The organism is Gordonia sp. CPCC 206044, assembly GCF_048537895.1.
In the GTDB taxonomy this organism is placed as follows: Bacteria; Actinomycetota; Actinomycetes; order Mycobacteriales; family Mycobacteriaceae; genus Gordonia.
In genome coordinates this window covers 288,357-346,027 of sequence record NZ_JBCLVL010000003.1, presented here as the reverse complement: position 1 = coordinate 346,027, position 57,671 = coordinate 288,357, and the positions used below count along the sequence as shown (strand labels likewise).

Sequence of the window (57,671 nt, the reverse complement as noted above, 5' to 3'; positions counted from 1 at the left end):
CGTCGAGGTGCTTGGGCAGCCGGTAGACCTCGTTGTCGTACTCGTCGCTCTTGGTCCACAGTTCGATCTGCGCGATGACCTGGTTGGAGAAGCTGTTGCTCATCACGAACGACGGATGCCCGGTGGCGTTGCCGAGGTTGAGCAGTCGTCCCTCGCTGAGCACGATGATCGAGTTCCCGTTGGTGAACACCCACTGGTCGACCTGCGGTTTGATGTTGATTCGCTTGGCGCCGGAACGCTCGAGGCCGGCCATGTCGATCTCGTTGTCGAAGTGGCCGATGTTGCCGAGGATGGCCTGGTTCTTCATCCGCTCCATGTGCGCGAAGCTGATGATGTCCTTGTTGCCGGTGGCGGTGATGATGATGTCGGCCTGTCCGATGGCTTCGTCGACGGTCACGACGTCGAAGCCGTCCATCAGTGCCTGCAGCGCGTTGATCGGGTCGATCTCGGTGACCTGCACCCGCGCACCCTGACCTGCCAGCGACTCGGCACAGCCCTTGCCGACGTCTCCGTAACCGCAGATGAGTACCTTTTTACCGCCGATGAGGACGTCGGTGCCGCGGTTGATGCCGTCGATCAGCGAGTGGCGGGTGCCGTACTTGTTGTCGAACTTGCTCTTGGTGACGGAGTCGTTGACGTTGATGGCCGGGAATGTGAGTTCGCCTGCGGCCGCGAACTGGTACAGGCGCAGGACACCGGTGGTGGTCTCCTCGGTGACGCCCTGTACCGATTCGGCGATGGTGGTCCACTTGGTCTTGTCGGCGGCGATGCTCTTGCGCAGCAACCCCAGGAACACCTTGTACTCGGCGGGGTGGTCCTCGTCGTCCGGCGGCACCACGCCTGCCTTCTCGAATTCGGCGCCACGCAGGACCAGCATGGTCGCGTCACCACCGTCGTCGAGGATCATGTTGGCGGGCTCCTCGGGCCAGGTCAGCATCTGCTCGGCGGCCCACCAGTACTCCTCCAGGGTCTCGCCCTTCCAGGCGAAGACCGGCACACCCTTGGGCTCGTCCGGCGTTCCGTGCGGGCCGACGACGATGGCCGCCGCGGCGTGATCCTGCGTCGAGAAGATGTTGCACGAGGCCCAGCGCACCTGCGCTCCGAGCGCGACGAGCGTCTCGATGAGCACGGCGGTCTGCACGGTCATGTGCAGCGAACCCGAGATGCGAGCGCCCTTGAGCGGCAGCACTTCGGCGTATTCGCGGCGCAGCGCCATCAGGCCGGGCATCTCGTGCTCGGCGAGTTCGATCTCTTTGCGGCCGAAGTCCGCGAGGGACAGGTCGGCGACCTTGAAATCGATCCCGTTTTTCGTATCGGCCGTGGGCGCCGAATCAGCCACCGTGGTCATCTGGTCCCCTTTGTCGTTTCTGGTCGAACGTGCAGGTGCCTGCGGCACCCGGTGGAGTACACCGTCGGACGGTGAAATGCTTCGACTCAGGCTATCGAACCGGGCTGTGACGAATGCGGCAGGGACGACTCCCGCGGGGACACGCTCAGCTTCCGGAGTCACCTGCCGGCTGTTCCGGGGCGGGCACCTCGCCGCGCTCACGTTTCCCGACCATCGAATGACGTTGGCTGTAGAGGAAGTAGATGGCCACGCCGATCACCATCCACGCGACGAACCGGCCCCAGGTGAGAGCGGAGAGGTTCAGCATCAGCCAGACGCACGCGATGATCGCCAGTACCGGGATGATCGGGCCACCGGGCACGGTGAAGCCGCGCTGGAGGTCGGGTCTCGTGCGCCGCAGCACCATGACCCCGCCCGCCACGACGACGAAGGCGAACAGTGTGCCGACGTTGACCATCTCCTCGAGCTTGTCGATCGGGAAGAATCCCGCGACCACCGCGACGACGACGCCGATCAGTACGGTCAGCCGCGCGGGTGTGCCGAATCGGGGGCTGGTCTTCGACAGCCCGCGCGGCAGCAGCCCGTCGCGACACATCGCGAACAGCACCCGCGACTGGCCGAGCATCAGCACCATCACCACCGTGGTGAGGCCGGCCAGCGCTCCGATGGCGATCACCTTCTCGGCCCAGGTGACGTCGTTGAGTGCGAACGCGTCTGCGAGGTTCATGGCGCTGCCGTCCTCGGGTGTGGCGAGTTGGCGGTAGTTCACCATCCCGGTCACCACGACGGTGACGAGCACGTAGAGCACGGTGACGATCAGCAGCGAACCGAGGATGCCGCGCGGCACGTCACGCTTCGGGTTGCGTGTTTCCTCGGCCGTCGTCGCGACGACGTCGAAGCCGATGAACGCGAAGAACACGATCGAGGCCGCGGCGAGTACGCCGTACCAGCCGTATGAGCTGTCGCCGCCACCGGTGATCAGCGAGAAGAGTGTGGAATCCAGCGATTTCTCCGAGTCGGCCCCGTGTTCGGCGGGCGGCACGAACGGCGTGTAGTTGGCGGACTTGATGTAGAAGAATCCGACGACGATGACGAGCAGGACGACCGCGACCTTGATGGTGGTGATCACTGCGCTGACACGTGACGACAGCTTGGTCCCGAGGACCAGGATGGTGCAGACGATCGCCACGATCACGACCGCGCCCCAGTCGATGTCGTGCCCGGCCACCGTGACCGTGCCACCGGCGAAACCGAACACGCTGCCCAGGTAACTCGACCAGCCCTTGGCCACCACGGCGGCGCCGACCGCGAACTCGAGGATGAGATCCCACCCCAGAATCCACGCGAGGAACTCACCGAAGGTGGCATAGCCGAAGGTGTAGGCCGATCCGGCGACCGGAACGGTGGAGGCGAACTCGGCGTAGCAGAGCGCGGCCAGCGCGCAGGCGACCGCGGCCATCACGAACGACAGCGAGATCGCCGGGCCCGCTTTGTCACCGGCGATCGAGGCGGTGATGGTGAAGATGCCCGCACCGATGACGACGGAGACACCGAAGACGATGAGGTCCCACCACGAGAGCTCCTTGCGGAGGCCGTGGCCGGGTTCGTCGGTGTCGGCCATCGATTGCTCGATGGACTTCGTCCGGGTCAGTGGATTGGCCATGCGCGGACCTCCCTTGCCGAGCCGGCCGAGATCGCCGACCACGTCTCGTGACGAACGTCTGGTGAACCGATCCCCTACGCTAACCGACTCCCCATCCCGGTGCCGCTCATTCTCGGCACCGCCCGGACGTCATGTCGCGGCGGGATCGGGTGTGCTGTTCCCGCGGTCGATGTCGGGTTCGAGGTAGATGATCCGCGCCTGCGGCACCGCGGTCCGCGCCCGGGCCTCGGCCGCATCGATGGTCTGCGCGATGGCCGCGGCGTCGGCTCCGGGCGCGATGGCGATCTTGGCGGCCACGAGCATCTCCTCGGGGCCGAGATACTGCGTCTTCATGTGGATGACGCGGTCGACACCGTCGGATGCGAGGGCGCTGAGCAGTGCCTCTTCCTCGGCTTCGGTGGCGCCCTCACCGATCAGCAGACTGTTCATCTCGACGATCAGGATGATCGCGATGACCCCGAGCAGGACACCGATCGCGAGCGTGCCGATGCCGTCCCAGATGGCGTCTCCGGTCAGCATGGTCAGACCGACGCCTGCGAGCGCGAAGACCAGGCCCACCAGTGCGCCGGTATCCTCGAGCAGCACCACCGGCAACTCCGGTGACCGCGAGTTGCGGATGAACCGCCACCACGACGCATCGCCCTTGAGCGGCTTGGATTCCCGGTAGGCGGTCGCGAAGCTGTAGCTCTCCAGGCAGATGGCGACGAGCAGGATGACGACCGCGACGATCGGCGAGTCGAGGCCGTGGTCGGCATGCCCGATCTTCTCGATGCCCTCGTAGATCGCGAACATCGAACCGAGGGTGAAGATCACCAGCGCGACGATGAACGAATAGAAATACCGGTTGCGGCCGTATCCGAACGGGTGTAGTCGATCGGCCTTCTTGCCCGCCTGCCGCTGCCCGACCAGCAACAGCCCCTGGTTCGAGGTGTCGGCGACAGAGTGGACCGCCTCGGCGAGCATCGACGACGAACCCGTGATCGCGAAGCCGACGAACTTCGCAACCGCGATACCGGCATTCGCCGTCAGCGCCGCGAAGATCGCACGCTTGGAACCCTCAGCTGACACGTTTCGTCCCTCTCGTTGTCCGCGCGTGGCGACAACCGCGCGTGGCGACACTGCGCGACCGAATCATCCGATTCTGGTCAGGGCTGAGACTCTACTTGGCGCACACGTCCACGACGCGTCGTGTGGGAGCCACGATGTCGCCGGGAACCCGCCGCGCCGAGTGGCGGGCGGGTCCTCGGCGGCCACCGCGATCGGCGGTCGGCTACGCCCCGAAGGTCGCGCCCACCGCACGGTCGGTGCGAGCCATCGTGTCGGAGGCCTGCTCGACGCCGCGCCCGAGTCCGTGGAGATGGGTGCGCGCCTCGCCGAACAGTCGGTCCCAGTGCGCTTGTGCTGCCTGATAGGCCTGTGCGCCGTGCTGCGAGGTCCAGTTGTCGCCGAGCCTGGTGACCTCGCTCTTCAGTTGATGCGACAGCGATTCCAATGCCTGGAAATGGCGGTTGAGATCACCGGAGAGGGTGGCCAGACCGGCGAAGTCGTATTTGATGATGTCGGACATGGATGACTCCTGATGGTTGGGTGAGGGGTTCAGATCGTGAGTCCGCCGGAGGACGTGATCGCCGATGCGTTGCCCGCGTCGTGTTCGTCGTAGCCCCGGAAGCCGGTGGTCAATTGCGCCTCGATGTCGTTGAGGGCCGCCTGCAATTTCGCCGCGGTGACACTCCAGTCGTTCTGGGTCGCGTCGTAGGACCGCGAGGCCTGGCCGCTCCAGGTCGCCAGTCCCGACTGCGCGGAGTTCTGGACCTGCCGTAACACCGAATGCATCTGTTCGACGATCCCGCTGATCGTCTTCGACGACGCCTGTGCGGCGGCGACATCGAGGTTCAACCCTGACATGTGTGTTCCCTTCTGGGTGTCGGCATCGCGATGCGATACCTCGATGTCCGCGAATCGGACACCAGGACAATGGATGTCGCGACGGCACCGACGTCATCCGACCCGGCCACTCGAACCGGCCCCCGGGTCGATGTCGGGTGCCCGCGACTCCGTTTCGGCGGCGCCCATCACGGGCGGCACGACGTCGGGCACGTCTCCGACCATCTGATGGCCGTTGTCGGCACTCACCAGGTGGTCGCACATCTCGTGATGGTCAGGGGTCGCGGTGGCCGCCCGTGGACCACCGGGGCCGAGCGCGCCCATCGCGGCGGGCACCGCGCCCACCGGTGTGCTCGTCGGCCGGGCCGACGGCGCCTGTCCGGATGACGTCTCGGTGACCGTGCCTGCCGACGGTGTCATCGACCGGTCCAGCGGGGTCGGCTGGGCCATCGGCGTGGGCATCCGACTCGGCGTCGAGGCCGACGTCGAGACACCGAGCGCGCCGACCGCCGTCGACATCGTGGCGCCGACCCCACCGCAGGAACCGGGTGCCTCGGTCCCGGGCCGTCGGGCACCGACCGGCCCGTCGGCGCCGGATCCCGACGTTGCGGCGGTCGCCCCACCGTCCGTGCACGAACCGCGATCGACCTCCCGACCCGGCGGTCGTGTGGCCGACGCTGCGGCCTGCCCGCCTGGCATCGGCGACCGTGACGCGAGCCCGGCCATCGACGACACGAGCGGCGTCAGGCCCTCGAGAACCGTTCCGGCCGTCCCGAAGGGCGACACGCCGCTGGCGACCGGGGCGCCGGTGACCGGCACCGGCGCACCGTGGGCGGTCATGGCGGCGGTGGGCGCGAGCAGTCGAGCGCGTGTGGCGGCGACCGCGGCGGTCGCCTCGGCCAGTCCCTCGGCGGCGAACCCGACTGCGGCGCTTTGGCCCACAGGTGTCGCGATCAGCGGCAGGACCCCGGCGATCTTGCCGATGGTGGCCGCGACGATCCCCTGCACCGTGGCCAGTCCGGTACCGACGATGCCCACCGCGGCCTCGATGTCGATCGACATCGAGGCGCCCTGCGCGGACACGCTCGCGGTGTCGGCGGCGGTCTGCGCGGACCTGGCCCGGGCCGCGGTGGCGGACACACCCGTCCACACGTCGTCGAGCGCCCGCATCGCGGCCGCCCCCGTCGACATCGTCGACTCCAGAATCGTCGCCAGGCCCGCGAGGACCGTCGACGGGTCGATCCCGGCCGCGGTCAGGTCGCCACTGCCGAATCCGCCCAGCAGGTCCGTCAACGGCCGGACCAACATCCCGATGTCGATCTGCGGCAGCACCGGGAGCCCCGGCAATGGTGGCTCCGACGGCGGCGCCACCGGTAACGAGGGCAACCCGTGGTCGGCCAGCACATCGGCGACCGGACGATCGAGCATCGGCCCCACCGGCGAGGTCTCGAGCAGTTCTCGGACGGTCACCTCGCCGGGCGTCTGCGCCGGATGGCACCCGTCGCCGCGGACGGCCGGGGCCGTCATCGACGCGTCCGGATGGTCGCCGACGACGCCGCATCCTGTGCGGTGAACCCGGTCAGCCCCGCGACGGCAGCCGCCGCGGTCGCAGCGTGCACCGCCGCGAGCTCACCGACCCCGCGCACGTGATTGGCCTGCGCGACGATGGTCGCGGCCACGAAGTCCTGACCGATGAGCCCGAACGCGGGAACCAACGCCGCGATGGTGGCACCGGTGTCGATCGCCGCGGCAGCACCGAGTTCGGTCGCCATCGCCGCGTGGGTCGCGGCGTAACCCGCGACCGCGTCGGTCACCACCGTCACCGGCCCCGCCCCGGGACCGATATCCTTGATGTCCATGCTGTGACCTCCTGCCGCCACCTGCGCGACCCGCAACGGTGTCTCGGGCCCGATCGGTTGGGTCTTTGTTCGACGCGCGCCGGGCCGGTCCGGTTCCACCGACGATCCGATCGGGCATCCCCGACGGGCGGGGTCAGCCGTTCGACGGACCGGCGAAGGACTCGGTGAACTCCGCGGTGATCAGCGCTCGTCGCGCCAACGCGAGATGGGCAGCGGCCGTGGCCACCTCGACGATGCGTGGGCCCAGGTCGTCGTCGCATGCCCCGGGCGCCAACCACAACCCGGTCAGCGCCCCGACCCCGTCGACCTCGGCCGTCACCCGCTCATCGGGCGAGGTCTCACGCACCGAGATCGCCGCATAGCGCTCGGCCAGTGCCGACAACCGGTCCAGATGCGTCCGGGCGCGCGCCTCGAGTTCGTCCATCGCCCGACTCATCGGCGACCGGACACCGTGTGCAGCCACGACACCGGGACCTGCGCCGTCGCGTCGGCCAGGCATTCGACCCGGGCGAGATCGTCGGTCGTCGGCAGACGCAAGGCCTCGAGCACGTCGCGACCCGCACCGGACGCGGTCAACTGCTCGCGCAACCGGATTCCGGCCACCATCGATGCCTGCCGACACAAACCCAGGATCTCGGCCGCCAACGCCCCCTCGCCCAGAGACAGGGCCGATCGTTCGATGTGCACCGACACCGGCAATCCCTGCGTCGTGGTGACCACCGTGATCGTCCCTGATCGTGAGCGGACGGTCACCGTGTCCGTCGCCACCTCGGTCGCGCTGTCATCCGAATCAGCCGACATGGCCATTCCCTTCGCCGTCCGCGAGAACCAGACGTTGGACGCACCGCCCGACGAAACGGTTCCGTTTCCCGGCTCTCCGGCAACCTGATGTGGACAACCCTGCTGTGGGCAACCCTGCTGGGGGCAACCCTGCTGCGGTCTGCGCCGGGGCCATCGGCGATGCTGTGACGGTGACGAACACCGATGACGATTCCGCACGGGGCGCCCTCGACGGTGTCCGAGTCCTTGAGTTGGGCACGCTGATCGCCGGCCCGTTCGCCGGGCGACTCCTCGGCGACATGGGGGCCGAGATCATCAAGATCGAGGCGCCGGGTATGCCCGATCCGATCCGCACCTGGGGACAGGCCGAGCAGGACGGGGAACGCGCGTACTGGACCGTCCACGCGCGCAACAAGAAAGCCATCACACTCGATCTGCGAGCCGACGCCGGGCGCGAGGTGTTCCTGCAACTCGTGGACTCCGCCGACGTCATCGTCGAGAACTTCCGCCCCGGCACCCTCGAGCGCTGGGACATCGGCTATGACGTTCTGTCCGAACGCAATCCGGGCATCATCCTGGTGCGGGTGTCGGGTTACGGACAGACCGGCCCGGCGGCGTCGCGAGCCGGGTACGCGTCGGTCGCCGAGGCCGAGAGCGGCCTGCGCTATCTCAACGGTTATCCAGGTGAGGCCCCGCCGCGCCTTGCACTGTCGCTCGGCGACACGCTCGCCGGGATGTTCGCCGCGCAGGGTGCGCTCGCCGCGCTCTACCGACGCTCGGTCACCGGGCGCGGCCAGATCGTCGACACCGCGCTCACCGAGGCCTGTCTGGCGGTGCAGGAGTCGACCGTCGCCGACTACGACCTCGGCGGGGTGGTCCGGGGGCCGTCGGGCACTCGCCTCGACGGGATCGCGCCGTCGAATCTCTACCAGGCGGCCGACGGACTGCGTGTGGTCATCGCCGCCAATCAGGACACCGTGTTCCGACGTCTGTGCGCGGCGATGGACCAACCGGAACTGGCCACCGATCCACGGTTCGTCGACCATCACGCGCGTGGGGTGAACCAGGACGTCCTCGACGACATCATCGCCGACTGGGCCGGCCGCCACACCAGCGCCGAACTGATCGAGGTACTCGGCGCCGCCGGCGTGGTGGTGGGGCCGGTGAACACCGTGGCCGAAGTGGTGCGCGACCCGCAGATGATCGCGCGCGAGATGCTGGTGGCCCACCACGACGAGCGGCTCGGCCGTGATGTCCTGGGCCCGGGCATCGTGCCGAAGCTGTCGGCGACCCCGGGGCACGTGCAGTGGGCGGGACCGCCACGGCCCGGCTCGCACAACGACGAGATCTACCGCGGGCTGCTCGGCCTGAATGACGACCAGCTGTCCGCTCTGGACGAACAGGGCACGATTTGAGGACAAAAGCCCTGTTCAGAGCATTGTCGGCACCGTAGGCGCGCCCGAGCTCACCTTGCAGCGTGACACGACGTCTTCTGTAGACTCGACGGGACGCTCGTTTCACATCCATCGAGATCTACGAGAGATCCAAGGGGACGGTTCCGCATGACGTACGACAACTCCGGGAATGGGAACAATTCCGGTGTGCCGGCGCCTCCTCCGTGGCTTCAGTTCGCCGACCCGGATGCGCAAGAACGCCGCGAACCGACGCCGCCGCGCCAGGACGAGAACTCCTACCTGCCCGGGCCACCGCCAGGTGCCGGCCCGGCAGCCGCACAGTCGACACCCGCGGCGCCCGGCACCGAGCGGTCCCACCCCGCGCCGGCACCGGGGTCCGACGGTCCGACGGACCCGGATTCCGCGAGTGAAGCCGCCGACGCGGCAACCGAAACCATCGGCACCGACGCACCCGACCGTCCGCGCGGGCCGGAACGTGCCGATCTCGGCGACGGCTCCCCGGCCGGACCACCCGTGCCCCCACACGTTTCACCCCCGGGCGTGCCACAGGACCCGCGGCAAGGACCTCCTCCCGGACCGCGACCGTCCGGACCGCCACATCAGGCTCCACCGCCCCAGGGTCCGCCGCCGCATCAGGGACCGCCGCACGGCGCTGCTCCGTACGGACCGCCGCCCGGAGGACGACCGCCGGGCACACCACCGCAAGGTCCGCCGCCCGGCACATCGGGACAACCCACACCGGGGGCCGGGGCACCCCCACAGGGCACCCCTCCTCAGGGGCCACCTCCTCAGTGGCCACCGACCCAACAGCAGTACCCCCCAACCGATTCGGGGCCGTACACCCCAACGCAGATGCCGCCGTTCGCGCCGCAGTCGGGACCGCCCGGCCCCGGCATGGGACCGGATTCGCCCTACGGCGCACACCCGATGGGCCCTCAGGGCATGGGACAGCAGGGCTTCGGCGACCCCAACGCCGGTCCGGCCCTCGACGAGGTCGCGCTGATCCGCAAGGCCCGGCGTGCGCCGAGCCGCGGCTGGCGGCGGGCGGTGCACACCATCTCCGGCGGGACGATCAATCCCGGTGAGTCGCAAAGCGATGTCGAGTACAAGCAGCTCCTCGACCGCGTCCGACGTCCGGTGCACGGTGACTACCGCATCGCGGTGCTCTCCCTCAAGGGCGGTGTCGGCAAGACGACGACAACCGTCGGGCTCGGCTCGACGTTCGCCACGCTGCGCGGGGACCGTGTGATCGCGGTGGACGCCAATCCGGACCTCGGCACGCTCGCCCAACGTGTCCCGCTGCAGACGCGCTCCACCGTCCGCGACCTGTTGGCCGACCGCAACGTCTACCGGTACTCCGATGTCCGGGCGCACACGTCGCAAGCCCCAAGTCGCCTGGAAGTCCTTGCCTCCGAACGTGATCCGGCCCAGGCCGAGGCGTTCAGCGAGGAGGAGTACCGAGGTGTCATCCAGATCCTGCAGCGGTTCTACAACATCATCATCACCGACTGCGGCACCGGACTGAGCCACTCGGCGATGAACGGCGTCCTCGACCTGGCGAACTCGATCATCCTGGTCAGTTCGCCTGCCCTCGACGGCGCCCGCAGCGCAGGCGCCACCCTGGACTGGCTCGAGGCCCACGGGTTCGGACATCTCGTGTCGCGGGCCGTGGTGGTCCTGAGCTCGTCACGGCCCGGTTCGTCGACCATCGACACCGACCAGTTGGCGCAACACTTCCTCACCCGATGCCGTGCGGTGCACAAGATCCCGTTCGACGACCACCTCTCCGAGGGCGCCGACGTGGATCTGGATCTGCTCGGCAAGCAGGCCCGACGCGCCTTCGCCGAGTTGGCCGCCACGATCGCCGACGATTTCGGCAGCGAACCCAACCAGCGCGACGAGCGTTTCCGGTGAACACGCGGTAGCTCGTCCGATCACGGCTGCTGCGTACGAGGGCGCTGCGATCGCGCAGCACGCCGTCGGCGCACGAAATGCACCGCGAGCGGGATCACCACGGTGAACACCGAAGCCACGATGAACAGTTCGATGTGGTCGCGGATGATCGCCACCTGCCCCAACATGCTGCCGAGCAGGATGATGCCCGCCGCCCACGTCACACTGCCCAACACGCTGAACAGCGTGAACACCCGATAGGGCATACCCGTGAAGCCGGCCACCAAGGGGGTCAGGGTCCGCACGATGCCGATGAACCGGGCGAAGAACACCGTGAGCGCCCCGAACCGCTCGAAGTAGCGGTGGGTTCGCTCCAACGGTTCCGGACCGATCCAGCGCATCAGCCGTCCCTGGACCACACTCGCCCCCAGACGGCGGCCGATGAGATATCCGAGTTGGTCACCCAGCATGGCGGCGATCGGCACGGCGACGCACAGCAGCCACAGCGGGGCGAACGGATCCGGTTGCGCGGCAAGCACGCCCGCACTGAACAACACGGAGTCACCGGGGAACACGAAGCCGATCAACAGCCCGGTCTCGACGAAGACGAGCAGGCACAGACCAACCAGTCCACCGGTCGCGAGGAAGCTGTCGACGTCGAACGGATTCATCACCGTCCAGAGTAGAGAACCCCGACATCGAGCCGCCGTGTCGTCGAGGTCGCGTCGACCACCCGACGGCCGACGTTAACTCGATGCAACATATTCGGCAGATTGTGCCAATCTGCGGTTTACTCGACAGTAAGGAGCGGCTCGTCGGCGGTGGTGAACCGTCGCCGCACGGGCGTGATCGCCAGAGGAGTCATCGTGTCCGGAACAACGCCGCCGACGTCGTCGGATCAGCAGCGTCGGCCGCGCCGCAAGGCCGGCAAGAAGCCGTCGCTGCGCACCGTCACCGATACCCGGGTACGCGTCGAGTACCACACCGTGCACGGGTATCGGCGCGCATATCGCATCGCGGGAAGCGGTCCCGCACTGTTGCTGATCCACGGAATCGGCGACAACTCGTCGACCTGGGACGCGATCATCCCCACACTCGCCCAGCACTACACCGTCATCGCCCCGGACTTACTCGGCCACGGCCGTTCCGACAAGCCGCGCGCCGACTATTCGGTGCCTGCCTTCGCCAACGGCATGCGCGATCTGCTGGTGGTGCTCGGCATCACCAAGGTCACCGTGGTCGGGCACTCGCTGGGCGGTGGCGTCGCCATGCAGTTCTGCTACCAGTTCCCGCGGTTCGCCGAACGTCTCGTACTGGTCGCCGCAGGAGGCGTGACCCGCGACGTGAACCCCGCGCTGCGCCTCGTCTCGATGCCGGTGGCGCACGAGATCCTCACCCTGCTGCGGGTTCCCGGTGTGATGCCCACGCTGCGCACCGCCGCGCGGGTGCTGGCCGCAGCTCCGCATGTGCCCGGCATGCCGACCACCGTGTCGCCGAAACGCCTGCTCAACGATCACGAAGATCTCGTCCGGGTGCTCGGCGACCTCACCGATCCCACGGCGTCCGCAGCATTCATGCGCACCCTGCGTGCGGTGGTCGACTGGCGCGGCCAGGTGGTCACGATGATGGACCGGTGTTATCTGACCGAGCGGCTGCCGGTGCTGTTGATCTGGGGCGACGAAGACACCGTCATCCCGTATCACCATGCGCTGCTAGCACATTCGGCGATGCCGCACTCCGAACTGGTGACCTTCTCCGGTTGTGGACACTTCCCGTTCCACGACGATCCGGAACGGTTCACCAAGACCGTCATGGATTTCATCGACGCCAACGAGGCCGTCGTGTTCGATCCGCACAACTGGCGGCGTCTGATGAGCGAGGGGCAGCGGCCCGAACAGTTCGTCGGCGACGAGGACACCGTCGAGGCGGTGCTCGACGCGATCGAGGACGAACGCAGCGCGACGTGATCCGTTCGGTCGGATGACAGATGCCGCCCGGCCGCCACATCGTGGGATGATGTCGCCATGAGTTACCCGGGACCCCCCTCGAACGAGCCCCACCACGACCCGTACTCCTCGGGTGCGAGCGACCCGTACGGTCAACCGCAGCAGCCTCACGATCCGTCAACGCACCAGCCTTACGGCACGCCGGATCCCTTCGCGGCCCAGCAGCCGTTCACTCCAGGCGACCCCTATGCTCAAAAGCCCTACACCCAACAGCCCTACGGCGCGCCCAACCCGTACGCACAACAGCCCTACGGTGCCCCGAACCCGTACGGGGCCTACGCTCCCGGCTACGGCGCGATCGATCCCAGCGCACCATATGGTCGCGACCCGGCAACGGGCCTGCCGTTCTCGGACAAGTCCAAGGTCGCCGCCGGACTGTTGCAGATCTTCCTCGGCTCCTTCGGCGTCGGCCGGTATTACATCGGCGACAACACCACCGGGTCGATTCAGCTCGCGCTGACCATCATCGGCTGGATCACCGCCATCTTCATCGTCGGCCTGTTCATCGTGATGGGCGTCGGCCTGTGGGCGCTGATCGACGGCATCCTCATGCTCACCGGCAGCGTGAAGGATCGCAACGGCCTCCCGTTGCGGTCCTGAGCGTCTCAGGCGTCGGCCGCCTGCTGCGCGGCTCGATGCAGTTCGGCCGCCACCCGCACCGGTGAGTTGACCTCGCCGTAGCCGCGGTAGCCACGGCGCCGGCAGACGACCTCGAAGAACAGGTCCTCCCCGATCGCCGGGGTGAAGAAGTGGAAGAACTCGCCACCGGCCGGATCCGCGTCGTACAGGACGTCGAGATCACGCATCTGTTCGATCACGTTGTCGGACAGGTCGAATCGCGCGGTGAGGTCGTCGTAGTAATTGTCCGGGATGGCCAGGGCCCGCAGCCCGCGCTCGCGACAGAGTCGGGCAGTCTCGATGACGTCGTCGCAGGCGAACGCGACGTGGGTCAGTCCGCCGCGCCGTCGTAGCGGCCCGCGTGCGTCGAGTTGGCTCGGCACCATCGAGGCGACCACCCGGACGGTCGAGCCGGCTCCGGTGGGCATCGTCAACGCCTGGCTGCGCATGGTGCCGACGGCATCGGGGACGTCGAGACCGTCGTCGACCCGCATACCGAAGACCGAACGCAACAACAGCATCGCCCCCTCCCAGTCCGCGGTGGTGATCCCGAGTCCGATGTGGTCGACCCCGGTGTAGAGATGCGTCGGACCCGACGGGCGACGGGGTACCAGATCGAATCGCTGCTGCCACCGTGCCGCAGATGTCACCGCGCGCAGATCGATGGCGAGGGTGTCGGTCACGTCGAGGCGGACCACCTCGTCGAGGTCCGGGGTGCCGCCCGCTTCGCCACCGACCGTGCCCGGGGCCGGGATCGACGCGACCGGTACGTCGAAAGCCTTCGCGCGATCGGCCCAGGCCACCGTGTCGTCGCTGCGCAAGCCGACCTGTGCGATCGTCGGCATGTCCGGCGCCACACCGGGAGCGGTCCACACCGTTCCGGCGGTCGAATCGACCACGACCGCGATGTCCGCATCCCGATAGAGCTGCAGACCTGTCCCGCTGTCGACGCCCTGCAGGTCGAAGCCAATGTGCGACAAGGTCTGCGCCACACGCGGTGCCATCACCGGACCGGCGGCCACCCGCACCGAGACGATCTCGCCCGCGGTCGCCGGCCGTCGGGGCGCGGTGTCGGCACCGGTGACGGTCTCGGTCGTCGAACCGGCGTCGGCGAGTTCGGCCAGATAACGCAGCGACCGGTGTGCATCCCGCGCCGTGCGCACCGGGTCCGCGTGCCGGAAGACGTCGCTGAAGATCTCCAGCGACCATGGCCCTCGGTAACCACCGGCATCGACCGCGCGGATGAAACCCCCGAGGTCGAAGTTCCCCTGCCCCGGCAGACAGCGGTGATGGCGACTCCACTGCAGGATGTCCATCCGCATCGTCGGCGCATCGGCGAGCTGGACGAAGAAGATCGACCCCGGCGCGAGGGTCGCGATCGAAGCCGGGTCGTCACCCCGGGACAGCACATGAAAGCTGTCGAGGCAATTGCCCAGCACCGGATTGTCGACCTGTGCAACGAGTCCTGCCGCATGGCGATAGTCGTGCACGTGTGTCCCCCAGGCCAGTGCCTCGAAGGCGATCCGCTTGCCGCGACGCTGCGCGACCTCGGCGGCCACCGCGAGCTGATGACAGAGCAATGCGTCGTCACGTACCGCGTCACCGGCGGGTGAGGAACAGACCAGCAGGAGGTCGGATCCGAGCTCGTCCATCAGATCGAACTTGCGTTCCAGCCGTACGATGTTGCGTGCGAACCGATCCGGATCAGTGCTGTCGAGGTCACGGAACGGTTGGTACAGGTCGATGGTCAGTCCCCGGTCGGCCACGGTCCGCGCGACTGCGGCCGGAGGCTCCGGACTCGCGATCAGGTCGGGCTCGAAGATCTCCACCCCGTCGAACCCGGCCGCGGCTGCGGCGTCGAGCTTGTCCTCGAGTGTGCCGGACAGGCAGACGGTCGCGATCGCGGTCCGCGGCGGGTCGCGACGATCCGCGGGGTTCACCGTGGCGGCTCCTGCGTGTCGGGTGGGGCCTGTGGTCATCGCCGACCTCCGATGGTGACGTGGGACACGGTCCACCAAAATGTACCAAATAGTTCATTAATGAGTCCACGTCTCGCCTCTATGCTCAGTGCATTGAGTACTCCCACCTGCACATCTGGTAGTTTTTATGAACTATCTGGTTAGTTGTCTTGACGGCATCACACGTGGTTTGTAGTCTCAGTCACACGCCGCCCACGTGGTAGCGATCACCACATCTGGAGGACCGATGACCACCACCCACGACCTGCCGGCGCCCGCGCCGCGTAAGGCCGCGCTGGCCAGCTTCATGGGCAGCCTGGTCGAGTACTACGACTTCTTCATCTTCGGCACCGCGTCCGCGCTGGTGTTCAACAAGATCTTCTTCCCCGACTTCAGTTCCGGCGCAGGCACTCTCGCTGCGTTCGCAACCTTCGGTGTCGCTTATGTGGCCCGTCCCGTCGGCGCCGTGATCCTCGGCCACTTCGGTGATCGCATCGGCAGGCAACGCGTGCTGGTGTTCACCCTGCTGCTGATGGGTGCATCGACCTTCCTCATCGGCTGTCTTCCCGACTACCACGCGATCGGGATCGCCGCCCCGATCGCCTTGGTCACGCTGCGACTGATGCAGGGGCTGTCCGCGGCCGGCGAACAGTCAGGGGCGAGCTCGCTGACTGTCGAGCATGCCGATTCCGGCAAACGTGCCTTCTACGCCAGCTGGACACTCAACGGCACCCAGGCGGGTCTGCTCGTCGGCACACTCGTCTTCATCCCCGTCGCAGCGCTCCCCGACGACATCCTGCTGAGCTGGGGCTGGCGCGTGCCCTTCCTGTTCAGCTCGGTGGTGATGCTGGTCGCCTACCTGATCCGTCGGTCCATGCCCGAGACCCCGGTGTTCGAGAAGGTCAAAGACTCCGACGGCGTCTCCGAGGTGCCGCTGCTGGTGCTCTTGCGCCACCACTGGCGCGGCCTCGTCCGCGTCATCGCCTGCGCACTGATCTCGGTGATGAGCACGCTGTTCTCCACCTTCGCCCTCAAGTACGCCACCGACGACTTCGAGGTCTCGAAGAGTTCCATGCTGACCGTCAGCGTGGTGGCCAACCTCGTCATGCTCGTCAGCCAGCCACTGTGGGGCCTGGCCTCCGACCGGGTCGGACGCAAACCGGTGTTCATCGGTGGCGCGCTCGGCTGCGCGGTGCTCGCCTTCCCGTACCTCGCACTGATCACCACCGGTTCGTTCTGGGTCATCCTGATCGCGACCGTGATCATCCAGTCCGTCGTCTACGCCGCGGCCAACGCCGTGTGGCCGTCGTTCTACGCCGAGATGTTCCCGGCTCGGGTCCGGTATTCGGGCGTTGCCATCGGCACCCAGCTCGGCTTCATGAGCAGTGGTTTCCTGCCGCTGGTGGCGTCGGCCATCCTCGGCGAAGGGACATTGGGCTGGCTGCCGGTCGCCATCGTCGTCGCCGTCTGCTCCCTGATCGCCGCGGGTGCGGCATCGACCGCGCTGGAAACCAACAAGACCGACACGATGCAGCTCGGCGAGCGGACGGCGCCGACCGAGGCCGACTCCGGCCCGGTCCTCAACGGCGCCCCCGCCTGATCCCGACCACGCGGATACCAGCTCGACGATGACCGGCGCCCCCGCCGTCCCCGAGACCAGCCCCATCAGGAAGAGACCGATGTTCGACACCGAATTCGCCACCGCCGCCACTCGAGTCGCCGACGGAGCGATGGTCTGCGCGCTGGTCGGGGAAGGGATCTCGCGATCTCTCACCCCGGCCTTGCACGAACGGGAGGCGACCGTCGCCGGCCGCGACCACACGTATCTGATCCTCGACGTCGCGGCCGAGTCGGCCGGCACCGTCGACCTCGGTGCGCTGGTGGCACGCGCCCAGCAGACAGGCTTGCGCGGGCTGAACATCACCCATCCGTTCAAGCAGCGGGTGCTCGCACACCTCGACGAACTGTCGCCCGACGCCGAACGTCTCGGTGCGGTCAACACCGTGGTGTTCGACGGTGACCGCCGGGTCGGGCACAACACCGATTGGTCGGGGTTCGCGCGCAACTTCGATCTGGGGTTCGGCGATGCGAGCGCGGATCCGGTCCCCCGCTCGTCGGTGGTGCAACTCGGCGCGGGCGGCGCCGGGGCCGCGGTGGCGTACGCGATGCTCACGCGCGGCGTCGAACGCTTCCACATCGTCGACGCCGACCCGGCGCGTTCGACCGATCTGGCCGACACGTTACGTCCGTTGTTCGGGGGCACGTCGGTGACGGCAGGCGGTACCGACGACGCCGACCGCGCGATCGCCGGTGCCGACGGACTCGTCCATGCCACTCCGATCGGCATGGCCGCCCACCCCGGTATGGCGGTGTCGCCGTCGTCGCTGCGCCCGGATCTCTGGGTTGCCGAGGTGGTCTACCGACCGGTGATCACCGAACTCGTCGCGACCGCCCGAGCGCTCGGCGCCCGCACCCTCACCGGCGACGGGATGGCGGTGCATCAGGCGGTCGACGCCGTGCGGCTGTTCAGCGAGTGCGAGCCCGACGCCGAACGGATGACCCGACACATCCGCGATCTGATCGCTGCCGAGACATCCGTCGCACGCAGCGCCTAGTGGTCGTGGCCGGAGAGGATCGGCGACGACATATGAACGAACGATAGAGTTCATGAGGTGACCACCGAGACCGTCCGTCGCCGCGATGCCGATCGCACCAGGGCGAACATCGTCGCCGTGGCGACCAAAGAGTTCGCCAACAAAGGGTATGCGGGTGCGCGGGTGGACGAGATCGCGGCGAAGACACACACCACCAAGCGGATGATCTACTACTACTACGGCGACAAGGACGGCCTCTACCAGGCCGTGCTGGAGGCGTCGTACGGCAAGATCCGCCGTCTCGAACAGCGGGTCACCCACATCGAGGACGATCCGGTGACCGCGATCCGCCAGCTCGCCGAGATCACCTTCGATCACCACGACCGCAATCCGGACTTCATCCGCATCGTCGCCGGCGAGAACATCCTCAAGGGCGCGCACATCAAGAGCACCGAGACGGTGCGTGAGCTCGGCAGCCCCGCACTCGACGTCCTCGGCCGCATCCTCGAGGTCGGCCGCACCCGCGGCCTGTTCCGCGACGACGTCGACGCTCTCGACGTGCACCAGGCCATCAGCAGCTATTGCTTCTTCCGGGTCGCCAACCGATACACCTTCAAGTCGCTCTTCGACCGCGACCTGACCGCCGCCCACCAACGGTCGGCACAGCGAAAGATGCTGGGAGACATGATCGTCGCCTGGCTCACCGACATCTCGGCGCCACCCGCCCCCTGAGATCCGCGACAGCAACCAGAGATCCCGCGACAGCAACCACACGTTCGCCGACAGCAACCGGATATCCCGCGACAGCAACAGCCCAGGCGCCGGCAGCACCCACTTTTCGCGGGATCAATCGCCGCAGCAACCGCCGGTGCCCCTGCGCACATCCCGGGTGACCTCGTTGCGGGCGGCGAGGTCGCCGGCCGCCGGGTAGTCGACGCCGACGAGGCACAGGCCGCGCGCCTCGGCGACCGGGACACCGCTGCTACGGGTGCGTTCGGCCAGCAGTCCTCGACACCAGGCGAGGTCGCGGCGGCCGTCACCGACGCATGCCACCGCCCCCACCAACGAGCGAACCATCGACCAGCAGAAGGCGTCTGCGCTGACCCGCCCGATCAGGACGCCCTCGTCGTCGCGCAACCAGGAGAATCGCTGCAGATCGCGAATCGTGGTGGCACCTTCGCGACGACGGCAGAAGGCGGCGAAGTCGTTGAGCCCCAACAGACTGTGTGATGCCTCGTTCATCGCATCGACGTCCAGCGCGCGCGACCACGCGGCCGTCGCGCGGGCGTGGATCGGCTCGGGACCCCAGCGCGCGTCGGTGAGCCGATAGACATAGTGCCGCCGCAGTGCCGAGAAGCGTGCATCGAAATCCGAACCGACACGCGAGATCGCACGCACCCGGACATCGTCGGGCAGCATCTTGGCCAGTCGGCCGACGAGCCGTGACGGATCGCCGTCGATCGACCGGGCTTCGAGCGACGACACCGGGACGTCGGTGTGCGCGACCTGCCCGGTCGCATGGACGCCGGAATCCGTCCGGCCGGCGACGGTGAGATGTACCGGCACCCGCAGGACCGTGGCCAGCGTGTCCTCGAGCACCCCACACACGGTTCGCTGATCAGTCTGGCGCGCCCACCCCGCGAAATCGGTTCCGTCGTAGGAGATGTCGAGCCGCAGACGGCCGAGGTCCGTCGCAGCGGACGACACCGGCTCCTCGTTCTCGTTCAGCGTGATCTCCATCTCGGGCAGGAATCGTGTTCGAACCGGACCTCACGGCACCGCCACGACAATAGTCTCCTCGGCCGACCACCCGTGTTGTGGCCATCCGTGACCGCGGGTACGAGACGAACGAACCCGCCGCCACCATGCGGTGACGACGGGTTCGTCGTGAACTACGGTGCGAGGTTCAGTCGTCGGACTTCTTCTCGGCGTCATCCGACCCGCTCGCTTCGCTCCCGGCGTCCGCAGCATCCTCGGCGGTCGCGGCACTCGACTCGTCGTCGACGGCCTCGGCAACCGCGTCGGCGTTGGCGACCTCGGAGTCGGTGGCGTCGGCCTCGACGGCCTCCACCACGTTCTCGACGTCGGCGTCTTCGGCGACCTGCTCGGTCGCCTTCTGCGCTGCGGCCTTCTGCGAGGCCGCGACGCGGGTCGCGCGCGAAGCCTCGCTCGACGCCGTCGACTCACGCACCAGCTCGATCACTGCCATGGGGGCGTTGTCGCCCTTACGCGGCAGCGTCTTGATGATGCGGGTGTAGCCACCGGGACGATCCGCGAAGAACGGGCCGATCTCGGCGAACAGGGTGTGCACGACGTCCTTGTCACGGATGTCCTTCATCACCTCACGACGGTGGGCCAGCGAGCCGGCCTTCGCGTGGGTGATCAGCTTCTCGGCGTAGGGGCGCAGCCGCTTCGCCTTCGCTTCAGTGGTGGTGATGCGGCCGTGCTCGAAGAGCGAGGTGGCGAGATTCGCCAACATCGCCTTCTGGTGGCTGGCCGACCCGCCGAGGCGGGCACCCTTGGTGGGCTTGGGCATTTCTCTTCTCCTAGAAGAATCTCCCGGTCGCGATGGGAGAGGTCAGGGTTGGGCGAGCGCCTTACAGCTGCTCGGTTTCAGCGAAATCCTCACCGGAGTCGGCGTCGAAGGACGCGTCGTCCGACCACGTACCGGTCGCCGGGTCGTAACCGGCCACCTGCGACGGATCGAAGCTGGCCGGGCTGTCCTTGAGGGACAGACCCAGGGCGTGCAGCTTGACCTTCACCTCGTCGATCGACTTCTGTCCGAAGTTACGGATGTCGAGCAGATCCGATTCGGTCCGTGCCACCAGCTCGCCGACGGTGTGAACACCCTCGCGCTTGAGGCAGTTGTAGGACCGCACGGTCAGCTCCAGATCCTCGATCGGCAGGCTGAACGACTGCAGGTGATCGGCCTCGGCAGGCGACGGCCCGATCTCGATGCCCTCGGCCTCCACGTTGAGCTCCCGGGCCAGCCCGAACAGCTCGACCAGGGTCTTGCCCGCGGAGGCGAGCGCATCACGAGCGGTGATCGAGTTCTTGGTCTCCACGTCCAGCACGAGCCGATCGAAGTCGGTGCGCTGCTCGACACGGGTGGCCTCGACCTTGTAGGTCACCTTGAGCACCGGCGAGTAGATCGAGTCGACCGGAATCCGGCCGATCTCGGCACCCGACGCCTTGTTCTGCACGGCCGGCACGTAGCCGCGGCCCCGCTCGACGACGAGCTCGATCTCGAGCTTGCCCTTGTCGTTCAGGGTGGCGATGTGCAGATCAGGGTTGTGCACGGTGACACCGGCCGGGGGCACGATGTCGGCGCCGGTGACGGTGCCCGGACCCTGCTTGCGCACGTACATGGTGACCGGCTCGTCCTCTTCGGAGCTCACCACGAGGCCCTTGAGGTTCAGGATGATGTCGGTGACGTCTTCCTTCACCCCGGGGACGGTGGTGAACTCGTGCAGGACCCCGTCGATCCGGATGCTGGTGATCGCAGCGCCCGGGATCGAGCTGAGCAGGGTACGACGCAGCGAGTTGCCGAGGGTATAGCCGAAGCCCGGCTCGAGAGGCTCGATGACGAACTTCGAGCGGTTCTCGGCGATGATCTCCTCGGTCAGAGTGGGTCGCTGTGAGATGAGCATTTCTTGTTCTCCTTTGGCCGACCGCTATTTGACGGCCTCGAGGGTGAACCGAACAGCGTGTGCTGTCAGGCGTGTCGTTGTGACGATTACTTCGAGTAGAACTCGACAGTGACTACTTCGAGTAGCACTCGACAGTGACTACTTCGAGTAGAACTCGACGATGAGCTGCTCCTGCAGAGGAACCTCGATCTGAGCGCGCTCGGGCACCTGGTGCACGAGGATGCGCAGCGTCGACGGAACCACCTGCAGCCAACCCGGAACCGGACGGTCGCCCTGGATCTCCTTGGCGATCTGGAACGGGACGGTCTGCAGCGACTTCGGACGGACGTCGATGATGTCGTACTGGCTGACCCGGTAGCTGGGCACGTCGACCTTCACACCGTTGACGGTGAAGTGGCCGTGGCTGACCATCTGACGGGCCTGACGACGGGTCCGAGCCAGTCCGGCGCGGTACACGACGTTGTCGAGGCGGGTCTCCAGGATGCGGAGCAGCTCGTCACCGGTCTTGCCGGTACGACGGTTGGCCTCTTCGTAGTAGCGACGGAACTGCTTTTCCATCACTCCGTAGGTGAAGCGGGCCTTCTGCTTCTCCTGCAGCTGCTGCAGGTATTCGCTCTCCTTGATCCGCGAGCGGCCGTGCTGGCCGGGCGGGTAGGGACGACGCTCGAACGCCTGGTCTCCGCCGATGAGATCGACGCGCAGACGACGGGACTTCTTTGTTGCGGGGCCGGTATAACGAGCCATTTTCTCAGTTCCTCCCTATCCCGCTAGACCCGACGCCGCTTGGGCGGACGGCAGCCGTTGTGCGGCTGCGGGGTGACATCGGAGATGGTGCCGACTTCGAGGCCGGCGGCCTGCAGCGACCGGATGGCGGTCTCGCGACCCGAACCCGGTCCCTTGACGAATACGTCGACCTTCTTGACGCCGTGCTCCTGGGCCTTGCGTGCAGCGTTCTCCGCCGCGAGCTGAGCCGCGAACGGGGTGCTCTTACGCGAACCCTTGAAGCCGACATGACCCGAGGACGCCCAGCTGATGACGTTTCCGTTGGGGTCGCTGATCGACACGATGGTGTTGTTGAACGTCGACTTGATGTGTGCGCTGCCGTGCGGGACGTTCTTCTTGTCGCGGCGGCGTGCGCCCTTCTTGGGGCCTGCGCTACGTGACTTAGGAGGCATTACTTCTTCTTCCCGGCGATGGTCTTCTTCGGGCCCTTACGAGTACGGGCATTGGTCTTGGTGCGCTGTCCGCGGACGGGCAGGCCACGACGGTGGCGCAGACCCTGGTAGCAGCCGATCTCGATCTTGCGACGGATGTCGGCCTGCACCTCGCGGCGCAGGTCACCCTCGACCTTCACCGATGCCTCGATGTACTCACGCAGCTTTGCGACGTCTGCGTCGGTGAGATCCTTGGCGCGCAGGTCTGGGCTCAGACCGGTGCCGTCGAGGATCTCCTTGGAGGTGGTACGACCAACTCCATAGATGTAGGTCAGTGCGATCTCCAGCCGCTTCTCGCGGGGGAGGTCCACACCTGCAACACGTGCCATGTGGCGGATTTCCTTTTCATCTCAGAGGTCTTCTCCCGGTCCGTCCCGAAACTCTTGTCGGGCTCCAGCCTCTGCACGACGCGAGCGGTGCTCGCTTCATGGTGTCCGGCGGTGGTCCGCCATTCACAGTCTGGAGGTGGGCGACGACCCGTATGTCGGCGCTGGTGCCAGGAGGGCTTCACAAAGTGCTTGTTCAGCTCATCTGTCTATTCAGTTGTGTCTCTGTGTCGATGTCGCCCGCTCGCTTACGCTCCCGGCGCGACTCTCAAGCGACCCGGAGGGTTGCCGTGATCAGCCCTGACGCTGCTTGTGACGCAGGTTCTCGCAGATCACCATGACCCGACCGTTGCGGCGGATCACCTTGCACTTCTCGCAGATCGGCTTGACGCTCGGCTGAACCTTCACGTCCGCTTCTCCTTGACTGGTCCAGGCACGACGACAGCCGTACCTGATCTGTCCTCACCCGTGTTCGGGGGAAGTCTTACTTGTATCGGTAAACGATGCGCCCACGACCGAGGTCGTAGGGCGAGAGTTCCACGACGACCCGGTCCTCGGGCAGGATGCGGATGTAGTGCTGCCGCATCTTGCCGCTGATGTGGGCGAGAACCTTGTGACCGTTCTCCAGCTCAATGCGAAACATCGCATTGGGCAGGGGTTCGATGACCCGTCCCTCGACCTCGATGGCCCCGTCTTTTTTCGCCATGTCCTCCGCGATCCTGGCTGCTCACCTCGGGGATCGCGCCTGCGTTCCCACCGGCGTGAAGCCCGGTTGAATCCGTGTTTATCCGTTACGGTGATGGCACCGGGTCGGCTGACCAGGACCATCGGTAGTGACGTTCGCCGCCCGCCCCGGCAGGCCGCATGACACGCCGAGAGCGGCATGCGACGCACACCGACGCTCTATGTTACGCGAACTGCGAGAACAGTCCAAACCGCCAGGAACCGACCACGCAGACACCCCGCGCGTGTCCCGGTGTTCCGCCCCTGCCCATCGTCGGGCGCGGGTTCGGCGTTGTCGACAGGCCGGCTGTGGTCGGTGGTCGGCCGGCGCCAGGGTCACCGCCCGCACCTTCGATGCGCCACCGACCATCCACCACCACCCGACCGATCGCGCCGCGTCGATTCCGTCCGCCGGTTCGGCCACCTGGCACACTGACTGCCATGTCCGCGTTCCTGATTCGCACGGCGTTCACGGGTTTCTCACTGTGGATCGCCACATTGATCGTGCCCGGCCTGAATTTCGTCGGCGGTTCGACGGGATGGGAGGAGTTCGGGATCGTCGTCGTGGTCGCGTTGATCTTCGGAGTCGTCAACGCCTTCGTGAAGCCGATCGTGCAGTTGCTGTCGATTCCCCTCTACATCCTCACCCTCGGCCTCATCCACGTCGTCATCAACGCGTTCATGCTCGAGATCACGGCCTGGATCACCCGGAACACCACTCACTGGGGATTGGAGGTCGACGATTTCTTCTGGTCGGCGATCCTCGGGGCCATCGTGATCTCGGTCGTCGGGTGGTTGGTCGGTCTGGTCCTGAAGGAGGCGGTGTGAGCAAGCGGAGGATGACGCGGACGACACGACGGGTCGCGGTGATCGTCGTCGCAGGCCTCGCCACTCTCGGGCTGGCCGCCTGCGGCGACGACGGCGGTGGCGACAAGCCCCGGACCGTGACCGTCGTCGGCAGCGGCAAGGTCACCGGCACCCCCGACACCCTGCACGCCGACATCGGTGTGCAGGCCACCGCCGCCGACGTGTCCACGGCGCTCAACGAGACCAACACCAAGGTCAAACAGGTCACCGACGCCGTGGTCGGCGCCGGGGTGGAGCGCAAGGACGTCCAGACCCAGGAGGTGAACCTCAACCCGCAGTACTCCAGTCCGGCGCCGGGTGGCACCGGCCAGATCTCGGGCTACGAGGCCACCAACACCGTGCGCGTCACGATCCGCGACCTCGGCAAGGCCTCCGACATCCTGGCCGCGGCGGCGACCGCGGGCGGGAACAACACCCGCATCAGCAACGTCGGGTTCTCCATCGACGACGAATCCGACCTGATGAAGCAGGCCCGCGAATCCGCCTTCGACGATGCGCGCGGACGTGCAGAGCAATACGCGTCGCTCGCGGGCGACTCCTTGGGCAAGGTGCAGACGATCAACGAACAGACCAGCGGTCAGGATCAGCCCGTGCCGCTGCAACGCGAATCCACACTCGCGGCCAGCCCGGTCCCGGTCGAGCCGGGTCAGCAGACGCTGAGCTTCTCGGTCACCGTCACCTATGCGCTGACCTGACCTCGCCCCGCGGGTCCACCGCGCCGGCGCACGCACCCCACGACACCGGCCCCGATGCGATCCGCATCGGGGCCGGTGTCGAAACAGCGACGGCCTCAGCCCGCCGCGAGAATCGCCGCGAGTTCGGTCGCCGGGGTCTCCGAACCGAGGATCTGGATCGCGACGTGGTCGGCGCCCGCGGCGAGGTGGACGTCGAGTTGTTCGCGCACCGACTCGGCGTCACCGTGGGCGACGAGCGCATCGATGAGATCGTCACTTCCGCCGTCCTCGATGTCGGCGTCGGTGTAGCCGAGACGCTTGAGATTCGACGTGTAATTGCGCAAGTGCAGATACGGCTGGTCGACCTTGGGCCGGCCCACCGACCGAGCATGATGCGCGTCGGTGCTGACGACGGCCTTGTGCTCGGGGGCCAGCAGCACGGCGTCGCCGAGTTCGTCGCGCGCGACCTTCGTGTGCGCCGGCGGGGTGAGGTAGGGATGGGCACCGAGGGCGCGGTCGGCGGACAAGCGCAGCATGCGCGGGCCGAGGGCCGCGAGCAGACGCCGCTGCGCCGGGACACCTCTGTCGTCGAGCACGTCCAGGTAGGCGCTCACCGCGTCGTAGGGCTTCCGGTATTCGGCTGTGGCCTCCGGATGCCCGGCGCCGATACCGAGATAGAAACGCCCCGGGAAGTCGGCATCGAGAGCTCTGAACTCGTCACCGATGGCGGCAGCGTCGGTGTTCCAGATGTTGACGATCCCGGTGGCCACGGTGATGTTCTCGGTGGCATCGAGGATCTTGCGGACCGGACCGAGGTGCTCCGGGGAACCGCCGAGCCAGATCGTGCCCAATCCGAGCTCTTCGAACTGCCGTGCCTCGTCCGGTGAGAACTGGCCCCACCAGCCCCAAGCGCCGTAACGCCCGAATCGTGCGATGTGTGCGGTCACGTCTGTCTCGTCGGTCATGAGGAACACAACGCTCACGACGACCGCAGAGATTCCCGCAGTACCGAATCCCGTCCGTCCACAGAGGCACCACTGCGGACAAAAGCCCACCGGGAGCGTAAGGGTTGGCGCGAGACCTGCTCCGCGCCAAGGTGGTTGGTCGGACCGCCGCCCCTCGGAAGGAACCATGAGCGCACCCACCCAGCGTCAGCTCCACCTGAACGCCTTCATCTATCCGACCGGACACCACGAGGCGGCGTGGCGACACCCGTTGTCGCAGCCCGAGCGCATCTACGATCTCGACTACTACCAGCAGATCGCCCGCACCGCCGAGACCGCGAAGTTCGACGCGATCTTCTTCGCCGACGGACCGGCATTGCGCTCCGAGGCCGCACACAACGCGGCCGGACGGCTCGAACCGATCACGCTGCTCACCGGCATCGCCGCCGCCACCGAACGGATCGGGCTGATCGCCACCGCATCGACGACCTACTTCGAGCCCTACAACCTCGCCCGGTTGTTCTCCACCCTCGACTTCCTGTCCAAAGGCCGGGCCGGGTGGAACATCGTGACCACCGGCTCGCAGGCAGCGGCGGAGAATTTCGGCCTACCCACCCACCCCGATCCGGCGGTCCGGTACGAACGCGCCGCCGAGTTCGTGGATGCCGCGGTCCGACTCTGGGACAGCTGGGAGGACGACGCCGTGGTCGTCGACCGCGACGCCGGTGTCTACGCCGACACCGACAAGATCCACCGAGCCGAGTTCGTCGGCAAGCACCTCCAAGTCCGCGGCGCCTTCAACGCACCGCGCTCTCCACAGGGAACCCCCGTCCTGGTGCAGGCGGGTGCCTCCAACGACGGGCGCGCCTTTGCCGCGCGCTATGCCGAGGCCATCTTCACCGCACACCAGACGATCGGCCACGCGCAGGCGTTCTACCGCGACATCCGCTCCCGCGCACAGGCATTGGGCCGCAATCCCGACCACATCAAGATCCTTCCGGGGATCAGTCCGTTCATCGCCGACACCGAGCAGGCAGCCCGGGATCTCGAACGTGAATTCGACGAGCTCACCGTGCCCGCCTACGGATTGCACCAGCTCAAGGGCATCGCCGAGGTCGATCTGTCCGCACTCGACCTCGACGCCCCGGTGCCGCCGTCGGCCTTCGGCGACGCCGGCGACGTCACCGACAACACGCTCAGCCGCAAACAGGTCATCGCGGGCATCGTCGAACGAGAACACCCGACGGTCCGACAACTCCTGCATCGCCTTGCAGGCGCACGCGGACATCGCGTGGTGGCCGGAACCCCGGAACAGGTGGCCGACACCATCACCGAGTGGTTCACCCACGGCGCCGCGGACGGGTTCAACGTGATGCCGCCCTACTACCCCGGCGGGCTCGAGGTCTTCACCGAGACGGTGGTGCCGATACTGCGCGAGCGCGGACTGTTCCGCACCGAGTACACCGGCACCACCTTGCGCGACCACTTCGGATTACCCAGGCCCACCGGACAATTCACACCTACGGCGAGCTGGCACGCCGGCTGACCGACGTCCCGCCCTCATCCGAGGGACGGGCAACGGTCGTGCGTGCTCGGCCGATCACCGCGGTCGACCCGCCGGCCGACGGGTTCGTCCGAACCCGCCGTCCTGCGCGGGTACATCCCACGCCGCCGTCCCGCGACGGCTCCGCCACCGGCCGGCTGACATCAGCTACACCGCTGAGCGGCGTTGGGCACATTATCCGGCCGTCGCCCCGCACGCGTGTAGGTCATGTCGGTCGGCCGGTGGCAGACCGTCGGTGAGCTCGCCTGGACGGCACGCTCCCCTAGAGCGGTGCGCTCCCTCGGACGGCGCACTCCCGCTCGAACGGCGCGCTGCGGACCGACCTCGCGACGACCGTCGTCTCGGCCACCGGTCTGCGAACGCGACATGGCACCCTGAGTTCCATGCGTGCAGTGATCCAGCGTGTCAGCGAGGCCTCCGTCGTCGTGGACGGCGAAACCGTCGGCGCACTCGACCTCACCGACGGTCGTCACGGACTCGTTGCGCTCGTCGGCGTCACCCATGACGACACCGCCGAGCAGGCGGCAAAACTGGCCGACAAGATGTGGCGGCTCCGGATTCTCGGCGACGGCGCCGGCGGCAAGGAGTTGTCCGCAGCCGATCTCGATGCGCCGATCCTGGTGATCAGTCAGTTCACCCTCTATGCGAACACGGCCAAGGGACGCAGACCGTCCTGGAACGGCGCGGCTCCCGGCGCGGTGGCCGAACCACTCGTCGACGCCGTCGTCGCCGCCCTCCGCGAGTCCGGCGCCACCGTCGCGACCGGACGCTTCGGTGCGCACATGCAGGTCCGCCTCGTCAACGACGGACCGGTCACCCTGCTGCTGGAGGCCTGAGCGGCCCCGGCCGACCACCCGCGCGACGTGCGCCCTGAGTAGGGTCGACGACGTGGGACGTATCACCACCCGACGACGGGTCACCCGGATACGGCGCGACGCGCCGTCGTCGTCACGCGCCGACGTCCTCGCCGTCGAGGAACCGCTCGAGATCCGCGTCAACGGCATGCAGTTCGCGGTCACCATGCGTACCCCCGGCAATGATGTCGAACTCGCGGTGGGCTTCCTGCTGTCCGAGGGTGTGATCGTGCGCGGCGATGACGTCGCGGTCGCTCGGTACTGTGCAGGCACCGACGCCGACGGCGCCAACACCTACAACGTGCTCGACGTGACCCTCGCACCCGACGTTCCCACCCCCGCACCGGAACTGGCCCGCAATGTCACCACCACCAGCGCGTGTGGGGTCTGCGGCAAGGCCAGCATCGACAACGTCACGCTCCGTTCGGAATTCGACCCGGGTGAAGACGACCTGGTCGTCGATACGGATCTGCTCCTCGATCTCCCGGACCGACTGCGAGCGGGACAGTCGGTGTTCGACAAGACCGGTGGTCTGCATGCCGCCTGCCTCGTCGACGGACACACGGGACAGATCGAGGCCCTGCGAGAAGACGTCGGACGCCACAACGCCGTCGACAAGGTCATCGGCTGGGCAAGCGCGCAGGGCCGAATTCCGTTGCGCGGACACATCCTTCAGGTCTCCGGCCGCGCCAGCTTCGAACTGGTCCAGAAGGCTGCGATGGCAGGCATCCCGATGCTGTCGGCGGTGTCGGCGCCGTCCTCACTGGCCGCAGATCTCGCCGAGGAACGGGGCATCACCCTCGTCGGGTTCGTTCGCGGTGGGTCGATGGTGATCTACACGCGATCCGATCGCATCCACCACCAGCCCGATGCAGCGACACTCGCCTCGGAGACCGCCCGCCCGCACTGAACGAGCGCGGTCAGGACTCGCGGCGGGTGGTCAGAATCCGTGGTCCGTCGCCGGTCACGACGACGGTGTGCTCCCAGTGCGCAGCGCGTGAACCGTCATCGGTGACCACGGTCCAGTCGTCGTCGAGCACGCTCGTCTCAGTGGTACCGAGGGTCAACATCGGCTCGATGGCGAGCGTGGAACCGATGACCAGCACCGGTCCGCGGTTGGGTTTGCCCTCGTTGGCCAAGAACGGCTCGAGGTGCATCTCGCGACCGATACCGTGGCCGCCGTAGCCGGCCACGATGCCGAACGACCGGCCGAACTTCTGTTCGGCGGCACGGGTGCCGAGTTCGATGGCGTGAGAGATGTCGGTGAGCCGAGCACCTTCGACCATGGCCGCGATACCCGCTTCCATGGACAACCGCGTCGCCTCGGAAAGGTCGGAATCGGCCTCGGACAATTCGCCGACGCCGAACGACCACGCCGAATCCCCATGCCAGCCATCGAGGATCGCGCCGCAGTCGATGGACACCAGATCGCCGTCGGCGAGCACCGTCTCCGCCGACGGGATGCCGTGCACCACCACGTCGTTCACCGAGGCGCAGATCGACCCGGGAAACCCGTGGTAGCCCTTGAAACTGGGAACCGCCCCGGCGTCGCGGATCACCGTCTCGGCGACCTCGTCGAGATCCAGGGTGCTGGCCCCGGCGCGTGCGGCGGCACGCACCGCGACCAGTGCGTCGCCGACGACGGCACCGGCCGCAGCCATGGCGTCCACCTCACCCGCGGTCCGGAACGGGACCGGTTTGGGTTTCCGAAATGCCATGGCTACGACCGTTCTCTGCTCGTTGCGAAGGTCAGGAGACCCCGGCGCCCAACGCGCTCAGCACGCGCTGGTGCACGTCTTGGATGTCACCGACCGCGTCGATCGTCTTGACCTGGTCGCCGTAGTACTCCAACAGCGGGGCGGTCTCCTTGGCGTAGACCGCGAGCCGGTTGCGGATGACCTCTTCGGTGTCGTCGGCGCGACCGCGGGCGAGCATGCGCTCCACCACCACATCGGCGTCGACCACGAACGACAGCACCGCGTCGAGCGTGCCGTCGAGGCCTTCGAGGATGTCCTTGAGCGCATCGGCCTGCTCGGTCGAACGAGGGAAGCCGTCGAGGATGAACCCCTTGGACGCGTCCGGCTCGGCGACACGGGCGCGCACCATGTCGATGGTGATCTCGGACGGCACCAGGTCACCGGCGTCCAGATAGCGCTTGGCCTCGATACCGACCGCCGTGCCCTGGGAGATGTTGGCCCGGAACAGGTCTCCGGTGGAGATGTGCGGAATGCCGAGGGCTTCCGACAACAGTTCCGCCTGCGTACCTTTGCCGGCACCGGGAGGGCCCAGAATCACGAGTCTCACTTGAGGAATCCTTCGTACTTACGTTGCATCAATTGACTGTTGACTTGCTTCATCGTGTCCAGACCCACGCCGACCATGATCAACACGGCCGTGCCACCGAATGGCAAGTTCTGAGCACCGCCGCTGTTCCCGATCTCGAGGAACAGGTTCGGCAGTACGGCGATGATACCCAGGTAGATCGACCCGGGCAGGGTGATGCGGCTCAGCACATAACCGAGGTAATCGGCCGTCGGCTGTCCGGGGCGGATACCGGGGATGAACCCACCGTACTTCTTCATGTCGTCCGCGCGCTCCTCCGGATTGAAGGTGACGGCGACATAGAAGTAGGTGAAGAAGATGATCAACAGGAAGTACACGAGGATGTAGACCCAGTTGCTGGGGTCGGTCAGGTACTGGTTGATCCATCGCTGCCAGGTCGACTGCTCACCGCTCGACCCCTGCGTCAACTGCAGGATGAGCTGCGGCAGATACAGCAGCGACGACGCGAAGATGACCGGGATGACGCCTGCCTGGTTGACCTTCAACGGGAGATAGGTCGACGAACCGCCGTACATCTTGCGGCCCACCATCCGCTTGGCGTACTGCACCGGGATACGACGCTGACCCTGCTCGATGAAGACGACGCCCGCGACGATCACCAACGCGGCGAGACAGACGAGGCCGAAGACGAGACCACCGCGGGTGTCGAGGATCTGCTTGCCCTCGGACGGGATGCGTGCGGCGATGCCGGCGAAGATGAGCAGCGACATACCGTTGCCGACACCGCGTTCGGTGATCAGCTCGCCGAACCACATGACGACGATCGCACCGGCGGTCATGACGAGCACGATGATGGCGAGCCCGAAGATCGACTGGTCGTTCAGGATCTGGTCGCCGGTGGAGCAGTCCTGCAGCAGCTGACCGCGATCGGCCAGCGCCACGATGCCCGTGGACTGCAGCAACGCCAAGGCCACCGTGAGGTAGCGCGTGTACTGCGTCATCTTGGCCTGGCCGGACTGGCCTTCCTTGCGCAGCTGCTCGAACCGCGGGATGACGACGGTCAGCAGCTGGACGATGATGCTGGCGGTGATGTAGGGCATGATGCCGATCGCGAAGACCGACAGCTGCAGCAATGCACCGCCGGAGAACATGCTGATCAGCGAGTAGATGTTGGCAGAGCTACCGTGCGACACCTCGTCGAGACATGCATGCACGGCCTTGTAGTCGACGCCGGGCGACGGAATCGTCGCGCCCAGCCGATACAGGATGATGATGCCGACGACAAAGAGGATCTTCTTCCTCAGGTCGGGCGTCCGGAAGGCCGCGACGAGGGGGGAAAGCACTGACTCCTCCTAGGAACGACCACGCGACAGGATTGAAGCTCCCCCGCGTGCTCGGCAATCGACGTTGATCGAAGCGTCAAGACAACGCTTGCACTCTAACAGTCAGGTCGCAGGCACCCGACGACGCGACCGGCGGTTGTCCGCCTTGTCCGGTGCCCCTGACGCCGATACCGCCGGGGCCGGCCACGCTCACCTGGCGCGGCCGACACCCGACGGTCTCGTTGATGTTCAGAGCTCGGTGACGCTGCCTCCGGCAGCGGCGATCTTCTCCTTGGCCGAAGCCGTGAACTTGTTGGCGGTGACGTCGACCTTGACGCCGAGATCGCCGTCGCCGAGCACCTTGACCAGCTGGTTCTTGCGAACCGCGCCGGCTGCGACGAGCTCGTCGACGCCGATGGTGCCACCCGAGGGGAACAGCTTGGCGATGTCGCCGACGTTGACGACCTGATACTCGACCCGGTTGCGGTTGGTGAAGCCCTTGAGCTTCGGCAGCCGCATGTGGATCGGCATCTGGCCACCCTCGAAGGCGGCAGGCACGTTCTTACGCGCCTTGGTGCCCTTGGTGCCGCGACCGGCGGTCTTACCCTTGGAGCCCTCACCGCGACCCACGCGAGTCTTGTCGGTCTTCGACCCCGGAGCGGGGCGAAGGTGATGGAGCTTGATTGTCATTACTTGACCTCTTCGACTGTCACGAGGTGCCGAACAACGTTGATGAGGCCGCGGTTGATCGGGGTGTCCTCGCGGGTGACCGACTTACGGATGCCCTTCAGTCCGAGGGTCCGCAGGCTGTCACGCTGGTTCTGTTTGGTACCGATGGTGCCTTTGACCTGAGTGATCTTGAGTTCTGCCATGGTCCTTTACACTCCCTGACCCGCGCGCGCCCGCAGCATGCCCGCCGGCGCGACATCTTCGATCGGCAGACCACGACGTGCGGCGACCTCTTCGGGACGCTGCAGCATCTTCAGCGCGGCCACGGTGGCGTGCACCACGTTGATCGCGTTGTCACTGCCGAGGCTCTTGGCGAGGACGTCATGGACGCCCGCGCACTCCAGCACCGCACGCACCGCGCCACCGGCGATGACACCGGTACCGGGGCTGGCCGGACGGAGCATCACGACACCGGCGGCGGCCTCACCCTGAACCGGGTGGGTCACGGTGCCCGCGATCAGCGGAACGCGGAAGAAGTTCTTGCGAGCCTCTTCGACGCCCTTCTGGATCGCCGCGGGAACTTCCTTGGCCTTGCCGTAGCCGACACCGACCATGCCCTGGCCGTCGCCGACCACCACGAGAGCGGTGAAGGAGAACCGACGTCCACCCTTGACCACCTTGGAGACACGGTTGATGGCGACCACGCGCTCGAGCTGGTTGCGGTCCTCGCGGTCACGTCCTCCGCGATCGTCGCGGCGGCCACGGCCGCGGCGCTCGCCGCGCTGGTCGTTACCCGCCGAGGCGTTGTTGTTGTTGTTGTCGTTACCGGCGGGTCCGTTTCCGCCGTCACGCTGACGTCCGGGCATCAGAGGTTCCCTCCGGTCATGTTGGTGAAGAAGTACAGATTGGTCATCAGAACTGCAGACCTCCCTCGCGGGCGGCGTCGGCGAGTGCTGCGATCCGGCCGTGGTAGTCCTTGCCACCACGGTCGAACACTGCGGCCTCGACACCGGCGGCCTTGGCGCGGGCGGCGATCAGCTCGCCGACCTTGCGGGCCTGCGCCGACTTGTCGCCACCGGCCGAACGCACGTCGGCCTCGATCGACGACGCGGCGGCCAGCGTCTTGCCGGCCAGGTCGTCGATGAGCTGCACGTGGATGTGGCGCGAGCTGCGCTTGACGGCCAGACGCGGACGCTCCGGGGTGCCGTTGACCTTCTTGCGAAGACGGAAGTGCCGATTCACGGTCGCGGTGCGACGGCGGGTCGACACGTCCTTGCCGAGCGGCTTACGGGCTGTCCGCGCAGGATTCTTCTGGGTTGCTGTATCAGTCATGGCTTACTTACCCGTCTTTCCGACCTTGCGACGGATCTGCTCACCCTCGTAGCGAATGCCCTTGCCCTTGTAGGGGTCCGGACGACGCAGGCGGCGGATGTTCGCCGAGATCTGGCCGACTTGCTGCTTGTCGATACCCGAGACCGAGAACTTGGTCGGGGACTCCACTGCGAAGGAAATACCTTCGGGAGCCTCGATCGGCACGGGATGGCTGTAACCGAGGGCGAACTCGAGGTCCTTGCCCTTCGCCTGCACGCGGTAACCGACACCGAAGATCTCCATCTTGGTGGTGTAGCCCTGCGTGACTCCGACGACGAGGTTGTTGACCAGCGAACGCGACAGGCCGTGCAGAGCGCGGTTGCGGCGCTCGTCGTTGGGCCGGCTCACGACGATGGAGTTCTCTTCCTTCGTCACGACGATCGGATCGGAAACGGTGACCGAGAGTTCACCCTTCGGTCCCTTGACCTTGACGTTCTGGCCGTCGATCGTGACATCGACGCCCGAAGGGATATCGATGGGGTGCTTGCCAATACGCGACATTTTTCTTTACCCCTCCCTCACCAGACGTAGGCGAGGACTTCGCCGCCCACGCCCTGGTTGGCTGCCTGGCGATCGGTGAGCAGACCCGACGACGTGGAGATGATGGCCACGCCGAGGCCGCCCAGCACCTTGGGCAGGTTTGTGGACTTTGCGTACACCCGCAGACCCGGCTTGGAGACACGGCGCAGACCAGCGATGCTGCGCTCACGGCTCGGGCCGTACTTGAGGGTGACGGTGAGGCTCTTGCCGACCTCCGCGTCCTCGACGCGGTAGTCGACGATGTAGCCCTCACGCTTCAGGATCTCGGCGATGTTCACCTTGATCTTGGACGAGGGAAGAGTCACCTCGTCGTGGAACGCCGAGTTGGCGTTACGCAGACGTGTCAAGAAGTCTGCGATCGGGTCAGTCATGGTCATGGGTGACCGTCAACCTTTCTCGTGGCGGTTCCCATACAGCGCCGAACACGAGAAAACATCCCGTGACCTGCGGTGGGCCTTCCACGAAGTGGATAGTTGTGCATAAGGTTCTCGCCGCCGATGCCCTTGGCTTTTCACCGGCACCGGAGACTATTCGGTTGTGGCGTGCGCGCCCCGGGAGAGCCCACAGAGCACAGGCAACCGTTCAAGTGTAGAGAATCTGCTGGCCAGACCCAAATCGTCGCCGTGAGTCACCCGCCACACAGCTGCCCGACCATCGACACGTACCCCTCGCGCACACTCCGATGGCTCGGCGCCCACCCCGACACGGAGCGGAATGCACCGTTGTCCACGCGCAGCGATCGGGTCATCGACGTGGTGCGGTCACCGAGCAGCAGCGCCGCCCGGCCGGGCGCGCGGACCCACGCATCGGCACCTACCGCGTGGGCGATGGCATCGGCGTGCACGCGCCGGGTCACCGGTTCGTCGTCGACGATGTTGTAGGTGCCCGCGGGTACCGACAACGCCGCCACCACCGCGGACGCCGCATCGTCGAGATGAATCGACGACAGATAGGTGTCGGGATGTCCGAAGACCACCCCGACGTGGCGGCGCCCCATCGCGACGAACTGTTCGCTGTGCGCCGCCCCTGGTCCGTAGAACAACCCGAATCGCAGGGTGACACCTGCTCCCGCGGCGTCGGTGAACCGTCGGGCACTCGCCTCGGCGGCATGATTGCCTTCCGCGATCGGATACCGGTCGACCTCGGCGTGCTCATCGATCCAGCGGTCACCCTGGTCCCGGTAGATCATCACCACCGACTCCTGCACCAACCGCTCCACGCCGGCACGCAGAGCTGCGTCCACCACCGCCGCCGACCCCTCGGTACGGATCCGCGTGCACTGCGCCCATGCGGATCGGCGGACGAAGCTCGCCGACGACGGCAGCGCGGACGCCAGGTTGACGACGGCCTCGCACCCGTCGAAGGCGGCGGCGAGTCCGTCTCGATCGAACAGCGACACCGCGATCGGCTCGGCCCCCTCGCCGGCGAGCGTGCGCGCCTTGTCCTCGCCTCGCGCGAGCGCCCGTACCTCGTGACCGGCGGCCACGAGTGCGGGCACCGCGTGACCCCCGATCGCCCCGGTACCTCCTGTCACGAACAGCCGCATACGACGCCCCTCACGAACCGACTCGCGTCAGGTCCAGATCGGTGCGGATGGTCGGCACCACGTCGAGGTCGCGGTCGGCACCGAAACGCGCGACGCTGGCGAGCATCGCCGTCATACGGCGGTCCAACTCCGCCTGATCGCCACCGCTGCCGTAGAAGGCATGGATGTCGGAGACCGCAGCGATCGGGAACAACTCCTCGACGATGGCGTCGACCGCTGGTGTGCCATCGGTGAGTGGCCGTTCGACGATGTTCTGGTAGTAGCCGAACGTCGCCTGGGTGTCGATGGCGACCCGCGTGTGCTCGTCGAGCCACCGATGCAGCCATTCGGCCCGATCCATGTCCACCGGCCGACGCAGGAACGCGATGTTGGCGAGCGCGTCGAGTCGGCGACCGTCGCGCGGCAACGCCGGGTCCAACGGCGCTCGTTCGGTGACGGCCCACGCGGCGACGCCGGGCACACGAGCGCTGAGGACGTCGAGAACCGGCCGCGGATCATCGGCCCAGAAACAGATCACCCCGACGATGGGCGGATCGAGTTCGTCGATCCGCATCGCCCCAGCCACCGCGTCGTCGTCGACGTTGCGCTGCAGACGGACCGCACCGGCACGCCGTACGGCGGCGGGCAGATCGTCGTCGGAGCACACCTCGCGCGCAACGTCGCCGCGCAGGGCGACGACCACTTTGTGCGTCATGTCTGCGCACGTTAGCGGTACCCGGCCATCGGCGAAACGGTTTGTGACGCATGTTTCGACCACACACCCGACGCAGGCCGGGGCGACGACGCTGATCCGTGATGGGTTGACCGATGCGTCACCGAATCCGCGGCCGCATGGCACGGCGCGGCGCATGATGGACGCCATGGACGTCACCCATCTGACACAACTGGCCGACGAACTGCTCACCACCGCGCACGCGTCCCGGAGTGGACGCGCCGCCCAGACGCTGCACGGGGATTCACGTCATCGGCTGCGGCAGACCGTGATCGCGATGACCGCCGGCGCCCAGCTCGCCGAACATCAGGGGCCGGGGGAAGCAACACTTTTCGTCATCACCGGACGGGTGACGCTCACCGCGGGCGATCGATCCGTGGTCGGTACCACCGGCGACCTGCTGACGGTTCCCGTTGACCGTCACGAGCTTTCCGCCCAGCATGATTCGGCCGTGGTGCTCACCGTGGCCACCGCCGGACGGTGAGGTCGATGGCACCCCGGTGAACGTCCGCGCAGACGTCAGGTAAAGACTGTCCGTTTCACCTGCGTCACACGCTCATCACCCGTATGGTCAAGCCATGAGCCGGGCACCTGGGGTTGACGGCGGAGCGGCGAAGGCACTGCTCGATGTGGGCAGGTTCTTCGCTCGGTGGGACGAGACCGATGACGGGCGAGCGGTGTTCCGTCACGGCGGACGCGCAGGTGATGTCTTCTACCGCGACAGGTGGAGTCACGACAAGATCGTGCGGTCCACGCACGGGGTGAACTGCACCGGGTCGTGTTCCTGGAAGGTCTACGTCAAGGACGGCATCATCACCTGGGAGACCCAGGAGACCGACTACCCCTCGGTGGGTGCCGACCGGCCGGAGTACGAGCCACGCGGATGCCCACGCGGCGCAGCCTTTTCCTGGTACACCTACTCCCCCACCCGGGTTCGCTATCCGTATGCGCGCGGGGTGCTGGTGGAGATGTTCCGCGAGGCCAAATCCCGGCTCGGAGATCCGGTGCTGGCGTGGGCCGATGTGGTCGGCGATCCGCTGCGCCGCCGCTCCTACCAGCAGGCCCGCGGAAAGGGTGGGTTGGTCCGGGTCTCGTGGGACGAGGCCGTCGAGATCACCGCGGCAGCGCACGTGCACACCATCAAGACCTACGGCCCCGACCGCTGCGCGGGGTTCTCCCCCATCCCCGCGATGTCGATGGTGTCGCACTGTGTCGGAACACGATTCATCCAGCTCATCGGCGGGGTGATGACGTCGTTCTACGACTGGTACGCGGATCTGCCGGTCGCCAGTCCGCAGGTCTTCGGGGATCAGACCGATGTCCCGGAGTCCGGAGACTGGTGGGATGCAACCTATCTGATGATGTGGGGGTCGAACGTCCCGGTGACCCGTACACCGGATGCGCACTGGATGGCCGAAGTCCGCTACCGCGGCACCAAGATCGTCACCGTCAGTCCCGATTACGCCGACAACACGAAGTTCGCCGACGAGTGGCTGCCCGCCCAGGCCGGAACGGACGCCGCGCTCGCGATGTCCATGGGGCACGTGATCCTCAAGGAATTCTTCGTCGACAAACGCACCTCGTTCTTCGACGACTATGTGCGCACCTACACCGACCTGCCCTTCCTCATCCACCTCGAAGAGCGCGACGGCAGGCTGGTACCGGGCAAGTTCCTGACCTCCGACGAACTCGGCTCGGTCACCGACGCCCCCGCCGACGAGGACGTGTGGAAGACGGTGGTCCTCGACCAGTCCACCGGAGAACCTGTCGTGCCCAACGGGTCGATGGGTTTCCGGTACGCGGAGTCGGGTGTCGGCCGCTGGAATCTCGATCTCGAAGGAGTGGTCCCCGCCCTCAGCCTCGACGGCGAGGGTGCGCACCCGGAATCGGTGTACTTCCCCGCATTCGACGCCCCGGACGGCTCGGGGTCGGTGCTGCATCGCGGCGTCCCCGCACGAAGGGTCGGTGGACACCTCGTCACCACCGTCTTCGACCTGATGCTCGCGCAATACGGGGTGGCCCGCGACGGACTGCCCGGCGAGTGGCCGCGCGGCTACGACGACGTCGAATCGCCCTACACCCCGGCGTGGCAGGCAGAGATCACCGGTGTGCCCGCCGAGGCGGCCATTCGGGTGGCACGGGAGTTCGCCGCCAACGCCGATGAATCCGAAGGCCGCTCGATGATCCTCATGGGCGCAGGCATCTGCCAGTGGTTCCACGGCGACGCCACCTACCGGGCCATCCTCTCGCTGCTGATCCTCACCGGGTGCATGGGCCGCAACGGCGGCGGCTGGGCCCACTACGTCGGGCAGGAGAAGTGCCGTCCGATCACCGGGTGGATCTCGCTCGCCAACGCCCTGGACTGGACACGGCCGCCACGCACGATGACCGGTACGTCGTACTGGTACATGCACACCGACCAGTGGCGCAACGACGGCTATTCTGCGGCCTCGCTGACGTCGCCGCTGTCGCGAGGGGTGCTCGATCACCAACACACCGCCGATGCGATCGCCCAGTCGGCACGACTGGGGTGGATGCCCTTCTACCCGCAGTTCTCCGCCAACCCCCTCGACGTGGCCGAGGACGCACAGGCCGCCGTCGACGCCGGCGACGCCGAGAACGTGGGCAACTATGTTGCGGGCCAACTCACCTCCGGTGGCCTGGTCCCCGCGATCTCCGACGTGGATGCCCCGGAGAACTGGCCGCGCACCCTGGTGCTGTGGCGATCCAACCTGATGGGTTCCTCGGCCAAGGGCAACGAGTACTTCCTGCGACACCTGCTCGGCACCCACCACAATGTGCTCGGCACCGAGAACCCGGAAGCGCCCCGGCCCCGCGACGTCGCATGGCACGAGACCGCCCCGGAGGGCAAGCTCGACCTGCTGATGTCTGCCGACTTCCGGATGACCTCGACGACGCTGCTGTCCGACGTGGTGTTCCCCGCCGCCACCTGGTACGAGAAACACGATCTCTCGTCCACCGACATGCATCCCTTCGTGCACGCCTTCTCCCCGGCCATCGACCCGCCGTGGGAGGCCAAGACCGATTTCGACATGTTCCATCTGCTGGCACGCAAGCTGTCCGATCTGGCGCGCACCCACCTCGGCGTCCGCCACGACCTGGTGAGTGTGCCCATGCAGCACGACACCCCCGGCGAGACAGCAGTGCCACACGGCCGCGTGACGGACTGGTGGCGGCAACCCGACGTCGAGGGTCGCCCGGGCCGCAACATGCCCAATTTCGCCGTCGTGGAACGTGATTACACCACCATCGCGGACAAACTGGCTGCAGTGGGGCCCCTCGCCGACTCGTTGGGATTCACCGTCAAGAACGTGACCTACGAGCTCACCGAGCAGTCACACAAACTCGCCGGCGCGAACGGCGTGATGTTGGGCGGTGCCGGCGACGGCAGACCGGCCATCGACACCGATTCGAAACTCGCCGAAGCGATCCTGACCTACTCGGGGACGACCAACGGCGAACTCGCGGTGCAGGGATTCCGCACACTGCAGCAGCGCGTCGGGTTCCTGCTCGACGATCTGGCGCGAGGGTCGGAGGAGAAACGCATCACCTTCGCCGACACCCAGAAGTCGCCGGTGCCGGTGATCACCTCGCCGGAGTGGTCCGGATCGGAGACAGGGGGCCGACGCTACGCGCCGTTCACGGTGAACATCGAGCGGCTCAAGCCTTTTCACACGCTGACCGGTCGGATGCACTTCTACCTCGACCACGACTGGATGATCGACATCGGCGAATCCCTGCCGATCTATCGTCCGCCGCTGGACATGCACCGACTGTTCGGGGAACCCAAACTCGGTCCCGACGGCGGCAAGCAGATCACGGTCCGCTACCTGACCCCGCATTCGAAGTGGTCGATCCACTCCGAATACCAGGACAACCTGTTCATGCTGTCGCTGTCGCGCGGTGGGCCCACGGCGTGGCTGAGCCCCGAGGACGCGGCATCGATCGACGTGCACGACAACGACTGGATCGAATGCGTCAACGCCAACGGTGTCGTGGTGTGCCGCGCCATCGTCAGCCACCGCATGCCCGCAGGCGTCTGCTACGTCCATCACGCACAGGAACGCACCATCGACGTGCCGAAGTCCGAGGCCACCGGACGGCGCGGCGGCATCCACAACTCGGCGACCCGCCTGCTGGTCAAACCGACGCACATGATCGGCGGATACGCCCAATTGTCGTATGCGTTCAACTATCTCGGCCCCGCGGGCAATCAGCGGGACATGGTCTCCACCATTCGCAAGCGAAGCCAGGAGGTGACGTACTGATGCGGGTCATGGCCCAGATGGGCATGGTGATGAACCTCGACAAGTGCATCGGCTGCCACACCTGTTCGGTCACCTGCAAGCAGGCATGGACCAATCGGGCCGGCACCGAGTACGTGTGGTTCAACAACGTCGAAACCCGTCCCGGACAGGGCTATCCGCGCCGTTACGAGGATCAGGAACGCTGGCGCGGTGGATGGAAGCTCAACAAGAAGGGTCGCCTGCGCCTGCGAACCGGCGGACGTCTGCAGAAACTGTTGACGTTGTTCGCATCGCCCGTGCAGCCGACCCTCGACGACTACTACGAACCCTGGACCTACGACTATCAGACGCTGGTGGATGCGCCGCTGGGAGACGACTTCCCGGTGGCCCGGCCGAAGTCGCTGATCACCGGCGAGGACACCAAGGTGCGGTGGTCGGCCAACTGGGACGACAACCTCGGTGGCGCACCCGAAGCCGGGGAACTCGATCCGATCGTGGCCAAGTTGCGCCGCGAGTCCGAGGATGCGATCAAGTTCAGCTTCGAGCAGACGTTCATGTTCTATCTGCCGCGGATCTGCGAGCACTGTCTCAACCCGTCGTGCATGGCCTCGTGCCCGTCCGGTGCGATCTACAAGCGCAGCGAGGATGGCATCGTCCTCGTCGACCAGGATCGCTGCCGCGGGTGGCGGCAGTGCATCACCGGATGCCCCTACAAGAAGATCTACTTCAACCACAAGTCCGGCAAGGCGGAGAAGTGCACGCTGTGCTACCCGCGCGTGGAGGTCGGCCTACCCACGGTGTGCGCCGAGACCTGCGTCGGCAGGCTGCGCTATCTCGGGTTGTTCCTCTATGACGCGGATGCAGTGACCGACGCCGCCTCCACACCGGACGAGAAGGACCTGTATCAGGCGCAACTGGACCTGATGCTCGACCCCGAGGATCCCGAGGTCGTCGCCGCGGCTCGGGCACAGGGCATCCCGGACGACTGGCTCGATGCCGCACGACGGTCGCCGGTGTACGCACTCGCCAAGAAGTTCCGGGTCGCCCTGCCCCTGCATCCGGAGTACCGCACCATGCCGATGGTCTGGTACGTGCCACCGCTGTCGCCGATCGTCGATCTGCTCTCCGATCAGGGCCATGATGCCGAGGATCACCGAAATCTATTCGGCGCCATCGACGCACTGCGCATCCCCGTCGATTATCTCGCCGAACTGTTCACCGCGGGCGACACCACGGTCGTCGACGATGTGCTGCACAAACTGGCCGCGATGCGCTCCTACATGCGCGACATCACCCTCGGCCGTGAACCCGATGCGTCGATCCCGGCCTCCGTCGGGATGACCGAAGAGCAGGTCTATGACATGTACCGGCTCATGGCGATCGCCAAATACGAAGACCGGTACGTGATCCCGACCGCCCACCTCGAACAGGCGCACGATCTCGAGGAGATCGGGTGCTCGCTGGACTACGACGACGGTCCGGGCATGTTCGACTCGTCGGCATTCGGCGAGGCGAGCGGGCGTCCGGCACCGGTGTCGGTGGAGACCTTCGCCGCGTTGAAGCAACGGCAGACCAGCGACACGGCGGCCGGACCGTCGAGTCTGGCCGGCCGAACCAACCTGCTCAACTGGGACGGCAACGGGGCGCCGCAAGGGATGTTCCCGCAGTCCCGGCCATCGGAGAAACCGTGAGACCCCGGCCTTCGGAGAAGCCATGAGATTACGTCGACGTCGCACGGACGACCACCCGGTGATCCACCAGGCGTCGTCGATGTGTCTGAGCTATCCCGACGACGAGATCCTCGCCGCGGCACCACTTCTCGATGACGCGCTGGCCGAACAGTCCGCCGGGGATGCCGTCGATCCGCTACGTCGGTTCGTCGCGCACCTGCGCGGCTCCGACGCCACCGCGGTGCGGCAGGACTACATCGACACATTCGACCTGTCGCGCAAGCACACGCTCTACCTCACCTACTGGACGGCGGGCGACACCCGACGCCGGGGCACCGCGCTCGGTGAGTTCAAACAGCGCTATCGCGACAGCGGTTTCCTCGTCGATCTCCGCGGTGAGTTGCCCGACCATCTGCCCATCGTCCTCGAGTTCGCCGCGCGCGTCGACCCGGTCGCGGGCGCCGAACTCCTGGTCGAGAACCGTCGGGCGCTCGAATTGATCCGTTTGTCACTGCTCGACCGTCACAGCCCGTATGCGGATGTGCTGACCGCGATCTGCGCGACGCTGCCCGGTGAGTCGCCCGCCGATCGACGCGCCGTGATGGCGATGCAGTCGGCCCCACCGGAGGTCGAGACAGTGGGCCTCGAACCCTTCGATCCGCGCCTGCTGCCGATCAGCCCGAGTCTGTCGGCGCCGCGAGCACCGGAAACGAGTCGACGTCGGCAGGCACCGGATCTTTCGACCGCGCAGACATTGTCAGAAGCGAGGTGAGGTCATGGATGTTCTGCTCTGGGGCGTGTTGCCCTACGTCGCGATCCTGCTGCTCATCGGCGGCACGATCTGGCGTTACCGCTACGACAAGTTCGGCTGGACGACGCGGTCGTCGGAACTCTACGAGTCGCGACTGTTGCGGATCGGTTCTCCCCTCTTCCATTTCGGCCTGCTGGTGGTCATCATCGGGCATGCGATGGGACTGGTGATCCCGGAGTCGTGGACCGACGCCATCGGCGTGACCGAGGACATGTACCACGTCACCGCCGTGTTCTTCGGGCTCATCGCCGCCGTGTGCACGCTGGTGGGGCTCGGCATCCTCATCTACCGTCGCCGCCGCACCGGCCCGGTGTTCATGGCCACCACCACCAACGACAAGGTCATGTACGTGGTGCTGACCGCGGCACTCGTGCTGGGCACCTACATCACGCTGATCGGCATGCTCCCCGACGCCGAGGGCGTGAACTATCGCGAGACCGTGTCCCCCTGGTTCCGGTCGATCTTCTACCTACAGCCCGACATCGACGCGATGAACGCGGCGCCGTTCCGCTTCCACATCCACGTCCTGGTGGGCATGTTGGTGTTCGCCATGGTGCCGTTCACCCGTCTCGTGCACGCCTTCACCGCGCCGGTGCATTACTTGTTCCGGCCCTACATCGTCTATCGGAGCCGCGACGCAGTGCGGGCACCCGGTAGCCGTACGTCCCGGCCCGGTTGGGCACCCGTCGGAACCCAGGATCGGCAGCGATGACCACTCAGACACCGCGACCAGAGGTCGAATCGACTCTGCGCCAAGGGCAATCACTCAACCTCTTCCTCGCCACACTCGCCTTCGGCATCAGCTTCTGGGCATGGAACCTGGTGGGCCCACTGGGGGTTCGCTACTCGGAGTTGATGGACCTGTCGTCGACGCAGAAGTCGGTGCTGGTGGCCATCCCGATCATCGTCGGATCGATGGGCCGGATCCTGACCGGTGCGCTGACCGACCGCTTCGGCGGACGCGTCATGTTCCCTGTCCTGCTCGTCGCCTCGGCACCGTTCGTGGTATTGCTCGCGGTTGCGGGCAACCTCGAGTCGTACCCGATGATGCTCATCGTCGGGTTCTTCCTCGGTATCGCGGGAACCACCTTCGCCGTCGGCATCCCGTTCGCCAACGCCTGGTACGACAAGTCCCGGCGCGGATTCGCCACCGGCATCTTCGGCGTCGGCATGGGTGGCACCGCGTTGTCGGCGTTCTTCACCCCACGCTTCGTCGATTGGTTCGGTTACACCGCAACACATGTGATCATCGCGATCGCACTGGTGGTGGTGGCCGTCATCGTGTGGATGTTCATGCGCGATTCGCCGCTGTGGCAGTCCAACCATGATGCGGTCGTACCGAAACTCGTCGCCGCCGCGAAGCTACCGATCACCTGGCAGATGGGCTTCCTCTACGCCGCCACATTCGGCGGGTTCGTCGCCTTCTCCACCTACCTGCCGACCTACCTCAAGGACGTCTACGATTTCGACCTGCAGGCCGCGGGCACCCGCACCGCGGGCTTCGCGATCGCCGCGGTGATCGCCCGTCCGATCGGCGGTGTCCTGTCCGACCGGTTCGGGCCACGGATCATCACCGTGATCGCCACCGCAGGCGCCGCGGTGCTCGCGGTGTGGATGATGACGCAGCCACCGTTGGAGTTCCCGGCCGGCCTCGACTTCGTGCTGATGGCCGTCTGCATGGGCCTGGGTTCGGGGTCGGTGTTCAGCTGGGTGGCGCAGGTCGCCCCGACCGAGCGGGTGGGTTCGGTGACCGGCATCGTCGGCGCCGCAGGCGGCCTCGGCGGTTTCTTCCCGCCGCTGGTGATGGGCGCGACCTACGATGCCGTCGACCACAGCTACACGATCGGACTGGTGCTGCTGGTGATCACGGCGGCGATCGCGCTCGTCTTCACGATGTTCGGCATCAAGAAACGCGAGCCCGATCAGATCACCTGACCGAACCCGTCCAGTTCTTCCCCCTGGTTTGTGTTCTTCCCCCTGGTATTCGCGGCGGAAGAACACAAAGCGGGGGGAAGAATCGTGTGGTCGTCGAACCTGATCGGTGTCCGGTGAGAGTTGTCGGACCCCGGTGGTCTACTCGGTTCACCTTCGAACAAAGGAGCGAACCATGTCCGACCACGCCGCCGCGATCCGGGGACTACGACGTTGGCATCCGAGCCCGATCGTCCAGGACACCATCACGCGTATCCGTCGCCACGGCTGGGCGGTCACGGCAGTGAGCCAAGTCTGCGAGTACTGCCGTTCCGATCGGTGCGAGGCTCCCGACTGCTCGTTCGCCTACACGACCGGCGTCACCTTGCATTCGCTCCCCGAGATCGCCGTCTACGGACTCGAGTTCCACGTCGGTGGCCGCCTGCTGAACGAACTGGTCGACCTGCTGCATCGCTACGACTGGCGCGACCTCGTCGACCAGGGCACCCCCGTCACCGTGCGCGCACTCGACGTGCCGGTCCAGCTGATCGAGATGATCGACAAATCCGATCTGTGCGTGACCAACGAGCTGTTCCCCAACACCCATGCGCTGCAGGCGGTGTGGCCCGACGACCACGGACGATTCCCATGGGACGCCGGCTACTCGTTACGCCACGACGACCAGCACCTCAGAGGTGTCGCCGACACCGGGGCGGCGCGTATCCGCCGACCGCGTGTCATCCGGCAGGGCCGAGCCTGACGACGATCCGCGCCCGGAGCGCGCACCCGGGCACGGGCCTCGTGCCCGCTCACGCGGTCGGCTCTCGCTCCCCGGGGTGACCGCGGGCGAATCCGGCGATCTCGATGGCAGAAATGCCGAACGGCCCTGCCTCCCACGGGAGACAGGGCCGTTCGGTCAGTACGTCAGGAAGTCACCAGCTGGACTTCTGCACGCCCGGGAGCTCACCGGCGTGTGCCATCTCGCGCAGGCACACACGGCACAGGCCGAACTTGCGGAACACCGAGTGCGGACGACCGCAACGGTTGCACCGGGTGTAGGCCCGCACGGCGAACTTGGGCTTCTTGTTGGCCTTGTTGACCAGAGCCTTCTTTGCCATCAGTTAATCCTCACAGTCAGTTGTCCTTGGAGTTCGCGTCCTTGAACGGGAAGCCCAGGTGACGCAGCAGCGCGCGGCCTTCCTCGTCCGTGGTGGCCGACGTGACGACAGTGATGTCCATACCTCGCGGCCGGTCGATGTTGTCGATGTTGATCTCGTGGAACATCGACTGCTCGTTGAGGCCGAAGGTGTAGTTGCCGTTGCCGTCGAACTGACGGTCACTCAGGCCACGGAAGTCGCGGATACGCGGGAGGGCGATGGACACCAGACGGTCCAGGAACTCCCACATACGGTCGCCACGCAGGGTGGCGCGCGCACCGATCGGCATACCCTCGCGCAGCTTGAACTGAGCGATGGACTTGCGGGCGCGACGGATCTCCGGACGCTGGCCGGTGATCAGGGCGAGGTCGGAGACCGCACCGTTGATCAGCTTGGCGTCGCGGGCGGCGTCGCCGACGCCCATGTTCACCACGACCTTGACCACGCCGGGGATCAGCATGACGTTGTCGTAGTCGAATTCCTTGTTGAGCGCGTCCTTGATTTCCTCGCGGTAGCGCGTCTTCAGCCGGGGCTGAACCTTTTCTGTGGTGGTCATGTCAGATGTCCTTCCCGTTCTTCCGGGAAATCCGGACCTTCTTGCCGGTCTCCTCGTCGACGCGGTAGCCCACGCGAGTCGGAGTGCCGTCGGAGTCCACGACCATCACGTTCGACACGTGGATGGGGGCCTCCTGGGTCACGATGCCGCCGGAGGATGCGCCACGCTCATTGGCCGACGCGGAGGTGTGCTTCTTGATCCGGTTCACGCCCTCGACGAGGACACGCTGCTCCTTCGGGAAGGCCTGGATGACCTTGCCCTTGGCGCCCTTGTCCTTGCCCGAGATGACGATCACCGTGTCACCCTTGTGCACCTTCATGTCAGATCACCTCCGGTGCCAGCGACACGATCTTCATGAACTTCTTCTCACGCAGCTCGCGGCCGACCGGGCCGAAGATGCGGGTACCACGCGGATCGCTCTCACCCTTGAGGATGACGGCCGCGTTCTCGTCGAAGCGGATGTAGCTACCGTCCGGACGGCGGCGCTCCTTGGAGGTGCGCACGATGACGGCCTTGACGACCTCACCCTTCTTGACGTTGCCGCCCGGGATGGCGTCCTTGACAGTGGCGACGATGACATCGCCAATGCCGGCATAGCGCCGCGAGGAACCGCCGAGCACGCGGATGCAGAGGATTTCCTTTGCTCCGGTGTTGTCGGCGACCCGCAGGCGAGATTCCTGCTGAATCACTCGTTAGTCTCCTTGACCTGGAAGTCATCGACACGGCGGGACCACTGTCGTGGACCACCGCATCTGTACGCCGGATTTCCGACCCGACGCACACGGTCTGTCACCACCGGACACGCGCCTGCCTGGGCTTTTACACTCGACGCTCGGTCGGGCGTGCCATCCCAGTGGGTTCGCGAACCGATTCGCGACGCTCTCGCGCCGCAGGCAACCCCACAAGTGTAGGCGAAACCGCAGGTGGGGACCAAATCCACGATCGAACCGGTCCAGAACCAATCTGATGGCGGTCGGCACGCGAAGTACCCACGGACGGATACGAGGCTGAAGCCAACGGCCTCGTCCCCTCGCCGAATGCAGGGAGTACCACGTGACCACCCAGGATGACACTCGTATCCAGCATCAGACCGCCGAGCCCGGTGTGGCGATGACCGCAGCACAGCGCGGGATCTATTACGCCCAGCAGATCGATCCCGACGTGCCCATGTCGGTCGCCGCCTTCGTCGAGTTCGGCGACGACGTCGAACCCGACATCATGGACCGCTCCGTTGCCACGACCTGCGCCGAGACCGAGTCCGGGCTGTTGCGCCTGGTCGCGACCGGCGACGCCGAACCTCGCGTGCTGGTCGACCACGACCGGGTGATCGAACTCGGTCGCCGCGACTTCTCCGAAGCCGCCGACCCTCGCGCCGCCGCCATGGCATGGATCGACGACCACCGGGCACAGCCGACCGACCTCTACCGTGACGACCTGTTGCAGACCTTTCTGCTGCGCCTCGGTGATCGTCACACGATCTGGTACTGCTGGGGCCACCACCTCGCCTTCGACGGGTACGCGGCGATGTACATGATGCTGCGGGTCGCGCAGCACTACACCGCGATGGTCGAGGGCACCGACGTTCCTCCCGCCTCGATCGCGTCGATGGCCGACATCGCCGCCTTCGACGCGCAGTACCGCGCGTCGGAATCGTTCGACGCCGATCGTGAGCACTGGACGCACTACCTCCTCCACGACAGCGACGACGGTGCAGGGCCCGAACCCACATCACTGTCGACGGCGGTGAAGCCTGCCGCGCCGACGGCGACCGTGCGCGCGGCCACCCTGCCCGACTCGGTGGTCGATGCCCTGCGCGACCTCGCGCGTGCGCATGACGTGCGTCCGGCATCTGTGGTGACCGCGGCCGTGGCCGCCTATCTCGCCCGGATCTCCGACGCCGACGAGGCGACGCTGAGCCTGCCGATGGCGGCTCGCGACCGAGACATCCTGCGTACCTCGGCAGGCTTGACGTCGAATGTCGTGCCAATCCGCGCGCGGCTGGGTTCACCCGCCGACGGTGCGGTGACCGTCGGGGAACTGCTGGCGGCGGTGAACAGCGACATCAAACAGGCGGTACGCCACCAACGTTTCCGCCACGAGGACATCACCGGCACAGTGCTGGGCGCACCCGGTGGACGCCGGGGCTTCTTCGGACCGATGGTCAACGTGATGCTGTTCTTCGAGCACATCGACTTCGGGCCGCTGCGCGGCGAACTGAACGTGTTGTCGACGGGTCCCGTCGAAGATGCGTCGGTCAACGTCTATGACGGGTTCACCGGTGGCATGCGCCTGGACCTCGAGGCCAATCCGAATGTCTATGCGCCCGAAGAGATCACAACGCATCACGATCGCATCGTCGGTTTTCTCGAACGATTCGTGCACACGCGGGCGGACCGACCGGTGACATCCATACCGGTGATGGACCGCACCGAGCGCGCCGTCGTCGATCGACACTGCGTCGGAGAACGGCGCGACGGGAGCGACGACACCCTCGTCGATCTGCTCGTCGACTCAGGGCGAGGCCACCCCGACCACATCGCCCTCATCGGGCCCGACGGTGAGATCGTGGACCGCGCGGAGTTCACGCGTCGCGCCGACGCACTCGCCGCCGGACTTCGCAACCGCGGCGTCGGCCCGGAATCTGTTGTCGGCGTGTCCTTGCCACGCGGTATCGAACAGACAGTGGCATTGCACGCGATCATCCGGTCGGGCGCCGCGTTCCTACCGCTCGACCCCACCGAACCTGCCGCGCGGCTCGAACACATCCTGGACACCGCCCGCCCGGACATCGTGATCACCCCAGACGGGACCCCGCCGGCAGGTTGGCGACTCGATGCGGTCAGCACGAGCGAACTCGCCGTCACCGCACCGTTCACCGCACCCGATGTGCGACCCGAACATCCCGCATACGTCCTGTTCACGTCTGGTTCCACCGGAAAACCCAAGGGCGTCATGATCTCTCACCGCGCGATCGTCAACCGGTTGCGCTGGATGCAGGATCGTTATCGACTCGGCGCCGACGATCGGGTGCTACAGAAGACGCCCGCGACCTTCGACGTGTCGGTGTGGGAGTTCTTCTGGCCTGCGCTCGCGGGTGCGACACTGGTGATCCCGAGTCCCGACGGTCACCGCGACCCCTGGTATCTGCGCGACATCATCGCTGAACATGCCATCACCACCGTGCATTTCGTACCGTCGATGCTCTCCGCCTTCGCCATCGCGCTCAACGCGGACGACCGTGGCCACCTGGGGACGCTGCGCCGCATCATCACCAGCGGTGAGGCGCTGACCCCGGCCACCGTGGCCGAGATCCGCGGGCTCGCGGACGCGCCGATACACAATCTGTACGGCCCCACCGAGGCCGCCATCGACGTCACCCACCACGATCACTGCGGTCCCCTCGGCGACTGCATGCCGATCGGATCACCGGTGTGGAACTGCGCCGTACACGTGCTCGACCACCGGCTCGACCCACAGCCAATCGGCGCCGTCGGCGAGTTGTACCTGGGCGGTGTCCAACTCGCCCGCGGCTATCGCAATCGGGCGGACCTGACCGCCGGACGCTTCGTCGCCGACCCCTTCGGCGGCGGGGGCCGCCTCTACCGCACCGGCGATCTGGTGCGCTGCCGCAGCGACGGTGAGCTGGAATACCTGGGCCGCAGTGACTCTCAGATCAAGGTGCGCGGACAACGCGTGGAACTCGGCGAGATCGAATCCGCGCTCGTCACCCTCGACCGGGTACACGCCGCAGCCGTCGTCGTCCGAGACGACCCCGGCACCGGATCGGTTGCCCTGGTGGCCCACGTCGCCACCTCGGGCGATCTCGACGGACGCGACCTGCGAGCAGAACTGTCCGAACGACTCCCCGACCACATGGTTCCCGGGTTCATCATGTTCCACGACGATCTGCCCACCACCGCGAACGGCAAACTCGATCGACGCGCCCTTCCCGTTCCGGAGACCACCGGACACCTCGACGCCGTTGCGCCGCGCAGCCCGGCCGAGTCGTTCGTCGCCGAGGTCGTCACCGGCGTGCTCGGCCTCGAATCGGTCTCCGTCACCGACAACTTCTTCGCGATCGGCGGCAATTCGCTGTCGGCGACACGAGTCGCTGCCCGGCTCTCACGCGCCTGTGGGCGCCGCATCGCCCTGCGGGTCGTGTTCGACGCCCCCGACATCGCCGGCATCGCCCGCGCGGTGGCGGAGGTAGGCGCGACCACGGCCGGGTTCGATGCCGTCGGCCGGTCCGACACGACGCGCGACGGTGTGCCCGTGATCGACGGACCAGTTCCACTCTCACCCGCTCAGCACCGACTATGGCTGGCGGCACAGCTCGATCCGGATTCGGCCGGCGCCTACAACATCCCGTTCACCGTGCGCCTGGTCGGGGACCTGGACGTCGATGCGCTGCGCGCCGCGCTGAACGACGTGATCGGTCGTCACGAACCACTGCGGACCAGGGTGCGCGAGTACGACGGTGTCGCGTGCCTCGATGTCGTCGACCGCGAGGACGCACGGGTCGCGCTGTCGGTCGTCGATGTCGACAACGGCAGGCTCGCCGACGGCCACGACCATGCCCGCGCGCCATTCGACCTCGAACACGATCTGCCGATCCGGGCGCGCCTGGTGCGCACGGACGACGACGACCATCGCTTGACCGTCGCCGTCCACCACATCGCGGCGGACGGCTGGTCGTTGGCACCGCTCGCGACCGATCTCGCCGACGCCTATCGCGCACGCCGCGAGGGACGTGCACCGGGGTGGCGTGAGCTGCCGATCAGTTACTCACAGGTAAGCGCCGCCCGGCACGCCCGGCTGGCCGAATCCGGGCCGGGCACACCCGCATTCGACGATCTGCAGTACTGGACCGACCAACTGCGCGATGCACCGCACGAAGCCGAACTGCCCGTCGACCGCCCGCGCCCGCGCACCCCGGACACGACCGGCGCCACCGTGCACCACAGTCTCTCTGCCGCGCAGCACCACCGGGTACGTGCACTCGCGGCGGCGAACGACGCAACGGTGTTCATGGTGCTCCACGCCGCGGTCGCGGCACTCTTGCGGACGCTGTCGACCGCCTCCGACATCGTCGTCGGCACTCCGGTGTCCGGCCGCGGAGACGCCGACGTCGACGACCTGGTCGGAATGTTCGTCAACACCGTCGCCCTACGCACGCGGGTCGACAAGAACCTCCCGTTCCGCCGGTTCCTCGCCGAACTGCGTGAACACGACATCGAAGCGTTCACGCATGCGGACCTCCCGTTCGACCGGCTCGTCACCGAACTGAACCCGGACCGGTCCGGAAACATCCACCCGTTCTTCCAGGTATCCGTCGCGGTGGAGGACAGCTCGGCCATCGAGCTGTCCTTTGCCGGCCTGTCCGCGACCGCATCGCGGATCGAGACCGGCCAGACCAAGTTCGATCTACAGTTCACCTTCGTCGAGCACCACGATCCGGACGGCGGGCCGGCCGGACTCGGAATCGACATCGACTATGCGACAGCACTGTTCGACCGCTCCACGATCGACGTTCTGGCCACCCGACTACGCCGTCTGATCGCAGCGGTCGGCGCGCACCCGGACACTGCGATCGGAGACATCGGACTGCTCGACCCGCACGAACAGCTCCATCTGGTACCTGCCGTCGGCGCCGGGCGCCGACCCGTCGAGCATCTGACCCGCATACTCGCTCGTGCGGCGCTCGCGGAGCCCGATCGCGTAGCGGTTACCGATCAGACCACCACCCTCACCTACGGTGAGCTCGACGCAGCGGCGAATCGACTCGCCCGCCTGCTCATCGAGAACGGCGCCGGCCCCGAAGGCTTTGTCGCCGTGTCGTTGCCACGAAGCGTGGACTGGGTGGTGACGCTGTGGGCGGTCGCCCGCACCGGCGCCGCGTGGGTGCCGATCGACCCGACCTACCCCACCGAGCGCATCCGGTTCATGCTCGACAACTGCGGCCCCAGGGTACTGGTCACCACCGCAGCCGTGCGTCCGGCGGAGGCCTCGATCGCCTCGGACACCACGGTGATCGAACTCGACGATCCGGATGTGATCGCTGCCCGACAACGGAATTCGGACAGCGTGGTGGATGTCACCGAACTCACCGCGCGACCCGAGATCGACCACCCCGCGTACCTGATCTACACCTCCGGCACGACCGGCACCCCGAAAGGCGTCGTGGTGAGCCATCGCGGCCTGGCGGATTTCGCCGCGCAGCAGGTGGTCGAATTCGGCCTGACCCCGCAGAGTCGCACCCTACATCTGGCCTCACCGAGCTTCGACGCGTCGGTGCTCGAGGTGCTCATGGCCGTGTCCGTCGGCGCGACCATGCACGTGGCGCCCGCCGGCATCGTCGGCGGGACCGAACTCGCCGAGCTGATGCGCTCGGCGCGGATCTCGCATGCGTTCCTCACACCATCACTTCTGACCACCATGTCGCCCGACCATCTGCCCGATCTCGAGACGTTGGTGATCGGTGGCGAGCACCCGAACCCGGAGGTGGTACGGCGCTGGTCGGCGACGTGTGCGTTGTTCAACGCCTACGGTCCCACCGAGACGACGGTGGTCGCGACGATCTCCGACGACATCGGTCCGCACGACCGAATCCTGACCATCGGCCGACCGATCCGCGGCATCGCGGCAATCGTGCTCGACGAACGGCTACAACCGGTCTCACCCGGTGCGGTCGGCGAACTGTACATCGCGGGTGGACATCTCGCCCGCGGCTATCACGGGGTCCGCCCGTTGACCTCGAAGCACTTCGTGGCCAACCCGTTCGGCGACCCGGGTGAACGCATGTATCGGACCGGGGACCTGGTGCGCTGGACTCCCGGACGCGAACTGGAGTTCCGTGGGCGCGCCGATCATCAGACCAAGATCCGCGGGCATCGCATCGAGCTCGGGGAAATCGATGCCGCGCTCGTCGCCGACCCGTTGGTCACGGCGTCTGTCACCACGACCGCCGGTGTGGGCGCACAGGTGCGGCTGGTGTCGTACGTGACCGTCGGCGACACGGACACAGCGGCGGGTGCCGCCGACATCGGACGACGCGCGCGGGAGATCCGAGAGCGGCTCACCACCAGGCTCCCGCGGCACATGATCCCCAGTGCCATCGTGGAACTCGACGAGATCCCCACCACCCCGGTCGGTAAGGTCGACTCACGCGCCCTGCCCGACCCGACTCCGGCAGCAGGCCTGCAGATTGCGATCCGAACCGAGACCGAACGCTCTGTGGCGGCCGTGATCGCCGAACAACTCGGCATCGACGTCACCACCATCGGGCGTGACCACGATTTCTTCGAACTCGGCGGCAACTCACTGTCGGCCACGCAGATCGTCGGCAGACTCGATCAGATCAGCGGCGGCACCGGCATCTCGGTCCGCGACATCTTCGACCACCCGACCGTCGCCGAGCTCGCGACGTTGATCGCGCCGCGCGACGGCGTCGGTCCAGACGGACTCGACGAGAGAGGTTCGGACGAGGTCGGTTTCGGCGGAGGTCCGGGCGCCCCTCTCCCGTCGTTGCACCACGATCCCGAGACCGTGGTGGCGCCCGGCGCCGCCCAGCAACAATTGTGGTTTCTCAACCAGACCGTCGACGAACGCTCGGCCGGGCAGTACAACATCGCATTCGCCCTCGACCTGGTCGGCGATGTCGCCCCCGGTGCACTCACCGGGGCCCTGCGGCACGCGATCGACCGTCACGAACCGTTGCGGACGATCTACCCCGACCGTGACGGTCGACCCACCATGGAGATCAGACCGGTCGACGATGCCCACCCGATCCTCACCCCGATCGACATCGGCGAGGACGAATGGTCCTCTGCTGCAGAGGTATTGGCCCGCACCCCGTTCGACCTGACCCGCGACCTGCCGATCCGCGCCGTGTTGCATCGCGTGACGGGCGACCAGGGTCCGGAGCCCCACCACAAGCTGACTATCGTCGTACATCACATCGCCGCCGACGGATGGTCCATGGCGCCGTTCGCGCGTGACATCGCAGCCGCCTACGCGGATCTGCGGGTCGGACGAGCACCGACGCAGGCTCCGCTCCCGGTCGGGTATCGCGACTATCTGCGGTGGCGGGCCGAGAATCTGGCGGGCCGTTTCGACGAGTCGACCACGTGGTGGCGTCGGGAACTCGACGGTCTCGACTCCACCCCCATCCTCCTTCCCGACCCGGCCATCGACGACGAAGCGGCGTCGGCCGGTGTCGTCGAGGTCGAACTCGACAGCACCCTGCGCGAGTCACTCGTGGCGCTCGGTGACGGCCACACCACCGAGTTCATGACGATGCACGCCGTGTTCGCCGCGCTGCTGCATCGGCTCCACGCAGACCCCGAGCCGCATGTGACCGGCACGCCATCGGATGTCGTCATCGGCACCCCGGTGGCCGGACGCAACGACCCGCGCCTGTCCGACCTGGTCGGGATGTTCGTGAACTCGGTGGTGTTGCGCACCCCGGTCGACGGGTCGGCGCCCTTCACCGATCTTCTCGACGAGGTCCGTCGGCGCGATCTCGAAGCGCTCTCGCAGGCCGACCTGCCATTCGACGAGGTGGTGGCGGCAGTCAACCCGCCGCGCACCGACCGCCACCCACTGTTCTCGATCGCCCTGGCGTTCGACGCCACCGGCGGACCGAGTGATCGGCCACTGAGCATCGACCTGTCACTCGACGGTCTGGATGTGGTGGGTGCGGAGATCGAGACCGGCGCGGCCCGCTTCGATCTCGAACTCCGACTACGCGGTGACACCGCTCGGTTCACCTACGCCACGGACGTGTTCGGCCACAGCAGGATCGAGTCCCTCGCAGCCGACTTCGTCGCACTGTGCAGGCAGATCGCCGCAACGCCGGGACGGCCGATCGACGACCTCGCCCTCCACACCGACCCGCATCCGACGGACGCGCCTCTCGTCGCACCGACTCACCTGGCCTCGCTGCTGGACATCACCGTCGACCGCCACCCGGACGCCGTGGCCGTGGTCGACGGCTCGAGATCGCTCCGGTACGCAGACCTCGACCGGCGCACCCGACAGTGGGCAGACATGCTGCGCGGCTTCGGCGTCGGGGCCGAGGACGTCGTCGCCGTCGCCCTGGACCGGTCGATCGACTCGGTGACGGCCATCTGGGCCATCACCCGTGCCGGGGCCACCGTGGCACCGCTCGACCCGCGCCACCCCACCGATCGCATCCAACACATGCTCTCCGATTCCGGTGCGCTCCTCGCCATCACGGACTCCGGCCGACTCGGCACGCTTCCTCGTGAACTCTGGTGGTTGACAACCGACGACCTCGACGCCCACCACGAGGTGCGCGGCATCGCCTCTCACTGCGATCTGCGCAACCCCGACAGCGCCGCGTATGTGATCTACACCAGCGGCTCCACCGGAAGGCCCAAGGGGGTCACCGTCTCCCACCGCGGCCTTGCCGGCTTCGCGGCAGCCCAGCGACAGCGTTACGACGTAGGCGAGGGCGATCGGACACTGCATTTCGCGTCCCCCGGTTTCGATGCGTCGATACTCGAGTTCCTCTTGGCGTTCACCACGGGAGCAACCATGATCGTGGCGCCACCGACGATCTACGGTGGCGACGAACTCATCGAGTTCCTGGCCGAACAGCGCATCACCCACGCGTTCATCACCCCGTCCGCGCTGGCTGCCGCGGCCCCCGCCGAACTGCCCTGGCTGCGCTGTCTCGGTGTCGGCGGCGAGGCATCGACCCCCGCCCTCGTACACCGATGGGGCGCAGGCCGTCGATACCTGAACAACTACGGCCCCACCGAGACGACCGTGGTGTCGACGATCTCGGCGCCGCTGCGCCCCGGCGACCCGATCACCATCGGCCCCGGATTGCCGGGGGTCACCGCGATGGTTCTCGATCACCGGTTGCGTCCACTACCCGCCATGGTTCCCGGCGAGCTCTATCTGGCCGGACCGGGCGTCGCCCGCGGCTATCTCGGTCGACCCGGTCTCACCTCGACCCGATTCGTCGCCACGTCCGACGGCGCGGTCATGTATC

The 57,671-nt window shown here is 66.8% G+C and carries 55 protein-coding genes (2 of these 55 cut by a window edge); 20 read left to right on the top strand and 35 right to left on the bottom strand.

What is annotated here, in order from left to right:
• From ahcY to AAFP35_RS06115, 9 genes are all read right to left on the bottom strand, one after another.
• Positions 1–1,348 carry the 5' portion of an adenosylhomocysteinase gene (gene ahcY / locus AAFP35_RS06155; protein ID WP_419220667.1) on the bottom strand. 125 nt of this gene lie to the left of the window's left edge, so 1,348 of the gene's 1,473 nt are visible here — the first part of the coding sequence; its start codon is at positions 1,346–1,348; its stop codon lies beyond the left edge, outside the window.
• A gap of 145 nt (positions 1,349–1,493) precedes the next feature.
• Complete coding sequence (locus AAFP35_RS06150; RefSeq protein WP_419220666.1) at positions 1,494–3,011, bottom strand: amino acid permease; 1,518 nt, start codon at positions 3,009–3,011, stop codon at positions 1,494–1,496.
• A gap of 129 nt (positions 3,012–3,140) precedes the next feature.
• Positions 3,141–4,079 carry a cation diffusion facilitator family transporter gene (locus AAFP35_RS06145; RefSeq protein ID WP_419220665.1) on the bottom strand — a complete coding sequence of 313 codons (939 nt, stop codon included), beginning with the start codon at positions 4,077–4,079 and terminating at the stop codon, positions 3,141–3,143.
• Positions 4,080–4,281: 202 nt separating this feature from the next.
• Positions 4,282–4,578 (bottom strand): WXG100 family type VII secretion target, encoded by a 297-nt coding sequence (locus tag AAFP35_RS06140; protein WP_419220664.1) that lies wholly within the window; start codon positions 4,576–4,578, stop codon positions 4,282–4,284.
• Between the two features lie 29 nt (positions 4,579–4,607).
• The gene (locus AAFP35_RS06135) at positions 4,608–4,916 is read right to left on the bottom strand and encodes a WXG100 family type VII secretion target (RefSeq protein WP_419220663.1); all 309 of its coding nucleotides are present in this window, start codon (positions 4,914–4,916) and stop codon (positions 4,608–4,610) included.
• Positions 4,917–5,009: 93 nt separating this feature from the next.
• Positions 5,010–6,422 (bottom strand): hypothetical protein, encoded by a 1,413-nt coding sequence (locus AAFP35_RS06130; protein ID WP_419220662.1) that lies wholly within the window; start codon positions 6,420–6,422, stop codon positions 5,010–5,012.
• Positions 6,419–6,667: a hypothetical protein gene (locus tag AAFP35_RS06125; protein WP_419220785.1), complete on the bottom strand. Its 249-nt coding sequence runs from the start codon at positions 6,665–6,667 to the stop codon at positions 6,419–6,421. Before AAFP35_RS06125 ends, AAFP35_RS06130 begins: the two co-directional genes overlap by 4 nt.
• A gap of 220 nt (positions 6,668–6,887) precedes the next feature.
• Positions 6,888–7,178: a YbaB/EbfC family DNA-binding protein gene (locus tag AAFP35_RS06120; protein WP_419220661.1), complete on the bottom strand. Its 291-nt coding sequence runs from the start codon at positions 7,176–7,178 to the stop codon at positions 6,888–6,890.
• A gap of 8 nt (positions 7,179–7,186) precedes the next feature.
• Positions 7,187–7,555 (bottom strand): hypothetical protein, encoded by a 369-nt coding sequence (locus tag AAFP35_RS06115; RefSeq protein ID WP_419220660.1) that lies wholly within the window; start codon positions 7,553–7,555, stop codon positions 7,187–7,189.
• A 170-nt stretch (positions 7,556–7,725) separates the two neighbouring features.
• Here AAFP35_RS06115 and AAFP35_RS06110 point away from each other — a divergent pair, with 170 nt between their 5' ends.
• Positions 7,726–8,949, top strand: a complete 1,224-nt coding sequence (locus AAFP35_RS06110; protein WP_419220659.1) for a CaiB/BaiF CoA transferase family protein — start codon at positions 7,726–7,728, stop codon at positions 8,947–8,949.
• 147 nt (positions 8,950–9,096) lie between these two features.
• Positions 9,097–10,863: a MinD/ParA family ATP-binding protein gene (locus tag AAFP35_RS06105; protein ID WP_419220658.1), complete on the top strand. Its 1,767-nt coding sequence runs from the start codon at positions 9,097–9,099 to the stop codon at positions 10,861–10,863.
• A 20-nt stretch (positions 10,864–10,883) separates the two neighbouring features.
• Here the strand turns inward: AAFP35_RS06105 and AAFP35_RS06100 are convergent, their stop codons facing one another.
• Positions 10,884–11,513, bottom strand: coding sequence for a DedA family protein (locus tag AAFP35_RS06100; RefSeq protein ID WP_419220657.1), 630 nt, complete (start codon positions 11,511–11,513; stop codon positions 10,884–10,886).
• A gap of 195 nt (positions 11,514–11,708) precedes the next feature.
• Here AAFP35_RS06100 and AAFP35_RS06095 point away from each other — a divergent pair, with 195 nt between their 5' ends.
• Positions 11,709–12,809: an alpha/beta fold hydrolase gene (locus tag AAFP35_RS06095; protein WP_419220656.1), complete on the top strand. Its 1,101-nt coding sequence runs from the start codon at positions 11,709–11,711 to the stop codon at positions 12,807–12,809.
• A gap of 57 nt (positions 12,810–12,866) precedes the next feature.
• Positions 12,867–13,448 (top strand): NINE protein, encoded by a 582-nt coding sequence (locus AAFP35_RS06090; RefSeq protein ID WP_419220655.1) that lies wholly within the window; start codon positions 12,867–12,869, stop codon positions 13,446–13,448.
• Positions 13,449–13,453: 5 nt separating this feature from the next.
• Here the strand turns inward: AAFP35_RS06090 and AAFP35_RS06085 are convergent, their stop codons facing one another.
• On the bottom strand, positions 13,454–15,445 hold the full coding sequence (locus tag AAFP35_RS06085) for a TIM barrel protein (RefSeq protein ID WP_419220654.1): 1,992 nt from the start codon (positions 15,443–15,445) through the stop codon (positions 13,454–13,456).
• A gap of 226 nt (positions 15,446–15,671) precedes the next feature.
• Between AAFP35_RS06085 and AAFP35_RS06080 the strand changes: the two genes are divergently transcribed.
• From AAFP35_RS06080 to AAFP35_RS06070, 3 genes are all read left to right on the top strand, one after another.
• Positions 15,672–17,024 carry an MFS transporter gene (locus AAFP35_RS06080; RefSeq protein WP_419220653.1) on the top strand — a complete coding sequence of 451 codons (1,353 nt, stop codon included), beginning with the start codon at positions 15,672–15,674 and terminating at the stop codon, positions 17,022–17,024.
• A gap of 79 nt (positions 17,025–17,103) precedes the next feature.
• Positions 17,104–18,039: a shikimate dehydrogenase gene (locus AAFP35_RS06075; RefSeq protein ID WP_419220652.1), complete on the top strand. Its 936-nt coding sequence runs from the start codon at positions 17,104–17,106 to the stop codon at positions 18,037–18,039.
• A 57-nt stretch (positions 18,040–18,096) separates the two neighbouring features.
• Positions 18,097–18,750, top strand: coding sequence for a TetR/AcrR family transcriptional regulator (locus AAFP35_RS06070; protein WP_419220651.1), 654 nt, complete (start codon positions 18,097–18,099; stop codon positions 18,748–18,750).
• Positions 18,751–18,864: 114 nt separating this feature from the next.
• Here the strand turns inward: AAFP35_RS06070 and truA are convergent, their stop codons facing one another.
• The 8 genes from truA to infA all read right to left on the bottom strand — a co-directional run bounded on the left by truA (position 18,865) and on the right by infA (position 23,914).
• On the bottom strand, positions 18,865–19,758 hold the full coding sequence (truA, locus tag AAFP35_RS06065; RefSeq protein ID WP_419220650.1) for a tRNA pseudouridine(38-40) synthase TruA: 894 nt from the start codon (positions 19,756–19,758) through the stop codon (positions 18,865–18,867).
• Between the two features lie 166 nt (positions 19,759–19,924).
• Positions 19,925–20,554: a 50S ribosomal protein L17 gene (gene rplQ, locus AAFP35_RS06060; protein WP_419220649.1), complete on the bottom strand. Its 630-nt coding sequence runs from the start codon at positions 20,552–20,554 to the stop codon at positions 19,925–19,927.
• 61 nt (positions 20,555–20,615) lie between these two features.
• Entirely contained in the window at positions 20,616–21,668 is a 1,053-nt protein-coding gene (locus AAFP35_RS06055) for a DNA-directed RNA polymerase subunit alpha (RefSeq protein WP_419220648.1), read from the bottom strand.
• A gap of 138 nt (positions 21,669–21,806) precedes the next feature.
• A complete protein-coding gene (rpsD, locus tag AAFP35_RS06050) occupies positions 21,807–22,412 on the bottom strand; it encodes a 30S ribosomal protein S4 (RefSeq protein WP_419220647.1) in 606 nt (201 codons plus the stop codon).
• Positions 22,413–22,435: 23 nt separating this feature from the next.
• The gene (gene rpsK / locus AAFP35_RS06045; protein WP_419220646.1) at positions 22,436–22,843 is read right to left on the bottom strand and encodes a 30S ribosomal protein S11; all 408 of its coding nucleotides are present in this window, start codon (positions 22,841–22,843) and stop codon (positions 22,436–22,438) included.
• Positions 22,843–23,211, bottom strand: coding sequence for a 30S ribosomal protein S13 (gene rpsM / locus AAFP35_RS06040; RefSeq protein ID WP_419220645.1), 369 nt, complete (start codon positions 23,209–23,211; stop codon positions 22,843–22,845). Before rpsM ends, rpsK begins: the two co-directional genes overlap by 1 nt.
• Before the next feature lie 291 nt (positions 23,212–23,502).
• Positions 23,503–23,616 (bottom strand): 50S ribosomal protein L36, encoded by a 114-nt coding sequence (rpmJ, locus tag AAFP35_RS06035; protein ID WP_005207978.1) that lies wholly within the window; start codon positions 23,614–23,616, stop codon positions 23,503–23,505.
• Between the two features lie 76 nt (positions 23,617–23,692).
• On the bottom strand, positions 23,693–23,914 hold the full coding sequence (gene infA, locus AAFP35_RS06030; RefSeq protein WP_005170487.1) for a translation initiation factor IF-1: 222 nt from the start codon (positions 23,912–23,914) through the stop codon (positions 23,693–23,695).
• A 458-nt stretch (positions 23,915–24,372) separates the two neighbouring features.
• Between infA and AAFP35_RS06025 the strand changes: the two genes are divergently transcribed.
• Positions 24,373–24,759: a phage holin family protein gene (locus tag AAFP35_RS06025; RefSeq protein ID WP_419220644.1), complete on the top strand. Its 387-nt coding sequence runs from the start codon at positions 24,373–24,375 to the stop codon at positions 24,757–24,759.
• Positions 24,756–25,493, top strand: a complete 738-nt coding sequence (locus tag AAFP35_RS06020; RefSeq protein WP_419220643.1) for an SIMPL domain-containing protein — start codon at positions 24,756–24,758, stop codon at positions 25,491–25,493. Before AAFP35_RS06025 ends, AAFP35_RS06020 begins: the two co-directional genes overlap by 4 nt.
• A 95-nt stretch (positions 25,494–25,588) precedes the next feature.
• Here the strand turns inward: AAFP35_RS06020 and AAFP35_RS06015 are convergent, their stop codons facing one another.
• Complete coding sequence (locus AAFP35_RS06015) at positions 25,589–26,437, bottom strand: LLM class F420-dependent oxidoreductase (protein ID WP_419220642.1); 849 nt, start codon at positions 26,435–26,437, stop codon at positions 25,589–25,591.
• A gap of 166 nt (positions 26,438–26,603) precedes the next feature.
• Here AAFP35_RS06015 and AAFP35_RS06010 point away from each other — a divergent pair, with 166 nt between their 5' ends.
• The 3 genes from AAFP35_RS06010 to fdhD all read left to right on the top strand — a co-directional run bounded on the left by AAFP35_RS06010 (position 26,604) and on the right by fdhD (position 29,744).
• The gene (locus AAFP35_RS06010) at positions 26,604–27,962 is read left to right on the top strand and encodes an LLM class flavin-dependent oxidoreductase (RefSeq protein WP_419220641.1); all 1,359 of its coding nucleotides are present in this window, start codon (positions 26,604–26,606) and stop codon (positions 27,960–27,962) included.
• A gap of 401 nt (positions 27,963–28,363) precedes the next feature.
• The gene (gene dtd, locus AAFP35_RS06005) at positions 28,364–28,816 is read left to right on the top strand and encodes a D-aminoacyl-tRNA deacylase (RefSeq protein ID WP_419220640.1); all 453 of its coding nucleotides are present in this window, start codon (positions 28,364–28,366) and stop codon (positions 28,814–28,816) included.
• 52 nt (positions 28,817–28,868) lie between these two features.
• Complete coding sequence (gene fdhD / locus AAFP35_RS06000; protein WP_419220639.1) at positions 28,869–29,744, top strand: formate dehydrogenase accessory sulfurtransferase FdhD; 876 nt, start codon at positions 28,869–28,871, stop codon at positions 29,742–29,744.
• 10 nt (positions 29,745–29,754) lie between these two features.
• On the opposite strand, the gene map is transcribed toward fdhD, so the two are convergent.
• The 11 genes from map to AAFP35_RS05945 all read right to left on the bottom strand — a co-directional run bounded on the left by map (position 29,755) and on the right by AAFP35_RS05945 (position 37,259).
• Positions 29,755–30,552 (bottom strand): type I methionyl aminopeptidase, encoded by a 798-nt coding sequence (gene map / locus AAFP35_RS05995; RefSeq protein ID WP_419220638.1) that lies wholly within the window; start codon positions 30,550–30,552, stop codon positions 29,755–29,757.
• A gap of 31 nt (positions 30,553–30,583) precedes the next feature.
• On the bottom strand, positions 30,584–31,138 hold the full coding sequence (locus AAFP35_RS05990) for an adenylate kinase (protein ID WP_419220637.1): 555 nt from the start codon (positions 31,136–31,138) through the stop codon (positions 30,584–30,586).
• Positions 31,135–32,460 (bottom strand): preprotein translocase subunit SecY, encoded by a 1,326-nt coding sequence (secY, locus tag AAFP35_RS05985; RefSeq protein WP_419220636.1) that lies wholly within the window; start codon positions 32,458–32,460, stop codon positions 31,135–31,137. Before secY ends, AAFP35_RS05990 begins: the two co-directional genes overlap by 4 nt.
• 228 nt (positions 32,461–32,688) lie before the next feature.
• A complete protein-coding gene (gene rplO / locus AAFP35_RS05980; RefSeq protein WP_419220635.1) occupies positions 32,689–33,129 on the bottom strand; it encodes a 50S ribosomal protein L15 in 441 nt (146 codons plus the stop codon).
• Positions 33,129–33,311, bottom strand: a complete 183-nt coding sequence (gene rpmD / locus AAFP35_RS05975; RefSeq protein ID WP_419220634.1) for a 50S ribosomal protein L30 — start codon at positions 33,309–33,311, stop codon at positions 33,129–33,131. The genes rplO and rpmD overlap by 1 nt, the downstream gene beginning before the upstream one ends.
• Positions 33,312–33,317: 6 nt before the next feature.
• A complete protein-coding gene (gene rpsE, locus AAFP35_RS05970; RefSeq protein ID WP_419220633.1) occupies positions 33,318–33,974 on the bottom strand; it encodes a 30S ribosomal protein S5 in 657 nt (218 codons plus the stop codon).
• Between the two features lie 46 nt (positions 33,975–34,020).
• Entirely contained in the window at positions 34,021–34,440 is a 420-nt protein-coding gene (rplR, locus tag AAFP35_RS05965) for a 50S ribosomal protein L18 (protein WP_419220632.1), read from the bottom strand.
• Between the two features lie 3 nt (positions 34,441–34,443).
• Positions 34,444–34,980 (bottom strand): 50S ribosomal protein L6, encoded by a 537-nt coding sequence (rplF, locus tag AAFP35_RS05960; RefSeq protein WP_419220631.1) that lies wholly within the window; start codon positions 34,978–34,980, stop codon positions 34,444–34,446.
• A 17-nt stretch (positions 34,981–34,997) separates the two neighbouring features.
• Entirely contained in the window at positions 34,998–35,396 is a 399-nt protein-coding gene (gene rpsH / locus AAFP35_RS05955; protein ID WP_419220630.1) for a 30S ribosomal protein S8, read from the bottom strand.
• Positions 35,397–35,647: 251 nt separating this feature from the next.
• A complete protein-coding gene (locus AAFP35_RS05950; protein ID WP_419220629.1) occupies positions 35,648–36,565 on the bottom strand; it encodes an NAD-dependent epimerase/dehydratase family protein in 918 nt (305 codons plus the stop codon).
• A gap of 10 nt (positions 36,566–36,575) precedes the next feature.
• Positions 36,576–37,259, bottom strand: coding sequence for a hypothetical protein (locus AAFP35_RS05945; RefSeq protein WP_419220628.1), 684 nt, complete (start codon positions 37,257–37,259; stop codon positions 36,576–36,578).
• 166 nt (positions 37,260–37,425) lie between these two features.
• Here AAFP35_RS05945 and AAFP35_RS05940 point away from each other — a divergent pair, with 166 nt between their 5' ends.
• The 7 genes from AAFP35_RS05940 to AAFP35_RS05910 all read left to right on the top strand — a co-directional run bounded on the left by AAFP35_RS05940 (position 37,426) and on the right by AAFP35_RS05910 (position 46,697).
• A complete protein-coding gene (locus AAFP35_RS05940) occupies positions 37,426–37,761 on the top strand; it encodes a cupin domain-containing protein (protein ID WP_419220627.1) in 336 nt (111 codons plus the stop codon).
• Positions 37,762–37,855: 94 nt separating this feature from the next.
• A complete protein-coding gene (locus tag AAFP35_RS05935) occupies positions 37,856–41,566 on the top strand; it encodes a nitrate reductase subunit alpha (protein WP_419220626.1) in 3,711 nt (1,236 codons plus the stop codon).
• The gene (gene narH, locus AAFP35_RS05930; protein ID WP_419220625.1) at positions 41,566–43,236 is read left to right on the top strand and encodes a nitrate reductase subunit beta; all 1,671 of its coding nucleotides are present in this window, start codon (positions 41,566–41,568) and stop codon (positions 43,234–43,236) included. The genes AAFP35_RS05935 and narH overlap by 1 nt, the downstream gene beginning before the upstream one ends.
• A 22-nt stretch (positions 43,237–43,258) precedes the next feature.
• Entirely contained in the window at positions 43,259–43,987 is a 729-nt protein-coding gene (gene narJ, locus AAFP35_RS05925; protein WP_419220624.1) for a nitrate reductase molybdenum cofactor assembly chaperone, read from the top strand.
• Between the two features lie 4 nt (positions 43,988–43,991).
• On the top strand, positions 43,992–44,738 hold the full coding sequence (gene narI / locus AAFP35_RS05920; RefSeq protein ID WP_419220623.1) for a respiratory nitrate reductase subunit gamma: 747 nt from the start codon (positions 43,992–43,994) through the stop codon (positions 44,736–44,738).
• A complete protein-coding gene (locus AAFP35_RS05915) occupies positions 44,735–45,961 on the top strand; it encodes a nitrate/nitrite transporter (protein WP_419220622.1) in 1,227 nt (408 codons plus the stop codon). The genes narI and AAFP35_RS05915 overlap by 4 nt, the downstream gene beginning before the upstream one ends.
• A 172-nt stretch (positions 45,962–46,133) precedes the next feature.
• Positions 46,134–46,697, top strand: coding sequence for a DUF4262 domain-containing protein (locus tag AAFP35_RS05910; RefSeq protein ID WP_419220621.1), 564 nt, complete (start codon positions 46,134–46,136; stop codon positions 46,695–46,697).
• Between the two features lie 172 nt (positions 46,698–46,869).
• Here AAFP35_RS05910 and AAFP35_RS05905 read toward each other — a convergent pair whose 3' ends face one another.
• The 4 genes from AAFP35_RS05905 to rplN are packed head-to-tail and all read right to left on the bottom strand — an operon-like array spanning position 46,870 to position 48,339.
• Positions 46,870–47,055: a type Z 30S ribosomal protein S14 gene (locus AAFP35_RS05905; RefSeq protein WP_005170384.1), complete on the bottom strand. Its 186-nt coding sequence runs from the start codon at positions 47,053–47,055 to the stop codon at positions 46,870–46,872.
• 16 nt (positions 47,056–47,071) lie between these two features.
• Entirely contained in the window at positions 47,072–47,650 is a 579-nt protein-coding gene (gene rplE / locus AAFP35_RS05900; protein ID WP_419220620.1) for a 50S ribosomal protein L5, read from the bottom strand.
• 1 nt (position 47,651) lies between these two features.
• Positions 47,652–47,969 carry a 50S ribosomal protein L24 gene (rplX, locus tag AAFP35_RS05895; protein WP_419220619.1) on the bottom strand — a complete coding sequence of 106 codons (318 nt, stop codon included), beginning with the start codon at positions 47,967–47,969 and terminating at the stop codon, positions 47,652–47,654.
• A 1-nt stretch (position 47,970) separates the two neighbouring features.
• A complete protein-coding gene (gene rplN, locus AAFP35_RS05890; protein ID WP_129911612.1) occupies positions 47,971–48,339 on the bottom strand; it encodes a 50S ribosomal protein L14 in 369 nt (122 codons plus the stop codon).
• Positions 48,340–48,703: 364 nt separating this feature from the next.
• Between rplN and AAFP35_RS05885 the strand changes: the two genes are divergently transcribed.
• A protein-coding gene (locus AAFP35_RS05885; protein ID WP_419220618.1) for an amino acid adenylation domain-containing protein crosses the window boundary here: on the top strand, positions 48,704–57,671 show its 5' portion. Its footprint extends 4,622 nt past the window's final position; only the first 8,968 of its 13,590 coding nucleotides appear in the window; the start codon lies at positions 48,704–48,706; the stop codon falls past the right edge of the window.

Excerpts from the sequence above, each read along its gene's own strand:
- rpsE (WP_419220633.1), bottom strand. The coding sequence starts at position 33,974 with ATGCCCGGACGTCAGCGTGACGGCGGAAACGGACCCGCCGGTAACGAC.
- AAFP35_RS06115 (WP_419220660.1), bottom strand. The coding sequence starts at position 7,555 with ATGTCGGCTGATTCGGATGACAGCGCGACCGAGGTGGCGACGGACACG.
- AAFP35_RS06010 (WP_419220641.1), top strand. The coding sequence starts at position 26,604 with ATGAGCGCACCCACCCAGCGTCAGCTCCACCTGAACGCCTTCATCTAT.
- AAFP35_RS06025 (WP_419220644.1), top strand. The coding sequence starts at position 24,373 with ATGTCCGCGTTCCTGATTCGCACGGCGTTCACGGGTTTCTCACTGTGG.
- AAFP35_RS05935 (WP_419220626.1), top strand. The coding sequence starts at position 37,856 with ATGAGCCGGGCACCTGGGGTTGACGGCGGAGCGGCGAAGGCACTGCTC.
- AAFP35_RS06100 (WP_419220657.1), bottom strand. The coding sequence starts at position 11,513 with ATGAATCCGTTCGACGTCGACAGCTTCCTCGCGACCGGTGGACTGGTT.
- truA (WP_419220650.1), bottom strand. The coding sequence starts at position 19,758 with ATGGAGATCACGCTGAACGAGAACGAGGAGCCGGTGTCGTCCGCTGCG.
- AAFP35_RS06105 (WP_419220658.1), top strand. The coding sequence starts at position 9,097 with ATGACGTACGACAACTCCGGGAATGGGAACAATTCCGGTGTGCCGGCG.
- rpsM (WP_419220645.1), bottom strand. The coding sequence starts at position 23,211 with ATGGCACGTGTTGCAGGTGTGGACCTCCCCCGCGAGAAGCGGCTGGAG.
- AAFP35_RS06120 (WP_419220661.1), bottom strand. The coding sequence starts at position 7,178 with ATGGACGAACTCGAGGCGCGCGCCCGGACGCATCTGGACCGGTTGTCG.
- AAFP35_RS05945 (WP_419220628.1), bottom strand. The coding sequence starts at position 37,259 with ATGACGCACAAAGTGGTCGTCGCCCTGCGCGGCGACGTTGCGCGCGAG.
- AAFP35_RS05915 (WP_419220622.1), top strand. The coding sequence starts at position 44,735 with ATGACCACTCAGACACCGCGACCAGAGGTCGAATCGACTCTGCGCCAA.
- rplE (WP_419220620.1), bottom strand. The coding sequence starts at position 47,650 with ATGACCACCACAGAAAAGGTTCAGCCCCGGCTGAAGACGCGCTACCGC.
- narI (WP_419220623.1), top strand. The coding sequence starts at position 43,992 with ATGGATGTTCTGCTCTGGGGCGTGTTGCCCTACGTCGCGATCCTGCTG.
- map (WP_419220638.1), bottom strand. The coding sequence starts at position 30,552 with ATGGCATTTCGGAAACCCAAACCGGTCCCGTTCCGGACCGCGGGTGAG.
- narH (WP_419220625.1), top strand. The coding sequence starts at position 41,566 with ATGCGGGTCATGGCCCAGATGGGCATGGTGATGAACCTCGACAAGTGC.
- AAFP35_RS05910 (WP_419220621.1), top strand. The coding sequence starts at position 46,134 with ATGTCCGACCACGCCGCCGCGATCCGGGGACTACGACGTTGGCATCCG.
- rplQ (WP_419220649.1), bottom strand. The coding sequence starts at position 20,554 with ATGCCCAAGCCCACCAAGGGTGCCCGCCTCGGCGGGTCGGCCAGCCAC.
- AAFP35_RS06090 (WP_419220655.1), top strand. The coding sequence starts at position 12,867 with ATGAGTTACCCGGGACCCCCCTCGAACGAGCCCCACCACGACCCGTAC.
- AAFP35_RS06140 (WP_419220664.1), bottom strand. The coding sequence starts at position 4,578 with ATGTCCGACATCATCAAATACGACTTCGCCGGTCTGGCCACCCTCTCC.
- AAFP35_RS06150 (WP_419220666.1), bottom strand. The coding sequence starts at position 3,011 with ATGGCCAATCCACTGACCCGGACGAAGTCCATCGAGCAATCGATGGCC.
- AAFP35_RS06080 (WP_419220653.1), top strand. The coding sequence starts at position 15,672 with ATGACCACCACCCACGACCTGCCGGCGCCCGCGCCGCGTAAGGCCGCG.
- rpmD (WP_419220634.1), bottom strand. The coding sequence starts at position 33,311 with ATGGCAGAACTCAAGATCACTCAGGTCAAAGGCACCATCGGTACCAAA.
- AAFP35_RS06135 (WP_419220663.1), bottom strand. The coding sequence starts at position 4,916 with ATGTCAGGGTTGAACCTCGATGTCGCCGCCGCACAGGCGTCGTCGAAG.
- AAFP35_RS05950 (WP_419220629.1), bottom strand. The coding sequence starts at position 36,565 with ATGCGGCTGTTCGTGACAGGAGGTACCGGGGCGATCGGGGGTCACGCG.
- AAFP35_RS06055 (WP_419220648.1), bottom strand. The coding sequence starts at position 21,668 with ATGCTCATCTCACAGCGACCCACTCTGACCGAGGAGATCATCGCCGAG.
- AAFP35_RS06130 (WP_419220662.1), bottom strand. The coding sequence starts at position 6,422 with ATGACGGCCCCGGCCGTCCGCGGCGACGGGTGCCATCCGGCGCAGACG.
- AAFP35_RS06015 (WP_419220642.1), bottom strand. The coding sequence starts at position 26,437 with ATGACCGACGAGACAGACGTGACCGCACACATCGCACGATTCGGGCGT.
- rplR (WP_419220632.1), bottom strand. The coding sequence starts at position 34,440 with ATGACTGATACAGCAACCCAGAAGAATCCTGCGCGGACAGCCCGTAAG.
- narJ (WP_419220624.1), top strand. The coding sequence starts at position 43,259 with ATGAGATTACGTCGACGTCGCACGGACGACCACCCGGTGATCCACCAG.
- dtd (WP_419220640.1), top strand. The coding sequence starts at position 28,364 with ATGCGTGCAGTGATCCAGCGTGTCAGCGAGGCCTCCGTCGTCGTGGAC.
- AAFP35_RS05940 (WP_419220627.1), top strand. The coding sequence starts at position 37,426 with ATGGACGTCACCCATCTGACACAACTGGCCGACGAACTGCTCACCACC.
- AAFP35_RS06075 (WP_419220652.1), top strand. The coding sequence starts at position 17,104 with ATGTTCGACACCGAATTCGCCACCGCCGCCACTCGAGTCGCCGACGGA.
- rplX (WP_419220619.1), bottom strand. The coding sequence starts at position 47,969 with ATGAAGGTGCACAAGGGTGACACGGTGATCGTCATCTCGGGCAAGGAC.
- infA (WP_005170487.1), bottom strand. The coding sequence starts at position 23,914 with ATGGCGAAAAAAGACGGGGCCATCGAGGTCGAGGGACGGGTCATCGAA.
- rpsH (WP_419220630.1), bottom strand. The coding sequence starts at position 35,396 with ATGACCATGACTGACCCGATCGCAGACTTCTTGACACGTCTGCGTAAC.
- AAFP35_RS06125 (WP_419220785.1), bottom strand. The coding sequence starts at position 6,667 with ATGGCGACCGAACTCGGTGCTGCCGCGGCGATCGACACCGGTGCCACC.
- rplF (WP_419220631.1), bottom strand. The coding sequence starts at position 34,980 with ATGTCGCGTATTGGCAAGCACCCCATCGATATCCCTTCGGGCGTCGAT.
- AAFP35_RS05905 (WP_005170384.1), bottom strand. The coding sequence starts at position 47,055 with ATGGCAAAGAAGGCTCTGGTCAACAAGGCCAACAAGAAGCCCAAGTTC.
- rplO (WP_419220635.1), bottom strand. The coding sequence starts at position 33,129 with ATGACAATCAAGCTCCATCACCTTCGCCCCGCTCCGGGGTCGAAGACC.
- rpsK (WP_419220646.1), bottom strand. The coding sequence starts at position 22,843 with ATGCCTCCTAAGTCACGTAGCGCAGGCCCCAAGAAGGGCGCACGCCGC.
- rpsD (WP_419220647.1), bottom strand. The coding sequence starts at position 22,412 with ATGGCTCGTTATACCGGCCCCGCAACAAAGAAGTCCCGTCGTCTGCGC.
- AAFP35_RS06085 (WP_419220654.1), bottom strand. The coding sequence starts at position 15,445 with ATGACCACAGGCCCCACCCGACACGCAGGAGCCGCCACGGTGAACCCC.